We start from the raw sequence: 55,202 nt of genomic DNA on the forward strand, positions 1-55,202 counted from the left end.
GGTTCCATGGTGCGGGCATGGAACGCGGACGCCCGGTCTGCGCAAGCCGCCATGTTGATACCCGAATGTCGGATTCGCATGTTTTGGTGAGGGCGGCTGTGTTCCGCTTGCCGGGTTCGTGCTCGAAATGGCCTATGAGATATCTCCAGCTTACAGCAGGCCTTCTTGCGCTCGCTGTGTCAGCGTCAGGGGGGACGACGTTGCCAGCGAGCTTGAGCCTCATTTTAGTATATGGATGTGGACCACGACGCTTTGTTGTTGGTGCTGGAAATTGAGCGCGGTGCGGCTTCCCCCGAGTTCAAGGGCTCGGCGGCCGTGTGATCGCGAGCCTGCGGCGCGCATTGAGGACGAGTGAATGCAAGCTGCCTTAGCTCACGTGGAAGTGGAGCCATCAAGTCGTGCCGAAGCCATAGAACCGCGAGGATTTGCCGGATCTGGAGGGGATGTTTCCAGCCGTACTCGAATAAGTGATGAAGATTGGTCGCGAAAGAACGCAAAGATCACCAAAACCTGGGTTCTTTTTCGCTTTGCGATCTGTGCGTTCCCCCTCGGCTAAAATCAGATCGAGACTTAATCTTCGACAAATATGTGTGACAGCTATTTTCTCTTCCTCAAATGCTCCATCAGCGCTTTCACAGCCTTGCTCTGGAAGCGCTGGGCGTTCCACATCATCGCGACGGTGCGGCGGGGCTTTTCGCCGGTGAAGGAGCGATAGACGCGCTGTTCGCTGGTGTCGATTTTCCGCGCCATGTCCGGCACGATCGACACGCCGTGGTTGAGCGAGACGAGCTCCTGCACCGTGGCGAGCTGGCTGGTGCGCTCGACGGTGACGGGCTGCACGGCCTTGCGACGGCAAAAGGTGGCGATGTTGTCGGTGAGGCAGTGGGCTTCGTTGAGCATCACAAAGGGAAATGCCTCCACGGCGTCGATGGGCAGTGTTTTGGAGGTCGCCAAAGGATGGCCGACGGGCACGACGAGGAGCAGTTCTTCGTCAAAGAGTGCCTCGATCTCGAGATTCTTCGCCAGGAGCGGCAGCGCGAGGATGGCGAGGTCGATCTCGCCATGATGGCAGCGTTTGATGAGATTCTCCGTCGTGTCCTCCTGCACGATGACGGCGATGTCGGGATACTTTTTCGCGAAGCTGCTCAGCAAGCTCGGCAGAAAGTAAGGCGCGATGGTGGGGATCGCACCGAGGCGGATGCGTCCGCGGCGTCCGGCCTCGGAAAGCTCGGAAAAGGTGTCCTCCATGAGCTGCAGGATGTGTTTCGCCCGCTGGAGCAGCAGTTCGCCGAGCTCGGTGAGCACCACTTCGCGTGGTTTGCGCTCAAACAGCGGCTGGCCGAGTTGGTCCTCGAGTTTTTGGATCGCTCGACTCAGCGCGGATTGCGAGAGATGCAATTCTTCGGCGGCGCGGGTGAAGTTCTTTGTGCGGGCGAGCACCACGAACTGGTCGAGGAGTTGGAGGCTGAGGTCGTTGCGCATGGCGCAGACTAGCGATGCGCGGCGTGCATCGCAAGCATTCAGACAATGCATTGGATGCATCGCAGGATTTCCGGCAAGACATTGCCCATGCGGCCATCACCCAATCCCGCTGATCGAAACCACCAACCCCAACCTGACATCATGAAACACTCCAAAACCAAGGCCTTGCTTGCCGCACTGATGCTGACGCCGGTGGTGTCCGCCTCCGCGCAAGACAAGCAAGCCGCCAACGCCGACAAAGCCATGCAAGACCTCAGCAAATGCCCGGTCATGGGCGCTCCCGCCTCAGCCAGCCGTCACACCGCCGCCAGCGCCATGTCGAATCGCGACTGGTGGCCGAACCAGCTCAACCTCAGCATCCTTCATCAAAACTCGCCGAAGGGAAATCCGATGGGCGAAGCCTTCGACTACGTCGAGGAGTTCAAGAAGCTCGACTACGCCGCGCTGAAGAAGGATCTGGAGCAGCTCATGACCACCTCGCAGGACTGGTGGCCCGCCGATTACGGCAACTACGGCCCGTTCATGATTCGCATGGCCTGGCACAGCGCCGGAACGTATCGCGTGACCGATGGACGCGGCGGCGCGGGCTATGGCACGCAGCGTTTTGCCCCGCTGAATAGCTGGCCGGACAATGCGAACCTCGACAAGGCCCGCCGCCTGCTTTGGCCCATCAAGCAGAAGTATGGCAACAAGATCTCGTGGGCCGATCTCATGATACTCGCTGGCAATGTCGCGCTGGAGTCGATGGGCTTTCAGACACTCGGATTCGCCGGTGGGCGCGCCGATGTGTGGGAGCCGCAGGAGGACATCTACTGGGGACCGGAGAGCACCTGGCTCGGTGACAAGCGCTACAAGGACGAGCGTGCATTGGATAAACCGCTCGCCGCGGTGCAGATGGGCCTCATCTACGTGAATCCCGAAGGCCCGAATGGCAATCCTGACCCGCTCGCCGCCGCGAAGGACATTCGTGAAACCTTTGCCCGCATGGCGATGAATGACAAGGAAACCGTCGCGCTCATCGCCGGTGGTCACACCTTTGGCAAAGCGCACGGCGCAGGCGATGCGAAGAACGTCGGCCCCGAGCCCGAAGCCGCGCCGCTGGAGGAGCAGGGCCTCGGATGGAAGAACAAATGCGGCAAAGGCAATGGCGCTGACACCATCACCAGCGGCCTCGAAGGCGCGTGGACCAGCGCACCCGCCCGCTGGTCGCACATGTATCTCTCGAATCTCTACGCTTACGATTGGGAGCTGACCACCAGCCCCGCCGGAGCGAAGCAGTGGCGTCCAAAAAACGGCGCAGGCAAAGGCACCGTGCCTGATGCGCACGACAAGTCGAAGAGCCACGCGCCGATGATGTTCACCACCGACATCGCGCTGAAAACGGACCCCGCGTATGCCAAGATCACCAAACGCTTCCTGGAGAATCCGAAGGAGTTCGAGGACGCCTTTGCCAAAGCCTGGTTCAAGCTCACGCATCGCGACATGGGACCACTCGCCCGCTACCACGGCCCCGAAGTGCCCAAGCAGACCTTCGTCTGGCAGGACCCCGTGCCCGCTGTCGATCACGAACTCATCAACGAGCAGGACATCGCGAAGCTGAAGGCACAGATCCTCGATTCCGGCCTCAGCACCTCCGAACTCGTCGCCACCGCCTGGGCCTCCGCAGCCACCTTCCGCGGCAGCGACAAGCGCGGCGGAGCCAACGGTGCTCGCATCCGCCTCGCACCGATGAAGGACTGGGAGGTCAACAACCCCGCGCAACTCGCCAAAGTGCTCGCCGCTTTGGAAAAAGTGCAGAGCGACTTCAACAAGGGCGGCAAAAAGGTCTCGCTCGCCGATTTGATCGTGCTCGCTGGCAATGCCGCCATCGAAGCCGCCGCGAAGAAAGCCGGTCATGACGTGAAAGTGCCCTTCACCCCCGGCCGCACCGATGCCACGCAGGAGATGACCGATGTCGAATCCGTCGCCTTCCTCGAACCGAAGCAAGACGGCTTCCGCAACTACCTCGGCCACGAACTGGATCGCCCCGCGCCGGAGAATCTCGTCGATCGTGCTCAACTCCTCACGCTCACCGCGCCGGAGATGACCGTGCTCGTCGGCGGCCTGCGCGTGCTCGGCACGAACACCGGCCATCCCGACCTCGGCGTGCTCACGAAGAATCGAGGCGCATTGACGAACGACTTCTTCGTCCACCTGCTCGACATGGACACCGAGTGGAAGGTCTCGCCCCGCTGCGAGCACTTCTACGAAGGAACTGATCGCAAGAGCGGCCAGATGAAATGGATGGCCACCTCCGTCGATCTCGTCTTCGGCTCGAACTCCCAGCTCCGCGCCATCGCCGAGGTCTATGCCAGCGCCGACAACCAGACGAAGTGCGTCACCGACTTCGTTGCCGCCTGGACCAAGGTCATGCATTTGGACCGCTTCGATTTGAAGAAGTGATCCGAAACCCACCCCCCCAAGCCCCGCTCCGGCATCCGCTGGAGCGGGGTTTTTGGCAATGTGGTGCAGCACCCTGCACTGCTTCGTTCGCTCCTGCAGACTCCACCTCGCTCACCCGCCAAAAACCATTTGCCTCGCCACACTGTATGCGTATAAACTCATATAGTTGAATAAAACACCGCCATGACTCCGAACCGACTCTTCATCCTCATCGCCGCGCTGGCAGCGATGCTGGCAGGTTTGCAGATGAGCCGGCAAGGCTGTCCGGCCTGCGTGCTGCTGCCGAAGAGCCCGGAGGAGGTTCGGGCCGCTCAAACAAATTCCACCACCCCAAAACCATGAAACTCGAAAACGCCATCCGCGCCCTCGCGGGCACCATGATCCTTACCAGCCTCACGCTGGCACACTACGTGAGTCCGAACTGGCTGTGGCTCACCGCCTTTGTCGGCGCAAACTTGCTGCAATCCGCCTTCACTGGCTTTTGTCCGGCGGAGACGGTGCTCAAAAAGCTCGGCGTCGGTTGTGATGCGGGCACTCCTGCCTGCAAAGCGTAACCTGCGGGCAGGAGTGCCCGCATCACTTTCTCCAGAACATGAAACTCTTCTCACGACTCCTCCCCGTCCTCGTGCTGGCCGCTTGTGGTCGGCATGAGCCCCCCCCCGCTCCAGTTCCTGCCTTGCCCAACGTGACCGTGAAGGCCGAGGCGGCGAAATGGAGCCCCCACACGGCAGTGGAGGAGGTCGTGGGCACGGTGCGCTCGAAAAAACGCGCCATGGTCGAGGCGAAGGTCAGCGGTCGCGTGCTCGACTACATCGCCACGCCGGGTGCGATGGTGAAAGCGGGCGATTTGCTGGCGCGGCTCGATGTGCAGGAGATCCAGGCGAAGGTCGATCAGGCCCGTGCGATGCTCGATCAGGCGAAACGCGACTTTGATCGTCAAAAGCAGCTCATCGCAAGCAATGCGACCACGCGGCAGGAATTCGATGCGGCGGATGCTCGCGTGAAAATAGGCACCGGAGCGGTCAGCGAGGCCGAAACGATACTCAGCTACGCCAAAGTCACCGCGCCCTTCGATGGCGTGGTCACGCGCAAGCTGGCGGATGTGGGCGATCTCGCCATGCCGGGCAAGCCGTTGCTCGAAATCGAGGCACCGACCTCGCTGCGCTTTGAGGCCGATCTGCCGGAGGCGATTTTGGATCGCGTGAAGCTCGGTGAAAAGATGCCGGTGCGTCTTGCGAAGGTCATCGAGGGCACGGTGACCGAAATCTCGCCGGTGGCTGATCCGGTGAGCCGCACGTTTTTGGTGAAGCTCGATCTTCCGGCGACGGAGGGCCTGCGCACGGGGCAGTTTGGCCGCGTGTCCGTGCCGGTGGCGGAGACGAAGCTGCTGCTGGTGACGCAAAGCGCCGTTTTGAAGCGTGGGCAGATGGAGATCGTGTTTGTGGCGAAGGATGGAAAAGCCGCGCTGCGGCTCGTGAAGACTGGCAAGGTGCTCGACGGCCGTGTCGAGGTGCTGTCCGGCATCGAGGAAGGTGAACAGGTCATCGTGAGCGACATCGCGCGTCTCGCCGATGGCCAACCCGTGACCGTGCAGCCATGAGCGAGTCCAAAAGTACAGTAGCCATCTCGCTCCCGCGAGATGAGCACAGCGTTTCCGCCAACAGTAGCGGTTCTCAAACTTCGCCTGCGGCAGGTGCTGGCGAGAGCCCTCAGCTCATCTCGACGGAGCGAGATGGCCACTTTGCTTCGCATCTAGGAATCGCTGGGAGAATTGCCGCTGCTTTCATCGATTCAAAGCTGACGCCGCTGGTCGTCATCGCGTCCGTTTTGCTCGGCGCGGCGGCGATTGTGCTGCTGCCGCGCGAGGAGGAGCCGCAGATCAAGGTGCCGATGATCGATGTGATGGTCGCCATGCCAGGATCGACCGCGAAGGAGATCGAGGAGCGTGCCACGCGGCCGATGGAGAAGCTTTTATGGGAGGTGCCCGGCGTGGAGTACCTCTACAGCACCTCACGCCACAGCGAGAGCCTCGTCATCGTGCGTTTCAAAGTGGGCGAAGATCCCGAGCGCAGCCTGGTGAAGATCACCGAGAAGCTGCGCTCGAACTTTGACCGCATGCCGATGGGCGTCTCGATGCCGATCATCAAGCCGAAGAGCATCGACGACGTGCCCATCCTCGCGCTCACCTTTCACAGCGCCCGCTATGATCATCTCACGCTGCGCCGATTGGCCGCGCAGGTGGATGAATCGATCAAACAGGTGCCGCTGGTGGCGGAGACGACCTTGCTCGGCGGATCGCGTCGCGCGGTGCGTGTGATGCTCGATCCTGTGAAGCTCGCCAGCCGCAATCTGAGTCCCGCGGGCCTCGTGCCGATGCTGCAGCAGTCGAATCGCCAATTTCGCGCCGGTGGCCTCACCACGGGCAATGACGAGGTGCTCGTCGAAACCGGCGCTTTCCTCAAAACGGCCGAAGAAGTCGGCAATGTGGTCATCGGTGTCTTCAGTGGTCGTCCGGTGTATCTGCGCGAGGTCGCCGACATCGTCGATGGAGGCGAAGAGCCGACGCAGTATGTGTTTCATGGTCATGGTGTAGGCGCAAACGCCAGTTTGCGGGAGGCCGAATCCCGCGTTCTGGCGAACGCGCCTACGGGAGACGAGCCTGCGGTGACACTCAGCATCGCCAAACGTCCCGGCGCGAACGCGATCAGCGTGGCGGATGAAGTGCTGCACAAGGTCGAGCTGCTCAAGGGCAGCGTCATTCCAGCGGATGTAGCCGTGAGCATCACGCGCAACTATGGCGAGACCGCGGCGGAGAAGTCGAACGAGTTGCTGCTGCACATGGGCATTGCAGTGTTCAGCGTGGCGATCCTCATCTGGTTCACGCTCGGTTGGCGGGAGAGTGGCATCGTCGCCGTGGCGATACCGGCCACGCTGGCGCTCACGTTGCTCATTTTCTACCTCTATGGCTTCACGCTGAACCGCATCACGCTCTTCGCGCTGATCTTCAGCATCGGCATCCTCGTCGATGATGCCATCGTGGTGGTGGAGAACATCGTGCGGCACTTTCATCTGCCGCAAAACAAAGGACGTAGTTGGAGCACCATCGCCGTCGAGGCCGTGGGTGAGGTGGGGAATCCCACCATCCTCGCCACCTTCGCCGTGATCGCCGCCGTGCTGCCGATGGCCTTCGTCGGCGGCCTCATGGGCCCCTACATGCGCCCGATCCCGATCGGTGCCAGCGCGGCGATGTTTTGGTCGTTGTTGATCGCGTTCATTGTGACGCCGTGGGCATCGATTCGGATTTTGGGCTGGTTTCGTCGGACGGGGCAGACGAGTCCGACTGGTCCGACGGATGCGCATGGCAACACGGATGACTTCTTCACGCGCCTCTACCGCCGCATCATGGGGCCGCTCATTCATCACACAGGCTGGCGCTGGGTCTTCCTGATCGGCATCACGGTGCTGCTGCTCGGCAGCATGGGCACCGTCGGCATCGGCTGGGTGAAGGTGAAGATGCTGCCCTTCGACAACAAGAGCGAGTTCCAGGTGATCCTGAACATGCCGGAAGGCTCTTCTTTGGAAAAAACAGCCGCGGTGGCCCGCGAGATGGCCGCGGCGATCCGCACCGAGCCGGAGGTCACGGATTATCAGGTGTATGCCGGCGTCGCCTCGCCCTACAACTTCAACGGGCTCGTGCGGCACTACTTCATGCGCCGCGGCGCCAACGTGGCGGACATCCAGGTCAATCTCGTGAACAAGCATGAGCGCAAGGCGCAGAGCCACGACATCGCCAAACGCGTGCGTCCTGCCGTGGCGGCCATCGCGGAGCGTTACGGTGCCCGCGTGGCCATCGCCGAGGTGCCGCCAGGGCCGCCGGTGCTGCAAACGCTCGTCGCGGAGATTTACGGACCCGATGACGAGTCGCGGTTGAAGCTCGCCGAGAAGGTCAAAACGATCTTCAAGGCCACTCCGGGCGTCGTCGATGTCGATTGGTACATCGAGGCCGATCAGAAGAAGGCCCGCTTCATCATCGACAAGGAAAAAGCCGCGCTGCACGGCATCAGCGCCGCCACCATCTCGCAGACGCTCAAGATCGCTGTGGATGGTGAAAGCGTCGATTTGCTGCATCAGCCTGCCGAGAAGGAAGACGTGAACATCCGCCTCGAACTGCCACGCAGTGCCAAAACCACGCCCGAGGAGCTTTTGGCCCTCCGCGTGCGTTCCGGCGATGCCAATGCACTGCCCGAACCCGGTTCCAGCGGCTCGCCACTCGTGCCGCTGCGTGAGCTGGTGAAGGTCGAGCACGTCACCGTCGAAAAAAGCCGCTATCACAAGAACCTCATGCCCGTGACCTACGTCATCGGCGATGTCGCCGGCGTGGTCGAAAGCCCTGTGTATGCCATCTTCCAGATGAATGAGGCGCTCAAGAAGCTCGACACGCGCGAGTTCGGAGGCAGCGGCGCGGCATTGAAGATCCTCAACGCCTCGATGCCCTTCAGCGACGAAGAGCCGTCGATGAAGTGGGACGGCGAGTGGCACATCACCATCGAGGTCTTTCGTGATCTCGGCGCAGCCTTCGGCGCGTGTTTGATCCTCATCTACGTGCTCATGGTCGGCTGGTTCCGCAGCTTCATCACGCCAGCGATTGTGATGATAGCCATCCCGTTCTCGCTGGTGGGCATTTTGCCCGCGCACGGGCTGCTCGATGCCTTCTTCACCGCCACGAGCATGATCGGCTTCATGGCCGGCGGCGGCATCGTGGTGCGCAACTCGATCATCCTCGTCGATTTCATCGAACTGCGCATCCGCGAGGGCATGCCGCTGAGCGAGGCCGTGATCGACGCCGGCGCCGTTCGCTTCCGCCCGATGCTGCTCACCGCGATGGCCGTCGTCGTCGGAGCCGCCGTCATCCTCGCCGATCCCATCTTCCAAGGTCTCGCTATCGCATTAATGGCAGGTGAAATCGCAAGCCTGTTCATCAGCCGCATGGCCGTGCCGGTGTTGTATTTCATGGCGAACAAGCATTCACATCCATGATCCGCTACCTGCTTCCCATCGCCATCGGAGCCGCGCTGGGCTCTGTCATGGGCTACTTCGGCCAGTGCAGCACGGGCACCTGCCCGCTCACCTCGACGTGGTGGCGAGGAGCCTTGTATGGCGCGTTTCTCGGGCTGCTGTTTGCCTCGAGTTCGCGTGGGTGAAGACTCAGTTCTGCCGCATCCATGCGAGCAATCGCGCGGCGGGCTGGAAGCCGCTGGTCTGGGCGGTGAGTTTGCCATCACGGATCAGTGCGAAGGCGGGAATGCCCTGGATGCGGAATTGTCCGGCGATCTGTGGTTGCTCGTCGGTATTCACTTTGACGAAAAGAGCCTCGCCAGCGGCTTGAGCGGCCGCTTTGGCGAACTCCGGGGCCATCATCTTGCAGGGGCCACACCACGGTGCCCAGAAGTCGATCACGACAGGCAACGGGCTCTGGCTCACCAGCGCGGCGAAGGCCTCGATGTCGCTGATTTCCGCGGGCGCGGCCACGAGGGGCAGATCGGCCTTGCAGGTGCCGCAGCGGCCTTGGGTGGCTACTTTGGCGTAGGCGATGCGGTTGGCGGTGCCGCAGGCGGGACAGGGTTGGATGATGCCGCGGGCATCGGTGGCAAGGGAAGCGCTCATGAGGGGCAAAATCGGGTTGGAGTTAAATATTGCATATACGCATACGCTCATATAGTCGTCTTGCAAGACAACCTTTCACCCAACCATGAGCAAGCATCTCCTCATCCTCGGCGGCGGCACCGCCGGCACCATGATGGCCAACCATCTGCGCCGCCGCCTGCCTGCCTCCGAATGGCGGATGACGGTCGTGGACCGCTCGGAGAGGCATCTTTACCAGCCGGGCTTTCTCTTCCTGCCTTTCGGGATTTATGACGAGAGCCAGATCGTGCGGAACACGCGGGACTTCATGCCGCGCGGGGTCGAGTTTGTGCAGGCGGAGGTGGATCAAATCACGCCGCAGGACCATGCGGTGACGCTGAAGGACGGTCGCGAGCTGAAGTATGATGTTTTGATCGTCGCCACGGGATGTCGCACGGCTCCGGAGGAGACGGAGGGCATGCTGGGGCCGAAGTGGCGTGTGAACGTGCACGACTTCTACACGCTCGATGGCGCGAAGGCGCTGCGGGACAAGCTGGCGGCTTTTCAAGGCGGTCGAGTAGTGGTGCACATCAACGAGATGCCGATCAAGTGCCCGGTGGCCCCGCTGGAGTTCACCTTCCTCGCCGACACGTTTTTCCGCGAGCGTGGTCTGCGCGACAAGGTCACGCTCACCTACGTCACGCCGTTGTCCGGGGCCTTCACGAAGCCGAAAGCATCCAAGAAGCTCGGCCATCTGCTCACGGACAAGGGCATCGAGCTCGTCACCGACTTCGTGGCGGAACGAGTGGACCAGGAAAACGACAAACTGGTGTGCTTTGATGGTCGCGAGGTGCCCTACGACCTGCTCGTGACGACACCGACGAACATGGGCGACGAGGCCGTGCGCCGCAGCTCGCTTGGCGACGACCTCGACTTCATCCCGACGCACAAGCACACGCTGCAATCGCTCCAGCATCCGGATGTCTTCGTCATCGGCGACGCGACGAACGTCCCCGCGTCCAAAGCGGGCTCGGTCGCACACTTTGAGAGCGAAACGCTCGCCGATAATGTGATGCGCCACATTCGCGGCGAGCCATTGAAGGAGGAATTCGACGGCCACTCGAACTGCTTCATCGAGTCCGGCAACGGCAAGGCGCTGCTCATTGACTTCAATTACGAGTATGAGCCGCACGAAGGGAATTTCCCGTTCGCTTTTGGACCGATGAAGCTGCTGGAAGAGTCTCGACTGAATCATCTCGGCAAACTGGCCTTCCGGCATGTGTATTGGAATGTGCTTCTCAAAGCCTGGCCGCTGCCTGGCATCAGCCGACAGAAAAAGAAACCGCTCACCGCATAACCCACCATGAAAAAGAACATCGCAGGAACAGACATCGACGTGAATGAAGAAGGCTATCTGACGGACATGTCGCAATGGAACGAGCAAATCGCTTCGGCGATCGCGGCCGAAGAGGGCATCGGGGCGCTGACGGACGGCCACATGAGAGTCGTGCGCTATTTGCGTGAGCAGCAGGCCAAGGGCGCGGCGCTGACCATCCGCAGCATGGGCAAGAGCGGCGTCGTGACGACGAAGGAGCTCTACGATCTCTTCCCCGGCGGCCCGCTGAAGAAGTCTTCCAAAATCGCCGGCATTCCGAAGCCCGTCGGCTGCATTTGATGAACGTGAAACCTGAAACTTGAAACTCTTATGACCGACGACAAACAACCTGTGAAAAAGATGTCCATCATCGTGAGCCGCGGCTCGCTGGATGGGATTTACCCGGCGCTGATCATGGCTAATGGCGCACGCATGGAGGGCATCGAGGCCTCGCTGTTCTTCACCTTTTTTGGCCTGAACGCGCTGGCAAACAAGACACTCGACAGCCTCAAGGTGGCCACGGTCGGCAATTCCGCGCTGAACATGGCGATGCCGATGCTTGGCCTGCCGATGACGATGCCGTTTCCCACCTGGATGGGTGCCCTGCCCGGTGTGTCCGCCTTTGCGACGCATCTCATGAACAAGGAGATGGAGAAGCTCGACATCCCGCCCGTGCGCGAGTTCCTGGAGCTCATCTCCGACTCCGGCGGCAAGATCTACGCCTGCAAGCTGGCGATGGACATGTTCAAGCTGAAGAAGGAGGACCTCATGGACCGCGTCGATGGCGTGCTCACCGTCGGTGATTTCTACAACGAGTCCGCCGGAGCCGGCACGCACATCCTTTTCACCTGAGCCATGCCCGCGCTCTCCAATGACGCCGCCCGCTGCGAGGTGATGAACCTCGCGTGGGCCCCCGGCGGCCACGGCCCGTATCTCGTGCGGCAGGAGGGCTATCTGCCTGACAGCACCGACTTTCGTCCGCAGCGCTTTTTGCTGCAAAAAGACGGCCGCTGGCTGCTGAACCTCGCCTTTGTCATGCTGCCGGAGGCCGAGCAGGAGGCGCAGTTGTTCCATTCGCTCACAGACGTGCTCGTGCTGCTCGATCAGATCGCCGGACAACCCGCACGGGTCGATGCCACGTTGCCACCCGAAACAAACGCCGATGAAGTCATGGCCCACTTCGAGCAATGCACCCGCCGCATCCTCCGCGGCATGCGCACTTGCGAGGCGATACCTCTCGAAACCTGATTTTGCCCCAGTCGAAACTGCGGCGGCTTTGATCAATCAAGAAGGGCAGCGGCATGGGACGGCTTAGGCGGGGAACTCACCTCTCGATCAAAGCGCCGAGGAAATGCCCCAAAACATCACCGCCGACATCCCAAGACCCAGAGCGGATGGCACAAAAAAGCGGCGCTCTTTTCAGAGCGCCGCCGTGTATTTGAATGGGATCAGGTCAATTAATAGCGATCGCGACCGCCGCCGCCGCCATAACCGCCACGGCCGCCGCTCTTACCAGCGTAGCCGCCGGAAGGACGCTCTTCCTTCGGACGAGCCTCATTGACGCTCAAGTTCCGGCCACCATACTCCTTGCTGTTCAAGCCGCGGATGGCCGCGTCCATGGCGTTGCTGGAATCCATGGTCACAAAAGCAAAGCCGCGAGGACGTCCGGAATCGCGGTCAATGGGAAGGAAGACATCGGTCACGCCGCCATATTCAGAGAACAGGCTGTTGATGTCGTCGGAGGTGGCGCTGAAGGGCAGGTTGCCCACATACATTTTGGTATTCATATCGTTTTCTAGGTTCGGTCAGCCTGCGAAAAGACTCCAGCAAGCTCCGTGATCGGATTTCAGAACACCAAAGAATCAACCTGATGAGCAACTTTACTTAGCCTTTGTCAGGTTAACGTGCGCCTGTATGTCGCCTGCTTTGACCGAATAGCAAATGATAGTTTGGCACGCGGACCTTTCACTGACGTGATTCCGTTCCGTCGATGATGAGGCCGGCTGGCGGGATCGGTCCTGCGGCCATGCCCGCTTCTCCTTGCGGCACATTCTGACTCGAATCCGGCTTCGCCCCGGTGCCACGCATGTTGATGATCTTTTTCATCAGGTCGAACCAGAACTGAGCGCCGAGCGCCGCCGCGGCTCCGGCCATCAGCCAGCCAAGCAGGCTCTCGAAAAAGGTGCTAAAGGGATGCGTGGCCCAGGCTTTCGCCGTTGTTTTGTTCCAGCCCACCGGGAAACCGGCGTCGGACAACTCGGTCACGGCTTCGTCGAAAACTGCTCGCGCCCCCTTCGATTGCTCAAAGCCCATTTTGGCCGCGAGTTCGGACTGCGCCTTCACGGAGGCTTCCGCCTTCTGCACGAAAGCCGCTCGCAGCTCGTCATTCGTGGAAAGAGCACGCGTGATGGCGATGACGTTCAGATTGCAGGCGATGGCGAGTCCGATGCCAAGGCAGAAGTTCCATGCCTGCGTGAGCCGCTTGTACCAGCCCGTGCTGCGGTTCATCATCTCGTCAAACCACTGTCCGGCGAGGAACTGGAACACGCTGATCGGATCCTGACCGGGCAGCAGATTGCGCTCCGCGTCACGACTCAGGGCCAGCAGCGAGCCGCGAGTCTCCGCCGGCAGTTGTGCGATGCCCGAACGCACCTGCTCCCAACGCGTCTCCGCCATGGCCTCGGTTCCTTTTGTCTCGATCACATCCATCAGCACCTGGCTGAACTGCGAACTCGAAAGATAGGACGGGAAATGCTTCGCCACTCCGTCATCAGCCGTGGTGTGCCGGTGCATGCTCAACATCAAGGGATGCTGCACGAAATCCTTCAGCGGCTCCGCTGCCTTTCCGTGCCCAGCATTCGGCATGAGGTGGGCCAATGCTTTCCACAGCATTTTTCCGCGAGCATTTGTCCAGGACAGGATCATCTCGCTCGTTGTCGAGACGAGCACGCTGAAGAGGAAAAAGATGAACGAGAGGCCGAGGGCGACATCGAGAGTCTGGAGCATGGCGCGGTGGGAAGTCTTGGGTGATTAGATTGCTCAGAGCCGCGAATGACGAAACCAGAATGATGAATGGGTCGCTTCTTGCGGCATTTCATTCGTCATTCTGAATTCATCATTACCGCCTCCGGCGGTCAGTGCATCTCCACCTCGCAGTGGCCGAGACCGCCGCGATAATAGTTGAACTGCACGTTCGGATGGTCGGCGAGCAGGGACATCGGCACGGCGCTGTCCGCCAAGCGTTTGGAGATCATCAGTGCAGTGAGGCGCTGTCCGAGCGGGTTGTCGTGCATGCCGGCGTGCCAGATGCTCACTTTCTCCGCCATCCACGTTTCCTTGGGGCCGACTGTGATCGCCATTTTCGGCACCATCGTGATGTTTCCGCCACCGGAGGTGCGGGCGTTTTGTGCCAGGGTCACGGGATGCAGTTCGACGACGCGAGTGCCAAGTTTGCGATACTCCGCAGGTGGCGGCGGTTCGTTCTTCCATTTGCCGGTCCTTTTCAGCGGATCGTTGAAGGCCCAGTGCTTAATGTCACCCTGGCCGCCCTGCATCACCACGCAGCGCACGCCGCTCTGCCAGCTCTTCACATATTCCGTCACATCCGCCTTCGGGAAATGCAGGTGCGAATCCGGCATGCACAGTTTTTTCTGCATGCGGTCGAAGCAAAGCTGCCTGTCCGCCCGCTCGAACGACAACGGATGCTCCATGGTCACCTCCTTCTTTGTGTGTTCGTCGTACCACTCGTCCATGCCCCAGAAATGGCCGTCCTTGATGGAGATGCCGAGGTCATTGATCAGCCGCGCCACCAGCGGAAGCTGCTCCGTGGGGCCGATGGGGCCGCAAATGCCGGTCGGATTGTCCGGGGTGGCCTGCCGCCAGGCGTGGATGTATTCCAGCGCCTCGGCGAGGTAGAAATCCTCCAGCGTGTCATACATCACGACTTTGAATCCTGGACGAGAGAGCTGGCGCAGGTCACGTTCCGTGAGCCTCGCGGCATCGTTGATGAGGTCAAAGTCGAGGGTGGTGTAATCCCACCAGTCCGGTGCGATGTGGCTGAGTTTGCGCGGCATGGCTCGAATGAGGTTGTTGTTTGATACTCACGGAAAACGTCCGGTTTGCCAAGCCCTCATCATCTAAGGCTAAAAATTTCTTCGCACCCGCCTCCGCACGCGCTACCTCCGCCGATGCACGATGACGCCACGATGCTCCACCACCCCGATGCCCTCACCCGCCTGCGCTATGTGGTGCATCGACTGCGTGCGCCGGGCGGTTGCCCGTGGGACATGGAGCAGACGCATGAGTCGCTGATCCCGCATGTCATTGAGGAAGCCTACGAGGTGGCCGAGGCCATCCGCGGCGGTGATCCGGCGCAGATTTGTGACGAACTCGGCGACATCCTGCTGCAACCCGTGCTGCATGCCGAGATCGCGAGTGAAAGCGGTGCCTTCGATCTCGATCAAATGGCCCACGGCCTATGCGACAAGCTCATCCGTCGCCACCCGCACGTCTTTGGCGATACCACCGCCGTGACAAGCGACGCCGTGCTCACGCAATGGGATGCCATCAAGCGTCAGGAAAAGGGCACGCAGCATGAAGGCATGCTCCATGGAGTGGGCGGCGGCCTGCCAGCCCTCATGCGCGGCCAAAAGCTGCAAAAGAAGGCCGCGCGTGTCGGCTTCGACTGGCCGGATGCCGCGCCGGTCTTTGACAAAATCCGCGAGGAGACCGCCGAACTCGAAGAAGCCGTGCAAAGCGGCGACAAAAAGCACATCGAGGAGGAGATCGGCGATCTCTTCTTCAGCGTCGTCAATCTCGCCCGCAAGCTCGGCATCGAATCCGAGTCTGCGCTCGCCGCCGCGAACGACAAGTTCGTGCGCCGCTTCCACGCGATGGAGACCCACCTCCGCGAACACGGCAAGGAACTCGGCAAGCTCAGCCTCGCGGAGATGGACGAGGCGTGGGACGCGGTGAAGCGCAATGTTTGACAAGCTGGAGCCCGAAAGCCAATTTCACCCATGCACACCATTGAAATCGACGACGAAACCTACGCCAGCCTGGAGGCCCTGGCGAAGAGGGAGCATGCCAGCGTCGGCAGTGTGGTCAGGCGTGCGTTGAGCCGTCTGCCGGGTTTGCGCAAGCCTGCGCCTCAGCCAATGGAAATCACGCATGGATACAAAATTCCTGTGTCACCCAGCGAACCGTTCACCATGGAGGATGTGCATCGCATTGAAGATGACAACGACCTGCGTGGACTGGCATGACCTGGCTCGTCGATGGCAGTGTTCTGTCCGCGCATGTGCTCTCAGGACATCCGGCGCATTCACAAGCGGAAGCGTGGTTTAATCGACTTCAAGAGCCCTTTGCCACCTGTTCAGTGACTCAGGGAACGCTGCTGCGTTTGCACATGCACCTTGCCATCGACACGAGCGCCGCAGCGGCTTGGAAGGCGCTTGCCGGAGTCGAGGCACACCCGCTGCATGAGTATTGGGGAGACGACCTGCCTTATCGTGAGGTGCCAAACCGTCAGATCCAAGGTCATCGACAAGTCACCGATGCCTGGCTGGTCGAGCTGGCACGTCGAAACGGAGGCAAGGTCGCCACGCTCGACACGGGCATGGTCGCAACCTACCCCAACGACGCCGTTCTGATTTAATGAATCTCGGCGGCTTTCCTTTTCTCAAGCTCTGGGCGCAGGTGCGCTCGAAGTCGTGGCTGTGGCTGTTCCGGCGCCAACAGATCGATGAGGGCGGGCGCTTGTTGAAGCATGGCGATATCGGTCTGGCAGGCGTGCATGTGTGCTCGGATTGCGAGGTGGAGATCATCGCGGGCGTGGGCACCGGTTTGTTCAACACGGCCTCCGTCACGGTGCACCTGCGGCTGCGTGAGGATGGCTCGCTGGCGATGACCTCGCACTGCACCTGCGTGCAAGGTTCACTCTGCTCGCACGCGGCGGCGGTCATGCTGATGCTCGACATCGAAGAAGGCCGTCAGCGCATCGAGAAGATGGCCCGTGTGCAGGACAAGGCCTCGCCTTCACCGCAGAGCGAGAGCGTGGAGCTCGAAATCAAAGAAGAGCTTCCGCCATCGGAGCCAAAACCAGTACTCGTGGTGCGTCGCATCGCCGTGCAGGTGCCGCAGATCACCGCGAAACGCGGCATCGGTGGCTGGACACCGCGCAGCATCGCCATCGCGCAGCCCTTTGCGGAGTATGAAGGCTGCCCGCGACGCTTTGAGATGCTCGTGCGCAGCCCCGCGCATCAGTGGACGGATGACAGCGGCACAAAGCACACCGTCGTGCGCAATCTGCGCTCCGAAAGGCTCCTGCTGACCGATTTGTCGTCGCTCGGCCTGAAACCCTTCGCCGAGGCGATTCCCGGCGCGAAGGCTGAAGAGTCCACGCTGGGTTACATGGCCATCGCGGGCGATCAGGCGCTGTTTTGGGCGCAGTTTCTTCAAGAGCAGACCAAGAAGCTTGGCGAGTCCGGCTGGCGTGTCGAAGTGGCGGAAGACATCGGCTTTCAAATTCATGAGGCCGGCGAGGACGAGTGGTTCAGTGACTTGCAGAACGACAAAGGCGGCCGGGATTGGTTTTCGCTCGATCTTGGCGTCGAGATCGAAGGGCGACGCATCTCGCTGGTGCCGTTGCTGGTCGATTGCATCGATCAAGGGCTCACCGCGGCTGTTTTGGAAAAAAATCTCGACCAGCGCTTCCTGCTCTCCCTCGGCGGCGATCGCGATGACGTGCTCTCGGTGCCCGCTGAGCGTTTGCTAGTGCTGCTGCGTTTCTTTGATGAACTGCTCGCCACGCGTCCGGTGCGCAAAGACGGCAAACTGCAGCTCGACAAGCTCCGAGCGGCCCAGCTCGCCACGCTTGATGGATTGCCGATTCGTGCTCCAGCGGAGCTTTCAGCGCTCTCGCAGCAGTTGGAGAACTTCCAGCGCATTACTTTGATCGAACCGCCTCCTTCGCTGAAGGCCAGTTTGCGCGATTATCAGCGCGAAGGAGCCTCGTGGATGCAATTCCTGCGCGAGTTTGGCCTGCACGGCATTTTGGCTGACGACATGGGCCTGGGCAAAACGCTGCAAACGCTCACACACATCCTCATCGAGAAGGAAAGCGGCCGCATGGAGCATCCCTGCCTCATCGTGGCCCCGACGAGCGTTTTGCGGAACTGGATCAACGAGTCGATCAAATTCACGCCGACACTGAGCCTGCTGCTGATGCACGGGCAGAGCCGGAAGAGCGACTTCAAATTCCTGAAGCAGTATGACCTCGTCGTGACGAGCTATCCGCTGCTCGTGCGCGATGCCGAGGTGATGCGCGAGCAGGAGTGGCACATCGTGGCGCTCGATGAGGCGCAGAACATCAAGAACCCCAAAAGCCTCGCCGCGCAGGTCTGCGGCAGTTTGAAGGCCAGACACCGCCTCTGTCTCACCGGCACGCCGATGGAAAACCATCTCGGCGAGCTGTGGAGCCTGTTCCACTTCCTCATGCCCGGTTTGTTGAGCGATGCGGACACGTTTCGTCAGCACTACCGCAATCCGATTGAGCGCGATGCCGATGCGGACCGCCAAAAGCAGCTCAGCACCCGAATCCAGCCCCTCATGCTGCGCCGCACGAAGGACGCCGTGGCCAAGGAACTGCCGCCGAAGACGGAAATTCTGCACAACATCACGCTCGGCAAAGAACAGACCGATTTGTATGAGACGATACGCGCCGCGATGGACAAACGCGTGCGCGAAGCCATCGCCGTGAACGGTTTGGACCGCTCGCAGATCGTCGTGCTCGATGCGCTGCTAAAACTGCGGCAGGTCTGCTGCCATCCGAAGCTGCTCAAGCAGGAAACCGCGCAAAACGTCGAGGAATCGGCCAAGACGGCCTATCTGATGGACGAAATGCTGCCCGAGTTGATTGAGGAAGGCCGCCGCATTTTGATCTTCTCGCAGTTCACCGAGATGCTCGCGCTCATCGAGGCTCGTTTGAAGAAGGACGGCACGCACTTTGTGAAACTCACCGGCAGCACGAAGGACCGCGAGACACCGATCCGCGAGTTCCAGACCGGAAACGTCCCCGTTTTCCTCATCAGCCTCAAAGCGGGCGGCGCGGGCCTCAATCTCACCGCAGCGGACACCGTGATCCATTACGACCCGTGGTGGAATCCCGCCGCCGAGGCCCAGGCGAGCGACCGTGCGCACCGCATCGGCCAGACGAAGCCCGTTTTCGTCCACAAGCTCATCTGCGAAGGCACCATCGAGGAGCGTGTGGTGGCCATGCAGCAGAAAAAGGCCGCGCTCGTCGAGGGATTACTCACCGGCCGCACCGACAAGCTTCAGCTCACGCAAGCAGACATCCAGGCGCTTTTTGCGGTGGAGTGAGGTGACTGCCGTTACGAAGCGGAGATGAAGCCGTGTTCGTCGAGATGAAACGCCTTCAACAGCACTTGGCGGTCGTTTTTCGGAAGTAAGCCGCTGATTTGAAGCCCGTCTGGCAGATGGTCGATGGTGAAGCCAGGGAGAAGGCGTCCGAGTGAGCCGGGTTTGCGGCCATGCTGGGGTTCTTCGTCGCCTTTGGCTGGAACGGGATCAGGCACTTCAACAGCGACAAGAACTTCCGTGGCTGAATCGATGTAACCACGCAGTCCTTTCGATTCGGAGGGCAGAGGAGCGATATCGCTGTCGAGGCAGAAGACGAGACGTTCCTGTCCGGAGAGTTGGGGGAGTTTGTTTCGTGTTCCGAATGCGACGATATGGGAGGCGTGGGCTTGGTCTGCACGAGTGACGAATTTGCTACCAGGAATCATCTGTGTAAGTGCCTTCACGGTGCGGGTGACGATGCTGTCCTCCGGCTCCAGGCTGAGGAAAACATCACCTGGACGATGCCACTCGACCTCGCTGAGGCGAAAGGCATTCGCGAAAGCCGGAAGATCGTCGTGAGCGTCTTCCCAGGTTTTGCGCGAGAGCAAAGCTTGATTGCCGAGCTTCAGCATTTCATGACGCACGGCCTCTGCCGACGCTTCGCGGGCTCCAAGAGGTGCTCCGAACCGAACGCTGACCGGGTAGCGCAGGTGGTGCGGCATCTTGGTGAAGAAGCGTCCGCCTTGGAACGAGAAGATGCTGCCGTAGAGGCCGTCGAGATAAACGGGGACGACCCGGGCATCTCCCTGACGTGCCATGAGCTCGAAGCCTTTGCGCAACTCATTGATCATGCCGTGGCGTGTGATCTGGCCTTCGGGGAAGAGACAGACGACCTCGCCTTCCTTCAGCGCTGTGGCAACTGAGCGGATCGCGTCCTTGGCACGGGTAGGGGAGATGGGGACGGTGCCGACGAGACGCAGAAAGCCGTTCATCCACCACACTCGGTAAAGCACATCCCAGATGACGAAACGCACCGGCCTGCGGCAGGCTGCGGCGATGACCAGCGCGTCCACATAGCTGACGTGATTGGCGAGCAGGAGGACGCCTCCTGTTTTTGGCAGATGTTCCTCGTGAAAAGGGCGCACCTTGTAAATCACACGAACGGCGGCGAGCATGACGAAGCGCACGAGATCCTGCGGGAGCAAACGCATGGTGTAAACGGCCGCGCCCAGGGTGGGAATGGAGAGAAGGAGGAATTGCGTGGAGGCGCTGAGCTCCAGATCCTTCATCACGGCCACAATGGCCACGGCGACGAGCGTGCCGAGGCAGTCCATCAAATTCATCCCGGCGTGGATTCGCGCCTTCTCCTGCTTCTCCGCCTTGTCCTGCGCGAAGGCATAAAGCGGCACCATGAAGCAACCGCCTGCCGCACCCGTGAAGATGATGCCCGCATACATCCAGGCGCTGCCGAGCGAGGCGAGGCCGGACCAAAGCAGCCCGACAACGAGTCCGAAGCCTCCGAGCGGGATGAGGCCAAGCTCGATCCGGTTTTTGCTGACGTGCGAGGCGAAGAAACTGCCGCTGATGACGCCAATGCCTAGAATGCCGGCGACTTTGGCGAGCTCCATCGGTCCATCGCCTCCGCCGGTGTCGGGATGTAGTTCCTTGGTGAGCGTGACGAGGATGAAACTGAGCGCGTTCGAGATGAACCAGAAGTAGGTCACGCCAAGCGCCGCAAGACGGATGGAACGGCGGCGGAAGACGATCTTGAGGCTCTCAAAATGCTCCAGCGCCATGCCTTTGCGCCAGTGAACCTCGTGATGCGCTGGCGTCTTCTGAATGCAGAGGGCCGCGATGAGTTCGCCGATGCCCAGGATGCTGATGATGATGAGCGGCCACAGCGCGGACATCCACGCGTCTCCGTTTTTTTCATACTCCGCGCCATACCACATGCCGCCGGCCCACATGCCGCCGAGAATGCCCGCTAGCATGGTGACCTGCAGCCAGCCGGACACGCGGCCGAGGCGGCGCGAGCCGGAGAGCTCCTTCATCACGCCCATCTTCGCCGGACTGAGCACCGCGGCCTGCACGGCGAGGAAGAAGAAACCGACGAGGCAGAGTTCGAGCGATCCGGGCACGCGCTTCATCCACAGCGCAAGAGCGAGCCACACAAAGCAGATGATCTGCATCACCTGCATCCAGATGATGACATTGCGCTTCGAGAAACGATCCGACCAGTAGCCCGCCAGCGGGGCGAAGAGCATGTAGGGGAGCGAAAAGATCGCGCCGAGCCAAAGCTCCATGTGGCGGCCGACCCATGAGTCCTTCGCGATGATGATCGACAGCGCGATCAGCAGCATCTTGACAAAATTGTCGCTGAAGGAATTGAGGGCCTGCACCACGAGCACGAGCACGATGGAAACCCAGTTCCGGCGCGGCAGGTGCGGTGAATGGTCGAGGTCGATGGAGTCAGGCATGCGGCGGTTCAGTCCACAAAACGTTGCGCCAGCACGATGTCTGCCGGGAAGGTGATCTTGGGGTTGGGCTCGGCGTTTTCGATCACAAACACAGGCTCGCCGAGATGCTGCACGGCGGAGACTTCGTCGGTGACCATGAGGCGGTCCCGGATCACGGCTTCATAGGCACGCACGAGCAGGTCGCGTTTGAAAACCTGCGGCGTCTCCATGATCCAGGCGTTCGCCCGGTCGATGGATTCGGTGATGCGACCGTCCGAGTCGCAGCGTTTGAGCGTTTCCGTCATGGGACGCGCGCAGGCGACGGCGGACTGCGTTTTCGCGGCCTCGACGCAGCGGGTGATCTGATTCACGGAGATCAAGGGCCGTGCGCCATCATGCACGGCAACAATGTCGCAAGCCGGATTCAAGGCCAGCAGCCCCGCATGCACGGAGAGATGACGTTCCGCGCCGCCGGGGATGACCTTGACGATCTTGCCGAGGCCTCCCGCCCTCCATACACCGATCTCCATGCGCAGTGCCTCGCCGGCCACGACGATGATTTCATCGATGGCGGCGCAACTTTGAAACGCACCGAGCGTGCGGCGAAGCACGGGCTCTCCCGCGAGCGGGGCGAGGAGCTTGTTGAAGCCCATGCGCTTGCTGCTGCCTGCGGCGACGATGATCGCTGATGTCATGTGGTTCTCAGTTCTTGGTTCGCAGTTGTCCGGAGTTCAACGGCGAACCGAGAGCCGGGAACTGAGAACTGGCGGTTAGGCGAGCCGTTTCGCGACTTCGGTGGAGATCGACTTGCTGTCAGCGCGTCCGGCGACGCGCTCCTGGAGCACTTTCATCACGCTGCCCATCTCTTTTTTCGAGGTGGCGCCGAGTTCGGCGATGACGGCTTCAACGAGCTTCGCCAAATCTTCGGCGCTCATCGCGGCGGGGAGGTATTTTTCCAAGACAGCGATCTCTGCCCTGGCATCAGCGGCGGCGTCGGGACGCCCGGCTTTTTCCGCGCCTTCCACCGAATCTTGCAACTTCTTGATCTCCTTGCGCACGACGGCCAGGGCGTCTGTGTCACCCAACTCTCCCTCGGCACCGAGTTTTTCGATGGCGGCGTATTTGAGGGCTGACTTGAGGTTGCGGATGACGTTGAGGGCCACGGTATCCTTGGCCCGCATGGCATTTTTGAGGTCTTCGGAAATTTGGCTGACAAAGCTCATGGGGAGGGCGTCTGGTTTGGTTGAACTGGGCCGCGATCATGGCGTGGCGCATGGCTTTGTCCAGATGTTAGGAGCGGGGCAAATGGATTGCCCTTTGCGTGGCATCCGCGCCCGTGCATGATCGGCCTGCCGTGCAATTCCGACATCCCAAACACGATCTTTACATTCCTGACGAAACCGAGCCATGGACCGCGCTGCGCCGGGTGACGCATCTGGGCATTGTCTCGCATCAGGACGACCTCGAAATAGCCGCGTATCACGGCATCACCGAATGCTTTCATGACGTGGACCAATGGTTCGGCGGCGTGGTGGTCACCGACGGGGCCGGCAGTCCGCGCAAAGGGCCGTATGAAAGCTACACGGACGAGGAGATGCAGAAAGTGCGCCTCGTGGAGCAGCGCAAGGCGGCCTACGTCGGCGAATACAGCATCATGGTGCAGCTCGGTTATCCCAGTGATGACATCAAGAAGCCGAAGCACGCGCCTGCGGTGGCGGATTTGAAGTTCATCCTGGAGCACTCGCAACCGAAGATCCTGTATCTTCACAATCCGTGCGACCGCCATGACACGCATGTGGCCACCTTCCTGCGCTGTCTGGAGGCCATCCGTGAACTGCCGCCGGAAATGCGTCCGCAGACGGTTTATGGCTGCGAGGTTTGGCGCAAGCTCGACTGGCTGCTAAGTGAAGACAAAGTGATGCTGTGGGTGGACAAGCACCCGCACATGCTGCGTCCGTTGCTGGGAGTGTTCGATTCACAAATCAGCGGCGGGAAGCGCTATGACCTGGCCGAGGAAGGATTGCGCCATGCGAACGCGACCTATTTCGACTCCCACACGACGGACAAGACCAGCCTGCTGACTTTTGCGATGGACCTGACGCCGCTGACGAAGGACGACAGCCTCTGCCCGGTCGAATACGCGGTGAACTATGTGAAGCGCCTCCAGGACGATGTCCGGGACCGCGTGAAGAAGTTCATGTGAAGAAAAAATGCCAGCCGGAGCGACCGGCTGGCATCTGGAGCTTTGAATCGAAGCGCGTGCGGAAATTATTCCGACACCTTGGCGCTCTTGATGGTGACCGGCTCGAGCGGAACGTCACCGTGCGGGCCTTTGCGTCCGGTGGGCACCGCAGCGATCGCGTCCACGACTTCCATGCCTTTTGTCACCTTGCCGAACACGCAGTAGCCCCAGCCGTCCTGGCCGGGATAGTCGAGGAAGCTGTTGTCCTTGAGGTTGATGAAGAACTGCGAGCTGGCGCTGTGCGGGACCGAGGTGCGGGCCATGGCGAGGGTGCCGCGGACGTTCTTGAGGCCGTTCTTGGCCTCGTTCTCGATGTTGCCGTCGGTTTCTTTCTGCTGCATGTCGGGAGTGAAGCCGCCGCCCTGGATCATGAAGTCAGGGATCACGCGGTGGAAGATCACGCCGTCGTAGAAGCCTTTTTTCACATACTTCACGAAGTTGGCGGCGGAGATCGGGGCCTTGGCGGCGTCGAGTTCGATTTCGATGGTGCCTTTGGAGGTTTCCATCACGATTTTCACAGGTTTGGCGTCACTCACGGTTTGGGCGGGGGATGTTCCGGTCAGAGCAGCGAACGTGAGAACGAATGCGGCCAGAGTCGGTGCGATTGATTTCATAGTGGTTGGGTTGAGGGCGCCGAATGAGCCACGAAGCCCTTGATTTGCAATGATCAATATGCGCACGAGCCGCCCGGTTTGCAGCGCTTCCGGTGCGAGAGGCCTGAAAACCACTCGGCCCGGAGGAACCCAACCAAAATTCCTCCGGGCCTTTAGGTGACCAGAGAGTCCCAACCATGAAGCGACTCTCCAGCTCGTTGTGTGTTTCCCCGAGCGGACCCGGGAAATATGTCAGTGGTGCTCGCGCCCCAACCGAGTTCTTGATTGAGCAGCAGCCGGGCCAAGTTTGGTGACGAATTTCAATTTTTTTGCGCTCAGGGCGATCCTGTTTCGCCGGAGAGGTTTTGGATCACCGTCACCAGCGGCTGGAACAGGACCGTGGCGACCAGATGGCCCGAGGCGATGAAGACAAACGCTGACACGGCGGCGGTGACCCACACATGACGGGCGCGTTTGAGCGTGAAGATCAGAAACACCGCCAGCGCGGCCAGCAGCCAGACCAGGCCCAGCAGCGGCAGGGCCCATTCGAGCACGAAGTTCGTCAGGACGGGCAGCTTTTGTCTCGAACCGAGCATGTCCTCAAAGATGCGCCCGAATTTCGGCGCGGAGAGCAAGACACGGGTGCAGTAGTAAAGCGGCAGGATGTTGATAACGACGAAGACGCAGCGAATGCCCAGAGTCCATTCCTTGATCTCGGCCTCGATTGCCGGGGTGCTTTGCTCGTTTTGGTTGTACATCCGGCGAGCCTGTCAGATCACAGGCCGGCTTGTCACGCCAAAATCATCACTTCGGCATCACGCGCACGATGAAGGCTTTTTTCTCGCCGAAATACTTGGCGGCGACGCGCTGGATTTCCTTCGAGCTGATGTCGGCCATGATGCCGGGCAGCTTCTGGAAATGGTCCCAGCCGAGGCCGTTGAGCTCGTTCCAGGCGATGGTGTCGGCCATGCCGGGATTTCCCTGCTGGGAACGCAGCCAGTAGCTGCGCCAGGTGACGCGGGCACGGTCGATTTCGTCGGCATGGAGGCCGTTGGCGGCGAGATCATTGATCTGAGCCATGAGTTCATTCTCTGCGAGCTTCGCCTTCTTCGGATCGGTGCCGACGTAGAAGTAGAACGCGCCCGCGCCCATCGCGGCGAAGTTTTGCGCGCCGACGTAGTAGGCGAGGCCGAGTTCCTCGCGGATGCGGTTGAACAAACGGCTGCCCATGTCGCTGCACGCCTCGTCAATGAGATTGAGCGCGTGAACTTCGGGATCTTCGAGCCCGACGGTGCGGAAGCCGATGACGATGACGGCCTGCTCCTTGTCGAGATGCTCGGTCCAGGCGTTCGGTTTCGCGCTGGCGTGGCAGGTGCGGCTGTGGGTGGAGTGGCGCGGGCCTTTGGGCAGTTTCGCGAAGGCTTTTTCGACCTGTTTCTTGATCTCGGCGGCCTTCACATCTCCGAAGATGGAGATGACGCCGTTGTGCGTGGTGAGGCTGGCGCGGATCATGTCGCGGCAGTCACCGAGCTTCAGGCTTGCGACTGTTTCCTCGTTTCCGAGCGCGGTGCGGTGGAAGGGCTGTCCGGCGAAGATTTCGCGGCGGGCTTTGCGCATGGCGACGGTGAGCGGGTCTTCCTTTTCCTCCACGATGCTCGCGATCTGGCGCTTTTTCACGTCCGGCAGGCTGGCCTGCGGCAGGGCGGGATTGAGGATGAGATCGGCCAGGAGGTCGAGCGCGCCGGTTTCATCACCGCGCATGACATCCGCGCCCAAAACGAAGCGATGAGCGTCCGCGGTGCAGGAGAGCTGTCCGCCGCGGTTTTCGAGTTCGGAGGCGATTTCGGCGGCGGCGCGCTTCTTCGTGCCTTTGAGCATCATCTGCGCGGAAATTTGCGTGACACCGGCGGTGAGGTCGGTTTCCGCAGGCACGCCGGCGAGGAAGTTTGCGCGCATGCTGACGAGCGGAAGGCGCGGGTTTTCGCCCACGAGCAGCGTGAGGCCGTTGGTGAGCTTGAAGGACTGGATTTTCGCGTGGGTACCATCGCCCCCGCCGGAGGTGACTTTTGTGCTTTCGACGTCCGGGCCGACGAGGACGGTGCTGACGCAGTCCGGCACGAGATAACGACGCGCGACATCACGGATGGTATCCGGCGTCAGTGCGCTGACGGCGGCGAGGAACTGGCCGGGGTAATCCAGCGAGCCGGCGAGCAGCCAGCCGTTGCCAATCGAGCTGGCCTGACCTTTCACGGTGCTGAGCGTGCGAATTTGCGAGCTTAGCGTGGCGCGCACGGCTTTCTCCAGCTCGGCCCGGCCCGGGCCGCTTGCGCGCATCTTCTCGATGACCTCGTTCATGCCGGCACGCAGTTTCGCGGTGTCGGCGGGATTGCATTCCGCCTCGATGGTGAACAATCCGCACTCAGCCGCGCACCACGCGCCAGCCCAGACCCAGTGGGCGAGGGCTTTTTTCTCACGCAGTTCCTGATAAAGCCGCGAACTGCGGCCGGAGCCGAGCAGGAAGCCGAGAACGTCGAGCGCTGGCTTGTCAGGATGGCTTTCCCCCGGGATCTGCCAGCCGAGGGCAACGCGGGTGAGATCGGTGGTGAAGTTTTTCGCGGCGTTGCGCGTGCCTTGCTGACGCGGCTCGTCCGGTAGCAACGCAGGATCGAAGGCGCGGCGCTTCCAGTCGCCAAAGAGCTTGTTGACGGAATCCAGCACGGCCTTGGTGTCCACATCACCGGCAATGACGATGAAGGCGTTGTTTGGAACGTAATGACGCTGCACGAAGCCATGCACGTCCGCGCGGGTGATCTGGTCGAAGACCTCGCGGTGGCCGATGATGGGATGACGCAGCGGATGCTGGCGGAAGGCGGTGGCCTGCAGCAGGTGCTGGATGACATCACCGGGATCGTCATGCCCCATGGCCATCTCGCGCCGGATGACGTCCATCTCACGAGCGAGCTCGTCGGCGTCGAGCTTTGAGTGGCGGATCATGTCGGCGAGGATGTCGAGGTAGCCCTCGGTGTGCTCGGCAAGGCCGTCGATCCAGTAAACCGTGCGGTTGAAGGAGGTGTAGGCGTTCACATAGCCGCCGAGCGCCTGGATGCCCTGCGAAATTTGCGCGGCATCGCGTTTCACCGTGCCTTTGAAGAGCATGTGCTCGACACAGTGGGCGATGCCCGCGCCGGCGTGCTGCTCCTCCTGCAGGCTGCCTGCCTTGATCCACACCTGCACGCTGACGAGCGGATGCGCGTGATCCTCGCGGATGATGACTTCGAGTCCATTCGGAAGCGTGGTGACGCTGGCCTCGGGTGGCGGGACAGAGATGGCGTTTTTCGAGGAGGGAAGGGGCTTTTTCATGAGGAGTGCGCCTCCTTGCCGCTGCGGGCGGAGGAAGGCAGGAACGGGTCGGTGAAGGCGGATTGAAAATCGTAGCCGCCGGCAAAGTCCTCGATGCTGTCGCCGTCGTTCTTGCCGAAGTAGCCGACGTTAATGAGGTTATAAACGATGCTGCCCACGTCCTCGCCACGATGGACTCCCCACAGGTCGAGGATCATGAGGGAAAGCGGGCCGTATTCGCAAAGAATGTGGTCGCGGAATCCAGCGAGCAGTTCCTGGCCTGTGACATGCTGGTCATCGTCTTTCTCATCGCGAAACTTTTTCGAGGCGATGTGCAGCGCGTCTCGCACCAGCTCATAGGCGGCGGGATGGAAGCGTGGATCGTTTTGAACTGAGCGCCTGACGGCATCATCGAAGCTGATGGAGGTCATGGGCGGACTGGGGGCTGCATGATCCGGGATTTACGCGGCGGATGCCGTGGCTTCAAGCAGGAGGGTCTCGAATCGCTCGGCCATGCGGGTGGCGGTGAACTCCTGGCGCACCTTCGCCATCGCGACCCGGGACATTTTTTCTCGCAGCACGTCGTCCTTGAGCAGATTTTCGAGTGCGTCGGCGAGCGCCTTGGGATCATCCGGCTTGCACAGCACACCGCCCTCCGTGGCGGCGAGGAGTTCCGGAAAGGCACCGTGATCCGGCTGCACGAAGGGCACGCCGCTGGCGGCAGCCTCGATGACATAGAGCCCGAACGCCTCGCCGTAGGTCGCGGGGACGCTGAAAACGGTGAGGTCGTGGAAGAAGTGGACCTTGTCTTTGAAATCGAGGTTCGGATGCCATTCGACCCTGCTGGTGAGACCCGCCTCGGCGATCTTCTTCTGCAGCCCGTCCACATATTTCTCATCAAGCGGCGTTTTAGCGCCGCCGACGCGCAATTTGAGCCGGGGAATGCTTCCACGATTCGCGAGTTCGATGAAGGCATCGACGAGCGTGGTGAGGCCCTTGCCGTGGATCATGCGGGCAAAGTAGCCGATGACGGGCCAGTTCGGGTCGGGCGACGAAGTGGTGAAGGCGGTGGCGTCGATGCCGTTTGGCAGCACCTTGATCTGCCCCTCGGCGGCGTCGAGACGCTGGCGCATGTGGTCCGCGTAAAACTGGCTGGGCACGATGAAGCGGCGGACGCTGCGCGCGTTGCGCTGCATGGCGGCCCAGCATTGCGTGCGGTAGGGTTCGGGCAGAGTGTCGAGGAAGCTGTCCTCGCCTTGCAGGGAGCACACGATGGGGATGCCGAGTTCTTTTTCGATGGTGGGTGCCAAGCCGGTGAGCAGGCTGTTGGAGAGCGAGACGACATCGAACTTCTTTTCGCCGCGAATCCATTCGATGAGTTTTTTCCACTCGGCCCACTGGCGGCCCTCGCTGCCCAAAAGGCTGCCGAGAGTCATCTCACCGAGTGATTTGGCGCTGGTCATGCCCATGCCCTTGGCGGCGAGTCGCAGCTTTTCCGGCGAGTTGAGCCAGCGATGGATGAAACGCGGCAGCTTGTGGAACCACGTGAACTTCTGCTGCAAAAAAAGCGAGATGCCGCCGATCTGGACGGGCAGCTCCTGCGCGCCGAACTCACGATCGGTCACCAGCGGCAGGTACAACGGTGCCATGAGCGCATCATGCCCGCGCACGCGGAGGGCCTTGATCAGCGCATGGTCGCGCAGGCAGCTTCCGCAGTGGAAATTACCGGTGCCGGGGGTGAGGTGGAGAATGCGCATCGAGAATGACGAAATCAGAGCCGAGCGAAGCGAGACAGACGAGTGAAACGAGCCCGGAGGGAAACGAAGTGAATCAATGAGTAATGACGAAGAACGGATGCCGAAAGCAAAATAACGAACTCCGATACGCTTCAAAGAGCATTCGGAATTCGCCATTCTGGTTTCGTCATTCCCGCGCAGCGGGTCACGTCTCCGTGAGGCCGCGTGCCATCACCACCTTGCCGGTGCGGACGGTTTCCGCGATGTCGAACTTGCTCAGCAGGCGGACGGCGGCGTCGAGCTTGTCGGTGTTGCCGGTGATCATGGCGATGAGGCTGTCCTCCTGGAGGTCCACGGTCTTGCCGCCGTAATGCTCGATGATCTGAAGGATCTCGGTGCGCTGATCGGGGCCGGCGGCGATCTTGATAAGCACCATTTCCTTCGCAACGGCGTCGCGGTCGGTGTGCTCGGTGCAATGGATGACGTCGATGAGCTTGTTCACCTGCAGGATGATCTGGCCCAGACCTTCCGGGTGACCGCTGATGCCGATGGTCATGCGGCTGAAGCGCGGATCGCGCGTCTGGGAGACGACGAGGGACTCGATGTTGAATCCGCGACGGCTGAAGACGGCGCAGATGCGGCCGAGGACTCCGGGCTGGTTGTTCACGTAAACGCTGAGCGTGTGAATGTTGATGATGTCAGCCTGCGGAGACGGCTTTTTGTCGGTGGTGGCGGGGATGCGGTCACTCATGGGTTTGCGATTGGTGATTTATGATTTGGAAAAGAGGTCTGAATCGGCGGCGAGACGTTTTTGCGCGATCTGGATGTAGCCTGCGTCTTTTTCGATGCCGAGCCATTGGCGCTGGAGGCGCTGGGCGGCGGCGGCGGTGGTGCCGGAGCCGAGAAACGGATCGAGGACGAGATCACCCTCGTCGGTGGCACAGGCGATCAGCCGTTCGATGAGAACAATGGGCTTTTGCGAGGGATGGCCACACTTTTCCTTCGAATTTCCCTTCAAACTGGGCACGCGTAGGATGTTGGTGGCATATTTGCCCTTTTCGAGATGGGCGCGGCGGGCGTCCATGTCTTTGTAGCGTTTGTCTTTGAGGTAAGTCTCGATGGTTTTGGCGTCGTAGGGGACGCGCACGGCATCCTTGTTGAACTTCACCTTGTCGCCTTTGCGAAGCACGAGGACCATCTCGTACTGCGGGGTGAAACTGTCACGGCGCTCGTCATAGCCCACCGCTCGATCCCAGATGATGAGGTCGTGAAACTGGTGCTGCTGGCTGAGCCGTGACATGAGATGCAGAAAGGTGTGCTCGCGTTTGCCTAGCTGGCCGAAGATGAAAGCGAGGCCGTCCTCGCGGAGGACGCGCATGGACTCAGCGACCCACGCGTCGCACCAGGCGAGGTAGTCGGCCGAAGTTTTCCATTGGGTGTCCCAGGCTTCATTTTCGAGAACATTAAAATAGGGCGGATCGGCGATGATGGATTGGGCGACGCTGTCAGGGAGTTTTAGGAGTTCCTTGAGAGCATCGCCATGGATGATGCGGTTGGTTTTCATCGTTCCATCACCGCACCCGGGCGAGTGCGCCTGCGGGTTAGGTCGAACCGGTGGGTTTTTCCATCTTCTGCTTCGGCGTTTCGAGGATCATGTCCTCCAGCGCGGCGCCGGCGGGGATCATCGGGAAGACGTTTTCCGCCTTGATGCACTCGGCTTCGATGATGCAGGGGCCGTCGTTGTAATCGAGGGCCTGCTGCAGGATGCGCTCGACGTCAGCGGGGCGGCGGATGTGCCAGCCTTTGATGCCGTAGGCTTCGCCGAGCTTCACAAAGTCCGGGTTGCCGATGAGATCGACGCCGCTTTCGCGGTTCTCGAAGAACAACTCCTGCCACTGACGAACCATGCCGAGGTAGCTGTTGTTCAGGATGAGGATCTTGATGGGCAGCTTGTGAATGGCGGCCGTGGCGAGCTCAAACAAAGTCATCTGGAAGCCGCCGTCGCCGACGATGCACGCGACGAGCTTGTCCGGGCAGGCGAGCTGGGCGCCGATGGCCGCGGGGAATCCGAAGCCCATCGTGCCGGCGCCGCCGGAACTGAGCCAGTGGTAGCTCTCGTCGTTCTTGTAGAACTGCGCGGCCCACATCTGGTGCTGGCCGACATCCGTGGTGACGATGGCCTTGCCCTTCGTGAGGGTGTAGAACTCATCAATGACCTGCTGCATGCGCAGACCGCCCTGCTTCTTATAAGAGAGCGGGTATTTCTTCTTGTAGCCGTCGAGATGGGCAAGCCAGTCTTCGGTGGGCAGTTTTTCGACGTGCGGCAGCAAATCGCTGAGCGCGGCCTTGGCGTCGCCTTTGATCGCCACGTCCACCTTGATCATCTTGTTGAACTCTGCGGCGTCGATGTCGATGTGGATGAGCTTGGCGTTGCGGCCGAACATGTGCGGCTTGCCGATGATGCGGTCGTCGAAGCGGGAGCCGACATTGAAGATGAGGTCGGCTTCGCAGATGGCCTTGTTCGCATACGCGGTGCCGTGCATGCCGAGCATGCCGAGGGAGAGCGGGTGCGTTTCCGGGAAAACGCCCTTGCCGAGCAGCGTCGTGGTGACCGGGCAGCCGAGCGTTTCGGCCAGCGTGAGGAGTTCATTGTCCGCACGGGCGATCATCGCTCCCTGACCGGCGAGGATGACCGGACGCTTTGCGGCGGCGAGCAGGCGGGCAGCCTCCTTGATGCGTGACTGGTCGATTTTGAAGTTGTCCTCCGGATGGTAGCCGGGCAGGTCCATCGGCTCGTCAAAAGTGCCGGTGAAGGCCCCTTGGCTGATGTCTTTCGGGATGTCGATAAGCACCGGACCCGGACGGCCGGTGGTGGCGATATGGTAGGCTTCCTTGGCGATGCGGGGCAGCGCGTTCGTCTGTTTGACGAGGAAATTATGCTTCACGACCGGGGCCGTGATGTTGAAAATGTCCGCCTCCTGGAAGGCGTCTTTGCCAAGCATCCAGGTGACCTGCTGGCCGCACAGGATGATCATCGGAACGCTGTCCATCTGGGCGGTCATGATACCGGTGACGGTGTTGCCAGCGCCGGGGCCGGAGGTGACGAGGACGACGGCCGGCTTGCCTGTGGCACGGGCGTAGCCGTCGGCCATGTGGACCGCCCCCTGCTCGTGGCGGACTAGGACGAACTTCATGTCCGTCTTCACGGTCTGGAGGGCGTCAAAGATCGGGATGGCCGCGCCACCGGAGTAGCCGAAAACGTACTCGATGCCGAGATCGGCGAGGGTTTTGATGAGGGCTTGAGCGCCGTCCATTTTTTGCTGGCTCATGGTATTCTGGGTGAAAATTGCGATTTGGGAGGTCAAAGTGGGTTTAAACCGATAATTCACAAATGAAAATTTAGATTTTTGAGGCAAAACGGGGTTAAAAGCCGAATCGGGATGTTAAAAATTAGCCATTTTTGCCTTAATTTCACTCTTGACAGTCCCAACCCAATTCAAAACCAGCCCAATAAAGCCACTCAGGTCATTTCTCCTTCCGAATCCTTGAAACCGACTTCGAAACCTTTCCCCAGCCATCCACGACACGCGGAAGTTTTCCGAACCGGTCTCCCGTTCGTTCTAATTTCCAGAGGTGCCGCCGAAAGGTCTACCGGGCTATTCCAGCCACGAGAATGAGCTCCTAAACGGTTTCCCGGTCGTTCGGATTTTCAGAAGCACCGCCGAAACGTTTCCTCGGGCATTCCAGCCTCGAGAAAGACCTCCCAAACGTTTTTTCGATCGCTCGGATTTTCAGAGGTGGTTCCGAAGCGTTTCCCCGGCGCGTCCACAACGGCGGCGATGACATCCGCCACGGCTCGGAACCGTTACTTCTTGATCCGGTAGAGGTTACCCTCCGTCCGGATCAGCAAATCGGAGCCGACCACGGCATACGAGGCGAGGGAGCGCTCGCCGAGGTCGTTCTGGGCCAGGATTTCGAAGGTTTTGCCGGGTTTCACGACGACTCCGAGGCCTTTTTCGTCCTGAAGGTAAAGTTTGCCATCGGCAACGAGCAGGGAGGCGGAGATGGGGCCGGTGCAGCGCTCGGAGTAGTGGATCTGGCCGGTTTTGGCATCGGCGCAGGTCAGGATGCCGTTGTCGGCCACGAAGTAGAGCTCGTCGCCAATGACCGCCATGCTGGGATTGTGCGGGACGGCCTTGTCGATCGTCCATGCGACGTGGGTGCCGGTGACGTCGCCCTTGCCGTCCACCTTGATGGCCAGGAGGACCGGCTTGTCGTAGCTGCTGGAGACAAAGACCATGCCGTGCGCATAGACCGGGCGCGGAACGACGGAGTAGCCTTCGCCATAATAGCAGCGCCAGATTTCCTCGCCGGTCTTCGGATTGAGCGCGTTTACCACGCCGCTGCCAGGGCTGATGAGCTGCTTCTGGCCGTTGATGTCGATGATCAGAGGCGTGCAGAAGGAGAACTTCTTTTTCGCGTCTGACTGACGTGCGAAGGCCCAGCGCTGTTTGCCGGTTGTTTTGTCGATCGCGATGACCTTCGGGTCCTTTTCCGCGTCAGCGGAGAAAATGAGCATGTCCTCAAAGAGCACCGGGCTGCTGCCGTTTCCATGCACGGGTGAATACGCGTACTCCTGCGTGGCCCAGAGAGTCTTGCCTGTGGCCGCGTCGAGGCAGGCGGTGCCGAGGTGGCCGAAGTGAACGTAAAGTTTGCCGTCCTCGAAGACCGGCGTCGGGCTGGCATGGCTGTTTTTGCGATGCGCCCGAGGCGATTTGGCCTGAAAAAGCTCCACATCCCAGACGGATTTGCCATTCGTCGCGTCGAGCGAGATCACGCGCAGCGAGCGGTCCGCCGTGGCCTCCTCCTTGCCGCTCATCGACACTGCCGTGGTCAGGAAGATTCGATTACCGACCACGACCGGCGAAGACCAACCAATCCCGGCCACCGGAACCTTCCACTCGATGTGGGAGGTGGGACTCCAGGCCAGCGGCAGATTTTTGGCCTCCGAGTGCCCTTGGGCATTGGAGCCGCGAAATTCCGGCCAGTCAGTGGCGGAAGCGGTGAATGTGACAAAGGAAAGCGCGGCTAGAAGTCGTGAGGTCATGGCGGCGGTGCATACGGAGCACAAGCCCTCCGACCTTCACTCAAATTCACGCGTCTTCATGCAAGACGACATGCAGCCTGGCCAAGAATGGCTTCTTCGAGCTTAGCGAAACACAATCTGCGATGGATTCCCCACCGGCGTGTAATGGCCGGTGAAGGCCAGCCTGCCGGTGCTTTTGTCCACACGAAAGACGGCGACGTGATCGGCGCGCTGGTTGCAGCAGTAGAGGAAGCTGTTCGTAGGATCGAAGGTGAAGCTGCGCGGGTAGTCGCCACGCGTCCATTCCTCGGTAATGAAGGACAGCGTGCCATCCGCGCCGATGGCGAAGATGGCGATGCTGTCATGCAGGCGGTTGCCGGCATAGACGAACTTTCCATCCGCGGAGACGAGGATCTCGGAGCAGAAATTGCTGCCCGCATAACCCGGTGGCAGGCTGGAAATCGTCTGCCGTTCGGCGAGGCGGCCGGTCTGCGCGTCGAAATCAAACAGCGCGACGGTAGAGCCCTCCTCCTGGATCGAGTAGAACCAGCGACCGTTCGGATGAAACGCGAAGTGACGCGGGCCGTCGCCGGGCGGCAGCGAGACAAACGGCGTTTCGGCGGGAGTCAGCGTGCCTTTGTCCGCGTCAAACTTCCACACGAGGATCTGATCGAGGCCGAGATCGACATGAATGACGAATCTGCCGGAAGGATCCGCCTCGATCATGTGCGCGTGCGTTTGATCGTGCCCGCTGAAGGCAAAGCTGCCCGGCGCGGCGTTCGTGGCCTTCGTGGGACCGATTTTTCCCGCGTCCTTCTTCACATCCGTCGCCTCACCGAGGCTGCCGTCTGGTTTGACCGGCAGCACGGCCACCGAACCGCCGAAGTAGTTCGCCACGAGCACGAATTTGCCGCCAGGATGCACACTGAGATGCGCGGGGCCTTTTCCACCGGAAGGGACGCTGTTCAGCAGCTTCAGCGTGCCGTCTTTCTCGACCGCGAAAGCGCTGACTGTGCCGGATTCATTCTCACCGACACGCTCGGTCTCGTTGCCGGAGTAAAGACGCGTCTTGTCCGCGTTGAAGGCGAGACAACTCGGACTCGTGCCCATTTCATAGACTCCAGCGGGCGTCATGGCACCGGTGGCGCGATCCACCTCAAACAGATGGATGCCGCGCCCGTTCCCCGGCGGCAGATCGACCTGAGTGGGCCGCATGTTTTTCAACGGGGAGGTGTAGGTGCCGACATAGGCCATGAGCCTGCCGCCTTCATCCGCGGCCCGGGTTCCCGCCAAGGATGCCAGCAGCACGGCGGAGACTGATTTCAGAATGGAACGGCGGCAGGCGGGGAATGAAGTCGTGGTCACGCAAAGCCTACGGCTCCCGGCCTGCCGCTTTTACATGCGCCGCAGGCATGTCCTTGATCATTTTTTCTTCCCGAGCCATTCCACGCTGAGAATCTGCTCGATCTCCATCTTGCCGCCGGCCTCGGGGAGGTTCTCCACCGACTTCTTCCAGGTCACGCGGCACTTTTTGCCGACATGGCCTTCCGGGTTTTCGATCACCTTGTCCACGGAGGCGTCGGGCTTCAGGATGAAGTAGGAAACCTCTTCGCCGTCCACCGTGCGCATCTTCCAGTGGAAGTAATCGCCCTCATCAATGCCGAGGAAGGTGCCGTCGGTGAGTTTGGCCGCCGCCTTGGGCTTGTCCGCCGGCCTGCCCTTCTTCAAGGCGGCCACGAAGGCCTCGCAGTTCGTCGTGTATAGCTCTGTAGTGGCCTGGTAGTCCTCGCCGTGGAAAACCGGTGCGGGTTTCTCGGTCGTGAGCCACTTGAAGATGTTGCCGTCTTTGAAGTAGAGCCGCTCCTCGACCTTTGCTCTGTTCTTGCTGCCTTCGGCGCCCTTGCGGTAAGTGTTGAAGACGAAGAGCGGCTTTTCACCCTCCAAGTAATACTCCGTGACGCCATCGCCATCATCGCCGCAGACCGCGACGATCTTTTTCACCTCGCCGCCATCCAGGAAGCCGGTCAGCGCGAAGGCCGTCTCGTCCTCCTTGTGCGTGGCAGTGACTTTCTTGAGTGCGGCCTCGTTGGCGTTGATCTCGTTGTAAACTGCCCGGTGGTGCGCGGTGTCGCTCTGCGCATTGGCAGAAATGGCAAACGCGGTAAGCAGGGCCGCGACAGGAAGGAAAGGGCTGGATTTCATCGTCATGACGAGTCGACAATAATTATCCCGGGGCAAGAGTTTTAATGGCGTTGTTTTGAAACGACCGCTGGCGCGAAAGGGCTTCCGCATGCCTGATCCGACACGCATGTCCTTCCTCGAACGACTTTTCTCCATCCCGCCGGTCCGCAAGACGATCTGGCGGCTGTGGTATCCCTTTCTTACACGCCGTCTGCGGGGCGAGGAGGTGTTGTTTCTCAACTACGCCTTTGAAACCGATCCCCCGGTCGGATTGCGGCTTGATGCTGACGACGAGCCGAACCGCGCCTGCATTCAGCTTTATCATCACGTCGCCTCGCAGATCGATCTGCGAGGCAAAGATGTGCTCGAAGTGAGCTGCGGGCACGGCGGCGGCGCGTCGTGGATCACGCGCACGCTGCGGCCCGCAAGCTACACCGGCCTTGATCTCAACCCAACCGGCATCGCCTTCTGCCAGAAGCGGCATCATGTGCCGGGCCTCGTTTTCAAACAAGGCGACGCGCAGAGGCTGCCCTTCGCCGACAGCTCGCTCGATGCGGTCATCAATGTCGAGGCCTCGCACTGCTATCCCGACTTTCCCGGCTTCCTGGCCGAGGTGGCGCGTGTATTGAAACCTGGCGGCCATTTCCTCTACGCGGATTTTCGTTTCAGCGACCAGTTGGCGGACTGGGAAGACGCCATCGCCGCAGCGCCGCTCACCATCGTGCAAACGCGCGACATCCGCGAGGAGGTGCTGCGTGGCATGGACTGCAACGCGGTCCGCAGTGAGGCGCTCATCTGCCGGCGGTTGCCAAAATTCCTGCACTCCCTCGGCCGCGACTTTGCGGGCCTGCCGGGATCACGCGTGTATGAGGCGCTGAAAGCGCGCGAGCTGTCCTACCGCTCCTGGTGCTTCCAAAAGCGGTGATCAGGCTCCGATGGCAAGCCAGTGAAACTCCACGGCAAAGAGACGCGAGGCGTTCCAAGTGGAGATCACGGCTTGAAAGCCTGACACCGTGATGTTTTCCGCCTTCAACGTGATGCGGGCGCTTTCACGCCGGTCAATGTCGAAACCTGTGAGGCCCAGATGCACGACTGGAATGGCCGCAAACGATGAGTCGAACACGACATCCACCACAAAACTCCGGGAGTTCTCCGAGTGCGGATAGACGATGTCGAGCGTCCAGCCCGGGGTGAGGATGCCGACACCGACAGAGGAGGATAGAACTTTCCACGGGACAGGGGGAGCGTGCATGGAAGGTGGAACAGCAGCATCCGGGCCGGATTCGCGCCCGCATCACCAGGCATCGACGTTGGCGCATAAAACCTTGGCAAAAACGAACGACGGGCGCTAGGGAGGCTGATGAAGTTGGAACAAGGCCAGATATGGAAGACGGGCGATGATGACTATCTGCGCATCGTTGAGTGGGCGCGTTTGTCCATTGTGTACAAACGCATGAAAAACCCGGCCTCGAAAGAAGGCACGCAGCATATGGCGACTAAAAAAGAGTTCTGCCGCCTGCTGAAAGGCGCGGTGCTCATCCAGCCAGGGAAGCCGGCCGGAGAGTAAATCAAAGCCTCATCGCAAAGAGTTAGCAGGTGATGTCCATGCCCTTGTGCAGATAAAAGCGCTGCGGGCCGTCTTCATCTCACTTCGCCTTGAAGTAACCGCGCTGCTTCTCGCTGATGGGCAGGCCGAGCTTTTCCATGACCTTGAGCATGTCCTCCCACACCTGGCGCTTCGCATGGATGCCGTCCCCCATCTTTTCCTCACGCAGCAGATAAGATGGATGATAAGTCACCATTGTCGGAATGCCGCTGGTGCTGTGAAAACGGCCGCGCAGGCCGCCGACGCTCCCGGGAATCCCGAGTCCTTCCGCCGCCGTCGCTCCGAGAGCCACGATGACCTGCGGTTTGATCAAGTCGATCTCCGTCAGCACGAACGGCAAGCAGGCCTTCATCTCCTCGGCGGTCGGTTTGCGGTTGGCGCTGCCCTGATTGTCCATCGCAGGCCGGAATTTGCAGATGTTGCTGATATAAACCTGCGGCCGGTCGAGTCCCATCGCCTTGATGATCGCGGTCAGCTTCTGCCCGGCGGGTCCGACGAAGGGTTCGCGCAGTTTTTCCTCTTCAGCGCCCGGTGCTTCGCCCACAAACATCAATCTGGCATGCGGATCACCCACGGCGAAGACCATCGTCTTGCGCAGGCTGTTGAGCGCTAGCGCTGGCTCCCACGTCTCGGCCATCGCGCGCAACGCGGCGAGCTTTTCCTCGATGCTGGCACCCGCGACTTCGATGAGACCGGCTTTCTTCGTTTCGGGCGGCGGATTGTCGAGAATCCGGCGGGCTTCCAGCGCGGATTCGACCGCGATGGGCTTCGGCGCCTCGGGCATTTCGCGAATGGCAGGTTTGCGGCCCAGGCCGCTCAATTTCTCCAGCGCCTCAGCCCGCAGCGGAATGTGCGTCACGCCCTGAAGCTGGCGCTGCTGCAGGTGCTGTTTGAGAAGCTGGGTGGCGGCGGACATGAAGAGAAATGACGAAACCAGAATGGCGAATGGCGAAGGAATGTCGAACGCGGAAATGATTCATCATTCCTCATTCTGGTTTCGTCATTGCTTACGGCTCAGCCGCATGTCCATCCAAACGGCCAGAATCAAAACCACGCCGCGGGCGATGAATTTGCGCTCCGGCGGCACGGACATGAGCGTCATGCCGTTTAAAAGACAGGCGATGATGAGCGCGCCGAGCAGCACGCCCAAAACGGTCCCGCGTCCGCCGCGCAGGCTGACGCCGCCAATCACGCATGCAGCGACAGCGTCGAGTTCCATCAAGTCACCGACGGTCGTCGTCGATGAACCGGCGTAAGCAGTCTGCATGAAGCCCGTGATGGCGACAATGGCTCCCATGCCACTGTAGGCGGCGATCACGGTGCGTTTCATCGGCACGCCGGAGACGAAGGCGGCCTCGGTGTTGCCGCCGATGGCATACAAATGACGTCCCAGGCGCGTGTGCTGCGTGACCGCATACACGATCATCGTCACACCGCCGAGAATGAGCGAAGGCAGCGGAATGCCTCGGAACTGGCCGGTGACGAGCACAAACAGCGCGATGGCCTGCGCGGTGATGAAAAGGCGGAAGAAGGCCATTTCCTTGTCTTCCACGGCGAACCCATGCTCCAGACGACGTCTGCGGGCGCTGATCGTCGTGAAAACGAGCGCGACGACGAGCCCTGCGGCAAGCATCCAGCCAAACTGTGTCGGCAGGTAGTAGGTGGTGAGCAGCGAGTAGAGATTGCTCTGCCCGCCGGGAGCTACGGGCACAGTGGCGTTGTCAATGACGAGCCAGAACAGGCCTTTGAAGATCAGCAGCGCCCCAAGCGTGACGATGAACGACGGCATGCGCTCGCAGACGATGAACGCGCCCATCGCCATCCAGATCAGCACGCCGCAGAGCAAACCGAGGCCAAGCGCGGCCGGTGCTGGCAGGTGATGATGAAACACGAGCACGCTGGCGATGCCGCCGAGCAAACCCACGCCGCTGCCGGCGGACAAGTCGATGTGTCCGGGCAACAGAATGAGCAGCATGCCCATCGCCAGCGTGGCAGTGATGGAAAGCTCGGTGGCGAGCATGGACAGATTCCGCGCTCCGAGAAACGCGGGCTCTTTGAGAGCAAAGAAGGCGCAAATCGCGAGCAACGCGATGGCGATGGGCAGTTCTCGGAATTTGACGCTCACAATGGCTCAGTTTTGGGACGCGAGGAAGATGCCCAGGATGATCAGCGCGATCACGATGGCGATGGTGATCTTCACCCAGCTCAGCGGATATTCGCCGGTGATCTTGCCGGTGGCCCCGTTCACGGCGACCTGGTAGTTTTTCGTGCCGTAGGTGTAGGTCAGCAGCCAGACGGGCAGAAGCACATGCTTGAAGGTCTGCGCGCTGTATTCGGGGGCGATTTGCAGGTTCCGATGCGTGTCGCCCGGAATCTGGGAGACGCATTGACTGCGCAGGATGTCGTCCATGCGCCCGCGTGAGTCTTGGGCGGCCTGGATGAGGTCGATCTGATACTGCTCTACGACCCAGCCGGAGAGATAACCGGGATCGTACGGCAGAAGATCGGTCGTGGTGGGAAAGGGCTCAAGATCGCCCAGCAGCTTTGGATGCACGCCCTTCGACGCGGGCACGAGCACGTCATCAAAATCGCTGCTCACATGGCCAGAGGCGTATTCCCAGCGCGTGTGGCGCGTGCGGTTCCCCTTGCTGTCGGTCGTGTAATAATAGTAACCGGCCTCCGCCTCCCACGGGCACTCGGCATGCGCGTCGAAGGTCCAGTAGGGTAGATAAAGCCCGTGCAGCGTGTCGGTGAGCGCCTTTTGGCCGAGCGCGTTCGGCGCCCAGAAGTGGCTGCCATACCAGCGGGGGATGTCCTCGCGCACCTGGCTCTCGGGAATCTTGAATGGAAGCTGGCTGCCGGGCCGGATCGGCGCGCCGACATCGTCCACGGCCATGATCGAGGGCGATCCGCAGAAGTCGCAGTTCTGAGCCACGCGTTTTTCATCGAAAACCGAGATGGCGTGGCAGCTCTGGCACTTCACCGTCTTTCTCACCGCCGCCCAGCCGCGCTGATCATCGGGAATGGCCCGCAGCATGGCGACGAGGTCGTTTTCCTCGACCAGAGTGCCGTCGGCCTTGAGCTCGGCGGGCGACTCGGTGCCGCAATACGGACAGACGAGCGCATGCTTCGACGGCGTCCAGACCGCCTCGGCCCCGCAGGCCGGGCAGGCGAACTTGGAAATGGCGGTGACTTCAGACATCGGGCGCGATTTACCGGAGAAATGCGCGCCCTGTCCATTCCAAAAACCAGGCGTGGAATTTTCCCGGCTTGCCTGTTGAGGGTGCTTTTTGGCAAAATGTCCGGATGAAAGCAAAACTGCTCCTGCCCTCCGCCCTGCTCGCCCTCTGCACGTTTTCCCACGCCGCCACGGTCAAAGACCGCGAAGGCGCGGTGCGCAGCGAGAAGGCGAAGATGGAAAACGACGCCCGCTGGAACTGGAGTGACATCGACGGCGGTTTCCGTCTTGCGAAGACGACCGGGAAGCCGCTGCTCGTGGTGCTGCGCTGCGTGCCGTGCCTGTCCTGCGCCGGCATCGACGCCAGCGTGCTGCAGGAGCCGGAGCTTGTGCCGCTGCTCGACCAGTTTGTCTGCGTGCGTGTCATCAACGCGAACGCCATCGACCTCTCGCTGTTTCAGTATGACTACGACCTGTCCTTCTCCGCGATCATGTTCAACGGCGACGGTACGATCTACGGCCGCTACGGCTCCTGGCTGCATCAGAAGGATCCGCTGAACAAGACCACCGCCAGCTTCAAAAAGGCGCTCGAAGCCACGCTGACCGTCCACAAAGGCTATCCGGCGAACAAATCGAGTCTCAGTGGCAAGCAAGGCGGTCCCACGCCCTACAAGACGCCGGTCGAGTTTCCTTCCCTGTCAGCCAAGTATCCGAGCAAGCTCGACTGGGATGGCAAAGTCATGCAGAGCTGCGTCCACTGCCACATGGTCGGCGACGCGTTCCGCGCCTACTACCGCAGCCAGAAGAAGCCGGTGCCCGTGGAGTGGATTTACCCGCAGCCGTCCATCGAGACGCTCGGCGTCACGCTTGCGACCGATGACATCGCCAAAGTCGAGGCTGTGACCGCTGATTCGCCCGCGGCAAAGGCTGGTGTGCAGGCCGGGGACGCTTTCACTTCGCTGAACGGCCAGCCGCTTGTTTCCACCGCCGATGTGAGCTGGGTGCTGCATCGCTCGCCGGAATCCGGCTCCATCGCGGTCAAAGTCCTCCGTGGCGGCAAGGAAACCGACCTCACGCTCGATCTTCCCGCGGGGTGGCGTTTGAAGTCAGACATAGGCAAACGCGTCGGCACCTGGCCCATGCGCGCGATGGCCTTTGGCGGCATGAAAATGGACGACATACCTGACGAGGAACGCGCTACTCTTGGCTTGAACAAAGACCAGATGGCCCTCCGCATTGCCCATGTCGGCCAGTATGGCGAGCACGCGAAGGCGAAGCAGGCAGGGTTTCTCAAAGACGACATCCTCATCGAGGTCGGTGAATTAAAGCAGCGCATGACCGAGAGCGCCATCATCGGCCATCTGCTGCTGCACCATCTCCCGGGCGAGCAACTGCCAGCTGCTGTCCTGCGCGGCGGGAAGCGCCTGGAATTAAAGCTGCCACAGCAGTGATCTGCCCCCCCCAACCTAGGGCACTTTGCGCTGCAAATTCCCGGTTGCAAAGCCGCCTTCGGCCTGCATTATCCACGCCCCTCGCGAGTCCCCCCTCAATTCGCCGTTGGTCTCCGTGCCTGCCTCCCTTTGGGATGCGCAGGATTCTCGCCCGGAGGTAACCCGGTCATATCACACATCCCATGTCAGTACGTCTTGCTCGATTCGAGATGCCGAACCGCCTCGTGAAAAACGAAGCCACGGCCACCGAAACCTACGCTCAGTTCGTCGCCGAACCCTTCGACAAAGGTTACGGCCACACGATTGGCAACTCCCTCCGCCGCGTGCTCCTCTCCTCCCTCGAAGGAGCGTCCATCACCTCCGTGAAAATCCGCGGCGCGGAACACGAATTCACCACCCTGCCCGGCGTCCTGGAGGACGTGGTGCAGATCGTCCTGAACCTCAAGAAGGTCCGCTTCAAGCACCACAGCGACGCCAAGGAGCCCCGCCTGCTCTCCATCTTCGCAGACAAGGAAGGCGCCGTCACCGCCGGCGACATCAAGGAAGACAACCACTACGAAGTCATCAATAAGGACCTCGTCATCTGCCATCTCGACCGCAAGACCAAGTTCGAGTGCGAGTTCGAAGTCCGCGTCGGCCGCGGTTTCTCCACTTGGGAGGAAAACAAGCGCCCGGACACCCCCATCGGCGTCATTCCGATCGACTCCATCTACTCCCCCGTCACCCGCGTGAAATATGCGGTCGAAAATACCCGCGTGGGCCAGAACACCGACTATGACAAGCTGGTGCTCGACGTCTGGACCGACGGCCGCATCACCCCGCAGGACGCGCTCCTGCAGTCCGCTGCCATCCTGCGCCACCACCTCGACGTCTTCGTCAACTATGACGACAAGGCAGTCGAATTCGAAGCCGCACCAGAAGCCCAGAGCGAGGAAAACAGCGAGCTCCGCAAGCTCCTGAACATGAGCGTCAACGAGATCGAACTCTCCGTCCGCGCCGCCAACTGCCTGAACAACGCGAACATCACCAGCGTCGGCCAGCTTGCGATGAAGACCGAGGGCGAAATGCTCCGCTACCGCAACTTCGGCAAGAAGTCCCTCACCGAGATCAAGGAAAAGCTCGCCGAACTCGGCCTTTCCCTTGGCATGAAGTTCGATCCCGCGCTGCTTGAGGCCACCCCTGGCGGTGTCTCCCTCCTCGCCCGCAGCACGATGATCAGCGACGACGATGAAGAAGCCGACGCGCTCGACTTCTCCAAGCTCGTGGACAGCCATCTCCCCGACGTCGATGACGAGGAGTAATCAATCACAGGAAAGAAAGACCAAATAGGACATGAAACACGGAAGAAAAATCGTCAAACTTCAGCGCAAGCAGGACCATCGCGACGCGCTGCTCATGAATCTCACCTGCTCCCTCATCGAGCACCGCCGCATCCGCACCACGCTCGCCAAGGCCAAGGCCCTCCGCCCCTACGCGGAGAAGCTGGTCACCCTTGGCAAGCGCGGCACCCTGCATGCCCGCCGCACCGCGCTCTCCTCGCTCCGTCACAAGGACGCGGTGAAGAAGCTCTTCGAGGAGATCGCCGTCGCCTCCAAGGACCGCGTCGGTGGCTACACCCGCATCACCAAGCTCGGCCAGCGCCGCACCGACTCCGCTCCGATGGCCTACATCGAATGGGTTGACGCCTTCGTGCCGAGAGCCGCCGAAGCCCCTGCTGCCGAGGCCGCCGCCGAGCCTGCTGCTGAAGAAGCCGCGCCGAAGAAAAAGGCCCCGGCCAAAAAGAAGGCCGCGCCGAAGAAGAAAGCCGCCGCCGCTGAATAAGCAGCTCGTCTCTCCATCGAGAAACCATCCAACGCGGGAGCCCGAAAGGCTCCCGCGTTTTTGTTCCTTCAAAAGACGAGTGTCCTCCTTGCGGCCCCTCACAAAAACCAAACGCATCCATCCCCAAGTCTGAACGTCGGTGATGCCGCTGAGTCTCCGACCTTTGTCATTGGGCGTTACTTGCTCGCTACTGAATGTTCAAATCCCCATTGATGAGATTGCGCATTCCTTCGGTTAGCGTCCCTTGCCTTTGAGGAGCGTCACCATCGCCGTGCCCATGGCCTCGCCCACGTCCATGTAAACCTCGGCCTTGCCGCCGTAGTGACCATTGCCGCTGCCGCCCTGGGCCATGGGGTGAGTATAAACGGTGGCGACGTTGCCTTTGAACTCGGGGTATTTGCCGGTGGTGCCGTCCACGGCGAGCTGGGCGTCGAGGATGAGGCCGCCGTTGCCGCCGCCTTTGACGGACTCGCCCAAGGTCCCGAGCACGAACTTCGCCGTGGGTGCGTTGAACTCTTCACGAAGCTTCTTGATGAAGCGCACCAGATTCTGCTCGTAGCGGGCGGCGTGGCCGGGATTACCGGCGTCTTTTTCGCCCTGCCAGAAGAAAAAGCCGGCCACCTCATAGCCCTTGGCGCCTGGGTAGTGCTTGTCGAGCTCGGCGAGCACGGTTTTGGCGTGGCTGGTGTCGTCGTCCCACTGCTTGCCGGCATACCAGTCGATGGGTTTGCCGGTCTTTTTGTCAACCCACGGGCCGGGCTCCGTCTTGAGTCCGAGTGCCTTGTCCAGCTCCCAGGAATCCGGGCGGTCCTTGTAGCCGGCGTAAATCATGGGCTTCTCGGCACCGGTCTTGTCCTTGAGGACGAACTCATAGCGCTCGCTGCCCGGCGGCAGCAGGTCCCAGCCGAGGCTGCGGTTCCCGATGCAGCTCTTCAACATCAACACCGGCTCCTCCACGGCGTCGCCGACCTTCTTGGCGATGCCGAACTCCGGGCCGATGGTCTTGCATGTTTTGACGGTCATCCACTCGTTGTTGAGGCGCTGCATGCCGCCGCCGCGCCCGGACATGACGCGGGCATAGCGCACATCCTTCCGCTCGGCCCAGTCACCGGTATCACTGAGGAGATAGGAGTACTTCTTTTTCTCCTTCACCACATGCTCCAGCCCGATCTCGCCGCCCTTCACCTTGCCCAGGCCGACCATGTTGGACTGTCCCAGAAGAATGAAGACCTGCACCTTCTTCGACATGTCGGCGGGCTGGTCCGCAGGGGACTGGGCCTGAACCGTGGACATGGCGATGGAGAACACAGCGGCGGTGGTGAGGCAAAGCAGGGAAGCGGTGGTGGTCATTTGGCAGGTGGGTAGCTGAAAAAGCTTATGTGACCAAGACAGGGAAGAGAAGCCTATTTTCAAGACCGAAGGCGGCTGCTTTGACGATCCGAGGGTGGCCTGCTGCCGAATCATGTGCAGGCAGATTTCCGCCAAGCTTGGCAACGCGGGCATTTTATATCAAGGTTGTGCTCATGACGCCCGCCAAGTCCAACGCCATCACACTGCCCCAGGATGCCAAGGTTTTCAGCGCTCTCGGTGATGAAGTCACCGTGCTGCTCAGCGGTCAGCAGACGGGCGGGGCCTTCACCATGGTGCAGGTCGTCACACCGCCGGGAGGCGGGCCGCCGCCGCACTGGCACACGCGGGAGGACGAGTGGTTTTACATCATGGAAGGGCGGGTCGAGTTCTGGCAGGACGGAGTCTGGACGGAGGTGCCCGCCGGCACCGCCGCCTACCTGCCGCGTGGATCACGCCACACCTACCGCAACTGCGGAGACACACCGCTGCGCATGATCGTGCACGCCGCGCCGTCGGGCTTTGAGGTGTTCTTTGAGCGCATCGCCGAGGTCTTCAACGCGCCCGGCGGCCCTGACATGCGGCGTATCGTCGAGATCAGCGCCGAGCACGGCATTCACTTTGTGGAAGGGTAGGTCAGGGGCCGGAGAGGCGTCCTCCCGCCTGCTCATGAGCCTTCCCACAGCCGGATGTGGTCGATCTGGCAGGTGCCGAAATCGACGGCCTTGAAGTCGATCTGCGCCTGGCCGGTCATGTCGATGTTCCTGCTCTCGAAGACATGCTTCACGCCGTCGATCTGCAGCAGGATCGCTCCTTTCTTCAACTCGATGACCACGTCGTGCCATTGGTTGAGCGCGAAGAGCGGCTTCTCGACCGCCAGCTTTTCGACGTCCTTCTTGATGGTCAGCGTCGTCGCCTTCTCGCCAAAGCTCAGCGTGTGGATGTGGTGGCCGAGATCGAGGAGCGGAAAGCCCTTTTGATGCGCTTTCGCATCGTAACGCACTCGCATGGCGCAGACAAAATTCTCCGGCACCTTCTTGAGCCAGATCACTGGTTTCAATCCGGCATGGGAAGGATCGTTGCTGGCCTTCTTTTTCGCCTGAAACTCCTTGGATGACTCGCTTCCGTGCAAAACGCCACCCTTGACGGACCATGTCGTGTTTTGCCGAACCTCCCAGAACTCCGTGTTGATGGTCCCGGCGTCAAACGTGTCCTCATAGACGAGCTTGAGGCTTTTGAAGAGCTGCGGCTGGCAGGCGCTGTCCGCTGCGGACAACGAAAAGGAAAAAAGGAGCGTGCCAACGAGGCTGAGGATGAATTTCATGAACCGCATCAACGCCCGGAGCCCGGCAAGTTTTCACCGAGCTTGATCTGCGTCACAAGGGAAGCCATCTGGAGTGCTTGTGACCGCATCCGCCGCCCAGCCTCGAACACTGCCTGACCTTTCCGTCGCGGAGTTGGCGTCCTGGATGCAAGGCAATGGTTTCAATGCCGCGCATGCTCCGAGGGTCATTCGCAGCCTGCTGGCGGCGGAACAGCCGAAAAAGCGTGCGGACTTCCTGCTGCCTGAAAAGCTCGAAGAGCCGTTGAAGGCCGCATTTGCTGCTGAAGCAGGAGCGTTGGCTCAAAAGCAGGTTTCAGCTGATGGCACGGCGAAACTGCTGCTGTGCCTGCGTGATGGTCGCACGGTCGAAAGCGTGCTGATGCCGGATTATCGCGAGGATCGCGCCTCGGGCTGCATTTCGAGCCAGGTCGGCTGTGCAATGGGTTGTGACTTCTGCGCGACCACGCAAACGGGCTTCGAACGCAACCTGACCTCCGGCGAGATCATCGAGCAGTTTTGTCATCTGAGGCGCGAGGCGCATCTGGTGGGCCGTGTGCTGCGAACGATCGTCTTCATGGGCATGGGCGAGCCAATGTTGAACCTCAAAAACGTGCTCCCGGCCATCGAGCGCATCGCTGACCCGAAACTCGGTGCCTTTGGCTGGCGGCAGATCACCGTTTCGACCGTTGGCATCGTGCCGGGCATCGAGGAACTGCGCAATGCGGACCTCGGTGTGCATCTCGCCATCTCGCTGCATGCACCGGATGATGCCACGCGGGCCGATCTGCTGCCGATAGGCCGTCGCTTTGATGTGGGCGAGGTGCTGGAGGCCGCGGATCGTTATCAGGAGCAAAGCGGACGCATCACCACGATTCAGTATTGCCTGCTCGAAGGTGTGAACGACTCCCTCGCGCAAGCCCGCGACCTCGCGCGGTTGCTCGCTGGACGTCGCATGCATGTGAACCTGCTCCGCTACAATCCCACCGGCCTCAGTTTGAAAGGCCGCAGCTACTTGCCGAGCAGCTTGGAGCAAACCGAGGCATTTCTCGCCGAGCTTCGCGCTCACGGAACTGTCACCCACTTGCGCCGTGCACGCGGACCGGACATCGACGCGGCATGCGGTCAGTTGCGGCGGCGTGCGTCGCTCGGAGTATGAGTTGAATTTCAAATTGTGTGCTTCTGTCAGGCACGCCATAACATCCCGGCTCCGAGAACACCAACGAACACACGCATTCATGACACCGAAGCACTGGACCCAGTGGGCGCAAGATTTTGACAACCACGTTACCGACGCCTTCAGCGCCGACTTCAACGGAGTCATCCAAAAGGCAATGGACAAGCTGCACAATGCGCGGCGGAAGCGCCTGTTTGTGGACTTTGGATGCGGATCAGGATCGTTCGTGCTCGCGCAGGCGAAGAAGTTCGACCGCTGTGTCGGAATCGACTCCTCGGCCGGAATGATCGAGCTGGCCAAACGCAAGGCGCGCCGCGTGAAGAATGTGGAGTTCGTCTGCGAGAGCATCCAGGGCTACGATGATAGTCGGGTCACGAACGCGGGACTGGTGGCGTGCTTCAATGTCATCACAGCGACATCGAGAAGTGTGCGCGACAAAGTGTGGCGCCGCATCGGAGGCATGCTGGCGCGCGACGGCGTGGCGCTGGTGGTCTGCCCCTCGCTGGAATCCGTGCAGATGGTGACCGCGGCATGCAAGGCGAAGTCGCTCGAACCGACCCGCCACATGCGCCGCGGTGGCGTCGTGGTGACGGAGGGCGTTTCTCAGCAGTTTTTCACGGCGGAAAGCCTCGTGGCCGAATTGAAAGCCAATGGCCTGAAATCCTTCCTGCTCGAAAAGGTGCCCTACAAATGGCCGCATGAAGGACTCGACGGTCGCGTCATGCGCGGCGTCGAATATCCATGGGACTGGCTCGTCGGCGTGCGTCGCGTCAAATGAGTCATCGATTGCGCGGCACGGGCATCACTTGATCCCGATCACCATCGAGTCGGGACCCACAAGGTGCTCGACGCGGCAGTCTTTGAAGCCGACCTGCTGCATCCAGTCGATGCAGTCCGCTCCGGTGTAGTCAAAGCCGCCGGGCGTCTCGATGAGCATGTTCAGGCTCATAAGAAGGCCAAAGGCGTTCTACTTCCGCTCGTCGTCGATGATCGAGTCATACACGATCACCGCGCCGCCTTCCGGCAGCGCTGCATACGCTTTGCGCAGCAGCATGAGCTTCGTTTCGAGGTCCCAATCATGTAGGATGTGGCCAAACAGCAGCACATCGGCCTTGGGCAGTTCATCGGTGAAGAAACTGCCGCCGGAGAAGCTCACGCGGTCGGCGAGGCCGTTCGTTGAGATGTATTCCTCAAAGATGGGGCCGACTTCCGGCAGGTCGAAGCCGATGCCGCGCAGGTGCGGATTTGCCCGCGTGATCTGCATGACGAGATCGCCCTGCGCGGTGCCGATGTCGGCGCAGGAGTTGTATTTCGACCACGGGAACTGGTTCGCGATGGTGATGTTCGCTCCGCGGCTCACGCCTGACATCGCGCGGAGGAATTCGCGCAGCTTTGCCGGATCGGCGTAGAGCGCGGCAAAGGGATCGTGGCCGCCTTTGGACTCGTTCTGCGATTCGCCGGTGCGCACCGCGGTGGTGAGATCGCCCCAGTAGCGGAACAGCCGGTGGTTCGCCATCTCAAGGATGCCGCCGATGTAGGATGGCTTGGCCTTGTCGAGGAAGAGGTCCGTCTCCGGCGTGTTCGAGTAGATGCCGTTCTCGCGCTTCAGGAAGCCGAGCGCGACGAGCGCATCGAGAAAGTCACGCGCCCCACGGGGATGCAGCCCCATGCGTCCCTGCACGCTGGCGAGATCGCCGGGATGCTTCGCGAGGTCGGTGAAGATCTCCATCTCGACGGCGGTGAGCAGCGTCTTCGAGGCCCAGAAGGCGAGGCCGGTTTGCAGAATGTGGTCAGGGGTGGGGTTCATCGCCGGTCATTTAGCGTTGCCGAAGTCCGCAGCCAGCGGAATGAAGCCTTTCGCCTCAAGAAGGGCGGGGGTCACTTCTTCGGCAGTTCTGGCTTCGGCCAGGGCTTGCCACCTTGCTCGATGAAAGCCTTTTCAACCTGCGCGGGCAGGAAATTCCCGGCGTAGCGAGCGATGCGCTCGTTTTTCTTCAAGTTCGCCATGATCACGGGCACCGCTGCCTCGATCTCGGCGGGTTCCTTGCCAGCAAACTTCTTCACCTCGTCCTGAAGCGCGATGAAAAAAGCCTGCTGATCCTCCAACAGCTCAGGGCCGCCGCGGGGGCCATGACCGGGGCAGACGATCTTCGGGCCAAGCTTCTTCACGGCATCGAGTGTTTTGATCCAGTCGCCGATGTTGCCGTCGCCGGTGAAGTTGTAGGGCCCGTTCACGCAAGCGTCGCCGCTGAAGAGGATTTTTTCCTTGGGCAGCCAGGCCCAGCCGTCGCCCGGCGTGTGAGCGGTGCCAAAGTGCAGCAGTTCAACACGGTGTTTGCCGTCATCGAAGATCATCTCGCTCCGGTAGAGAAGCGTGGGCGCCTTGAGCTTGCTTTCCGCGACATCCTTGCGGCCTTTCGCGGCCTCTTCCCAACGGCCTGGCTTGTCGCCGAACAGGCCGGTCTCGTATTTTTTCATCTGCGCCACCACATTCTCATGCGCCACGGGAGTCGCGCCTTTTTCGAGCCAGACTTGGTTTCCATACGCGTGATCACCGTGATGATGCGTGTCGAAGGCGAAGCGCACCGGTTTGTCTGTGATGGCCTCGATCTTCGGAATGATGACACGCGCGCCGGAGGGGAAGTTCGCGTCGATCACGAGCACATAGTCCTCAAACACAACCCAGCCGTTGTTGCAGTGGCCTGAGGGCCGGATCTCGCCCTCGTGGAAATAAACATCCTCGCCGACCTTCTCGACTTCATTCACCGCCGCGTGAGAAGTGGCGGTGGCAAAGGCCAGAACGGCAGGGAGGTTGCGGAAAAAAGCTGGATTCATGACTTGGGACGTTCGGGTGGGACTGACACGGCCTTTTTGACCGGCGGGGGAGATTTCTGTCCGGGGATGAAGCCGCCATTGCCGCCGGACCATCTGCCCGCGCTGTTTTGATTTTTGAAGGGCCGTGGAGCCCGGTTGTTTTGCTTCTGACTGCGCATGGAAGAGAATTCAATCGAAGAGACGCGCTTCTCAAGCACCTTGTTTTTTCTTCGGGCTCGATGCGCGCAACGGCCGTCCTCGCGGGAAAAATGTGAAAGGCTCCCGGCAGCAGGCTGAAAAGCGGCCACGAACCAGCGGGCATGCGGCATGGTCACGCGCCTTCCGGAAGCGCGACATACGGCTCCTCATTGAGCACGGCCTTCTTCGAGCCGCGGATGATTTTCACCCACTCGACGGCGGACGCGGTGACGATGACGGCGACAGCGGTGAGGAAAAGGCAGGTGATGCCGATGTCCACCTTCAGATTCATCATGGCGCGCGCCTGCACGGCGGTCAGCGGCGCCTGCGCGGCGGCGGCCTGGAGCTTTTCAAGTGCGGGGATGAAGCCTGCGGCGTTCGCGGAGGTCAGTTTCAACCACCCGGCGCTGAAGGTGACGACAGTCAGGTAGCTCATGGGGATAAGCGTAACCCATGCATAGCGCGCCTTGCCCATCTTGATGAGCACGGTGGTGCCCAGGCAGAAGGCGATGACGGCCAGAAGCTGGTTCGAGATGCCAAAAATGGGCCACAGGCTCTTCGCGATGCCTTCGGGGTCGATGGCACCCTGATAAAGAAAGTAGCCCCAGCCCGAGACGAGTAGCAGCGTGGCAAAGGCGTTGCTCAGCCATGAGCGCGTGTCTCCCAGCGGCTTCCAGATGTGCCCGAGGAAGTCCTGCAGAATGAAGCGGCCCACTCGCGTGCCCGCATCCAGCGTGGTGAGGATGAAAAGCGCCTCAAACATGATGGCGAAGTGATACCAGAGCGAGAGCATGCCCTCTCCGGGCAACACTTTGGCAAACATGTGCGCCATGCCGACGGCAAAGGTCGGCGCGCCACCGGTTTTGCCGATGAGGGTGGGCACATTCTCCTTCATCGTGCCATCGGCCATGGGGATGGTGGTAGGCTCGCCCATTTGTTTCGTCATGAGCAGCATTTCCTCCATCGTCACGGGATAGCCTGCGGCGTTGATCTTCGCGATGGCGGCGGCGTGATCCGGCACGGGCGGTGTGTTGATGGCGAAATACTGGCCCGGCTCCAGCGCGCAGGCCGCGATGATGGCCATGAGCGCGACCAGCATCTCGGTAATCATCGAGCCGTAGCCGATCATGCGGATGCGTGACTCGCGGTCGAGCATCTTCGGCGTGGTGCCGCTGGAAATGAGTGAGTGGAAGCCGGAGACGGCTCCGCAGGCGATGGTGATGAACACAAACGGGAAAACTGGCCCCGGAACGACCCAGCCGCTGCCGTCGATGAATTTCGTCAGCGCGGGCATTTTCAATTCCGGGCCGATGATGACGATGAACAGACCCAGCACAGCCACCGTGCCGAGCTTCATGAACGTGCTGAGGTAATCACGCGGAGCCAGGAGCATCCAGACCGGCAGCACGGAGGCGGCGAAGCCGTAAATCATGATTGCCCAAGCCAGCTTGTCTGGTGCCCAAGTCAGCGCGGTCATCCACTCAGCGGGAAGATATTTACCACCCCACACCGCAGCCAGCAGGGCGATGACGCCGAAGATGGACACATTCACCACGCTCACGCGACCCACCTGATGCGCAAAGCCCATGATGAGGGCGATGGGAATCGTCATCGCGATGGTGAAAAGCCCCCAGGGGCTCTCCGCGAGCGCCTTAACGACCACGAGGCCCAAAACGGCCAGCAGGATGGTCATGATCGCCAGCAGGCTGAGCATGGCCACGATGCCGACGAAGGGATTGACCTCCTCCTTGAGCATCTGGCCGAGCGATTTGCCACCACGACGCATGGACGCGAACAGCACCACCGAATCATGCACGCCACCGCCGAGCGTCGCGCCGATCAAAATCCACAGCATGCCGGGCAGATAACCAAACTGCGCCGCTAGCACCGGTCCGACGAGCGGTCCGGGTCCGGCGATGGCCGCGAAGTGATGGCCGAAGACGACCCACTTGTTCGTCGGCACGAAGTCTTTGCCGTCTGCCTTTGTGATGGCGGGCGGAGCACGCAGCTCATCCACCGTGAGCACTTTGGCCATGAGCCAGGCGCTGTAAAAACGGTAGCTGACGGCAAATGCGCAGACACCGGCCACGACGAGCCACAGCGCGTTGATGGTCTCGCCTTTGTGGAAGGCGGAAACAGCGACCGCACCGGCTCCGAGGAGCGAGATGGCGGTCCAGATCAGGAATTTCAGGGCTTTGGGCATGACGTTGTCGGTTCGCTGTTATTTCTTCTCCTTCTTGGCCGGTTTTGGCGGGGGTGGTGGGATGTAGGCCGGATTGGTCATCGCTTCCGGCGCGGTTTCCTTGAGGTTCGGGTAGATCTCAGCCTGGACATCGCCGAGTGCCCATTTGACGCCGCCGACGAGGATGTCCTGGAAGATGGGATTGGTCCAAACGTCCTCACGGTGGCCCATGGCGGTGTACCAGACGCGGCCATCGCCTTCCCTGCGTGCCCAGGTGCTCGGGTAAGCGGGCCTGGCATATTCTCCGCCCTTCATGGCCGGCGAGTCGATCACGCTGAGCACGTGGATGTCGGGTGTGAAATCCTTGAGCGAGTACCACTCCTCCATGAAGCCGTAGCTCTCCCCGACTTTCTCAAAGCCGGGGAATTTGGGGTTGGTGACGGTGTTCTTCGCGTCCTGCTGCGCGCCATGCTTGATGAACTCACCGCCGAGGAAGCGCACATAAGGATCGGCCTTGTCACCATGGTTCACATAACGGTCCGGGCCTTTCTGGGACTCGTTGTTGGTGTGGAAAGTGTCGCTGGCGGAGTGCGTGCCGATGAAGCCCTTGCCCACTTTCACATAGTCAAACAGCGCCTGCTTGCCTTCCGGCGACATGGGCGGGTTCTTGTCGGTGCCTTCGCTGCATAGATCGCCGGTGGTGTAAAAGAACACGGCGTCGAACTGCGCGAGGTAGTCCTTGCTGAACTTCGAGCCGTCCTTCGAGAACTCGAAGTCCCAGCCGTTCTTCGCCCCGAGTTCCAGCAGCACTTTTTCCGCATAGCTGGGCTTGCCGTTTTTCCAGGAGATGACGCTGTGCTCGAAGCCGCTGGATTTCGTGAAGAAGAGAATCTTGCGCTTGGCGGGGGCGGCGGCGAAGGCCGCGACACACACAGCGGCGGCAAGGAGCAGAGGGGCGGCGAGGCGTTTGAGCATGGCGGGCGATTCTGGCGGAAGTTTGAAAACAAGGCAAGGCGGCGTTGCACGCCTTGTCATTTCACAGGTCACGCGTACCATGACCGTGATGCCGCGCTTCTTTGCCCTCATTCTGCTGCCGACACTGTGCTTTCTGCTCTGCCAGTGCGGTTCCAGCGCGGGCAGCCGCTGGGAGTATAAATACTCGCCGGGGAAGACGGCGATCATCATCGGCGGGAAG

53 protein-coding genes and 1 pseudogene (2 of these 54 cut by a window edge) are annotated in these 55,202 nt (G+C 60.9%); 24 read left to right on the forward strand and 30 right to left on the reverse strand.

Annotation, left to right across the window (positions count from 1 at the left end; all coding sequences use genetic code 11):
- Positions 1-8 carry the beginning of a Gfo/Idh/MocA family protein gene (locus tag ACILSE_RS06200; protein ID WP_395716499.1) on the reverse strand. 1,261 nt of this gene lie to the left of the window's left edge, so the window shows 8 of its 1,269 coding nt (coding positions 1-8); the start codon lies at positions 6-8; its stop codon lies beyond the left edge, outside the window.
- A gap of 589 nt (positions 9-597) precedes the next feature.
- Entirely contained in the window at positions 598-1,482 is an 885-nt protein-coding gene (locus ACILSE_RS06205; protein WP_395716500.1) for a LysR family transcriptional regulator, read from the reverse strand.
- Positions 1,483-1,623: 141 nt separating this feature from the next.
- On the opposite strand from ACILSE_RS06205, the gene katG reads away from it, so the two are divergent.
- From katG to ACILSE_RS06235, 6 genes are all read left to right on the forward strand, one after another.
- Positions 1,624-3,924: a catalase/peroxidase HPI gene (gene katG, locus ACILSE_RS06210; protein ID WP_395716501.1), complete on the forward strand. Its 2,301-nt coding sequence runs from the start codon at positions 1,624-1,626 to the stop codon at positions 3,922-3,924.
- A 183-nt stretch (positions 3,925-4,107) separates the two neighbouring features.
- Positions 4,108-4,266 carry a hypothetical protein gene (locus ACILSE_RS06215; RefSeq protein ID WP_395716502.1) on the forward strand — a complete coding sequence of 53 codons (159 nt, stop codon included), beginning with the start codon at positions 4,108-4,110 and terminating at the stop codon, positions 4,264-4,266.
- Entirely contained in the window at positions 4,263-4,478 is a 216-nt protein-coding gene (locus tag ACILSE_RS06220; protein WP_395716503.1) for a DUF2892 domain-containing protein, read from the forward strand. The genes ACILSE_RS06215 and ACILSE_RS06220 overlap by 4 nt, the downstream gene beginning before the upstream one ends.
- Before the next feature lie 38 nt (positions 4,479-4,516).
- Positions 4,517-5,524 (forward strand): efflux RND transporter periplasmic adaptor subunit, encoded by a 1,008-nt coding sequence (locus ACILSE_RS06225; RefSeq protein ID WP_395716504.1) that lies wholly within the window; start codon positions 4,517-4,519, stop codon positions 5,522-5,524.
- A complete protein-coding gene (locus ACILSE_RS06230) occupies positions 5,521-8,961 on the forward strand; it encodes an efflux RND transporter permease subunit (RefSeq protein ID WP_395716505.1) in 3,441 nt (1,146 codons plus the stop codon). The genes ACILSE_RS06225 and ACILSE_RS06230 overlap by 4 nt, the downstream gene beginning before the upstream one ends.
- Positions 8,958-9,125, forward strand: a complete 168-nt coding sequence (locus tag ACILSE_RS06235; protein WP_395716506.1) for a DUF6132 family protein — start codon at positions 8,958-8,960, stop codon at positions 9,123-9,125. The genes ACILSE_RS06230 and ACILSE_RS06235 overlap by 4 nt, the downstream gene beginning before the upstream one ends.
- A gap of 4 nt (positions 9,126-9,129) precedes the next feature.
- On the opposite strand, the gene trxA is transcribed toward ACILSE_RS06235, so the two are convergent.
- A complete protein-coding gene (gene trxA, locus ACILSE_RS06240; RefSeq protein ID WP_395716507.1) occupies positions 9,130-9,588 on the reverse strand; it encodes a thioredoxin in 459 nt (152 codons plus the stop codon).
- A gap of 85 nt (positions 9,589-9,673) precedes the next feature.
- Between trxA and ACILSE_RS06245 the strand changes: the two genes are divergently transcribed.
- Genes ACILSE_RS06245 through ACILSE_RS06260 form a run of 4 tightly spaced genes read left to right on the forward strand, consistent with a single transcriptional unit; the run spans position 9,674 to position 12,169 of the window.
- A complete protein-coding gene (locus ACILSE_RS06245; protein WP_395716508.1) occupies positions 9,674-10,903 on the forward strand; it encodes an NAD(P)/FAD-dependent oxidoreductase in 1,230 nt (409 codons plus the stop codon).
- A gap of 6 nt (positions 10,904-10,909) precedes the next feature.
- Entirely contained in the window at positions 10,910-11,221 is a 312-nt protein-coding gene (locus tag ACILSE_RS06250; RefSeq protein ID WP_395716509.1) for a TusE/DsrC/DsvC family sulfur relay protein, read from the forward strand.
- A gap of 30 nt (positions 11,222-11,251) precedes the next feature.
- Positions 11,252-11,773 (forward strand): DsrE/DsrF/DrsH-like family protein, encoded by a 522-nt coding sequence (locus ACILSE_RS06255; protein WP_395716510.1) that lies wholly within the window; start codon positions 11,252-11,254, stop codon positions 11,771-11,773.
- 3 nt (positions 11,774-11,776) lie between these two features.
- The gene (locus ACILSE_RS06260) at positions 11,777-12,169 is read left to right on the forward strand and encodes a hypothetical protein (RefSeq protein WP_395716511.1); all 393 of its coding nucleotides are present in this window, start codon (positions 11,777-11,779) and stop codon (positions 12,167-12,169) included.
- Between the two features lie 209 nt (positions 12,170-12,378).
- Here the strand turns inward: ACILSE_RS06260 and ACILSE_RS06265 are convergent, their stop codons facing one another.
- The 3 genes from ACILSE_RS06265 to ACILSE_RS06275 form a co-directional block, all read right to left on the reverse strand.
- Positions 12,379-12,708 carry an RNA recognition motif domain-containing protein gene (locus tag ACILSE_RS06265; protein ID WP_395716512.1) on the reverse strand — a complete coding sequence of 110 codons (330 nt, stop codon included), beginning with the start codon at positions 12,706-12,708 and terminating at the stop codon, positions 12,379-12,381.
- 178 nt (positions 12,709-12,886) lie between these two features.
- Complete coding sequence (locus tag ACILSE_RS06270) at positions 12,887-13,927, reverse strand: hypothetical protein (RefSeq protein WP_395716513.1); 1,041 nt, start codon at positions 13,925-13,927, stop codon at positions 12,887-12,889.
- A gap of 128 nt (positions 13,928-14,055) precedes the next feature.
- Positions 14,056-14,994, reverse strand: a complete 939-nt coding sequence (locus ACILSE_RS06275) for a glucosamine-6-phosphate isomerase (protein WP_395716514.1) — start codon at positions 14,992-14,994, stop codon at positions 14,056-14,058.
- A 114-nt stretch (positions 14,995-15,108) separates the two neighbouring features.
- Between ACILSE_RS06275 and mazG the strand changes: the two genes are divergently transcribed.
- Genes mazG through ACILSE_RS06295 form a run of 4 tightly spaced genes read left to right on the forward strand, consistent with a single transcriptional unit; the run spans position 15,109 to position 19,300 of the window.
- Positions 15,109-15,909, forward strand: coding sequence for a nucleoside triphosphate pyrophosphohydrolase (gene mazG / locus ACILSE_RS06280; protein WP_395716515.1), 801 nt, complete (start codon positions 15,109-15,111; stop codon positions 15,907-15,909).
- Between the two features lie 30 nt (positions 15,910-15,939).
- Positions 15,940-16,185 (forward strand): ribbon-helix-helix protein, CopG family, encoded by a 246-nt coding sequence (locus ACILSE_RS06285; protein WP_395716516.1) that lies wholly within the window; start codon positions 15,940-15,942, stop codon positions 16,183-16,185.
- Positions 16,182-16,577, forward strand: coding sequence for a PIN domain-containing protein (locus ACILSE_RS06290; RefSeq protein ID WP_395716517.1), 396 nt, complete (start codon positions 16,182-16,184; stop codon positions 16,575-16,577). The genes ACILSE_RS06285 and ACILSE_RS06290 overlap by 4 nt, the downstream gene beginning before the upstream one ends.
- Positions 16,577-19,300 (forward strand): DEAD/DEAH box helicase, encoded by a 2,724-nt coding sequence (locus tag ACILSE_RS06295; protein ID WP_395716518.1) that lies wholly within the window; start codon positions 16,577-16,579, stop codon positions 19,298-19,300. Before ACILSE_RS06290 ends, ACILSE_RS06295 begins: the two co-directional genes overlap by 1 nt.
- 11 nt (positions 19,301-19,311) lie before the next feature.
- Here ACILSE_RS06295 and ACILSE_RS06300 read toward each other — a convergent pair whose 3' ends face one another.
- The 3 genes from ACILSE_RS06300 to ACILSE_RS06310 all read right to left on the reverse strand — a co-directional run bounded on the left by ACILSE_RS06300 (position 19,312) and on the right by ACILSE_RS06310 (position 22,958).
- On the reverse strand, positions 19,312-21,756 hold the full coding sequence (locus ACILSE_RS06300) for an MFS transporter (protein WP_395716519.1): 2,445 nt from the start codon (positions 21,754-21,756) through the stop codon (positions 19,312-19,314).
- 8 nt (positions 21,757-21,764) lie between these two features.
- Positions 21,765-22,430, reverse strand: coding sequence for a 2-C-methyl-D-erythritol 4-phosphate cytidylyltransferase (gene ispD / locus ACILSE_RS06305; protein WP_395716520.1), 666 nt, complete (start codon positions 22,428-22,430; stop codon positions 21,765-21,767).
- Between the two features lie 75 nt (positions 22,431-22,505).
- The gene (locus ACILSE_RS06310) at positions 22,506-22,958 is read right to left on the reverse strand and encodes a GatB/YqeY domain-containing protein (RefSeq protein ID WP_395716521.1); all 453 of its coding nucleotides are present in this window, start codon (positions 22,956-22,958) and stop codon (positions 22,506-22,508) included.
- A 131-nt stretch (positions 22,959-23,089) separates the two neighbouring features.
- Here ACILSE_RS06310 and ACILSE_RS06315 point away from each other — a divergent pair, with 131 nt between their 5' ends.
- Positions 23,090-23,938: a PIG-L deacetylase family protein gene (locus ACILSE_RS06315; RefSeq protein ID WP_395716522.1), complete on the forward strand. Its 849-nt coding sequence runs from the start codon at positions 23,090-23,092 to the stop codon at positions 23,936-23,938.
- A 65-nt stretch (positions 23,939-24,003) separates the two neighbouring features.
- On the opposite strand, the gene ACILSE_RS06320 is transcribed toward ACILSE_RS06315, so the two are convergent.
- From ACILSE_RS06320 to ACILSE_RS06370, 11 genes are all read right to left on the reverse strand, one after another.
- A complete protein-coding gene (locus tag ACILSE_RS06320) occupies positions 24,004-24,483 on the reverse strand; it encodes a peptidylprolyl isomerase (RefSeq protein WP_395716652.1) in 480 nt (159 codons plus the stop codon).
- A 422-nt stretch (positions 24,484-24,905) separates the two neighbouring features.
- Positions 24,906-25,328, reverse strand: a complete 423-nt coding sequence (locus tag ACILSE_RS06325) for a hypothetical protein (RefSeq protein ID WP_395716523.1) — start codon at positions 25,326-25,328, stop codon at positions 24,906-24,908.
- A gap of 46 nt (positions 25,329-25,374) precedes the next feature.
- Complete coding sequence (locus ACILSE_RS06330) at positions 25,375-27,930, reverse strand: M16 family metallopeptidase (RefSeq protein ID WP_395716524.1); 2,556 nt, start codon at positions 27,928-27,930, stop codon at positions 25,375-25,377.
- A complete protein-coding gene (locus ACILSE_RS06335; RefSeq protein WP_395716525.1) occupies positions 27,927-28,340 on the reverse strand; it encodes a Minf_1886 family protein in 414 nt (137 codons plus the stop codon). Before ACILSE_RS06335 ends, ACILSE_RS06330 begins: the two co-directional genes overlap by 4 nt.
- A gap of 30 nt (positions 28,341-28,370) precedes the next feature.
- On the reverse strand, positions 28,371-29,666 hold the full coding sequence (locus ACILSE_RS06340; protein WP_395716526.1) for a glycosyltransferase family 4 protein: 1,296 nt from the start codon (positions 29,664-29,666) through the stop codon (positions 28,371-28,373).
- A gap of 184 nt (positions 29,667-29,850) precedes the next feature.
- Positions 29,851-30,396, reverse strand: a complete 546-nt coding sequence (gene ilvN / locus ACILSE_RS06345) for an acetolactate synthase small subunit (protein ID WP_395716527.1) — start codon at positions 30,394-30,396, stop codon at positions 29,851-29,853.
- Between the two features lie 18 nt (positions 30,397-30,414).
- Positions 30,415-31,209: a DNA-methyltransferase gene (locus tag ACILSE_RS06350; protein WP_395716528.1), complete on the reverse strand. Its 795-nt coding sequence runs from the start codon at positions 31,207-31,209 to the stop codon at positions 30,415-30,417.
- A 37-nt stretch (positions 31,210-31,246) separates the two neighbouring features.
- Positions 31,247-32,974, reverse strand: coding sequence for a biosynthetic-type acetolactate synthase large subunit (gene ilvB, locus ACILSE_RS06355; RefSeq protein ID WP_395716529.1), 1,728 nt, complete (start codon positions 32,972-32,974; stop codon positions 31,247-31,249).
- Between the two features lie 536 nt (positions 32,975-33,510).
- Entirely contained in the window at positions 33,511-34,752 is a 1,242-nt protein-coding gene (locus ACILSE_RS06360; protein WP_395716530.1) for a PQQ-binding-like beta-propeller repeat protein, read from the reverse strand.
- A 102-nt stretch (positions 34,753-34,854) separates the two neighbouring features.
- The gene (locus ACILSE_RS06365) at positions 34,855-36,096 is read right to left on the reverse strand and encodes a lactonase family protein (protein ID WP_395716531.1); all 1,242 of its coding nucleotides are present in this window, start codon (positions 36,094-36,096) and stop codon (positions 34,855-34,857) included.
- A 57-nt stretch (positions 36,097-36,153) separates the two neighbouring features.
- Positions 36,154-36,933, reverse strand: coding sequence for a hypothetical protein (locus ACILSE_RS06370; RefSeq protein ID WP_395716532.1), 780 nt, complete (start codon positions 36,931-36,933; stop codon positions 36,154-36,156).
- Between the two features lie 106 nt (positions 36,934-37,039).
- On the opposite strand from ACILSE_RS06370, the gene ACILSE_RS06375 reads away from it, so the two are divergent.
- Positions 37,040-37,837, forward strand: coding sequence for a phthiotriol/phenolphthiotriol dimycocerosates methyltransferase (locus ACILSE_RS06375; RefSeq protein ID WP_395716653.1), 798 nt, complete (start codon positions 37,040-37,042; stop codon positions 37,835-37,837).
- Here ACILSE_RS06375 and ACILSE_RS06380 read toward each other — a convergent pair whose 3' ends face one another.
- Positions 37,838-38,164 (reverse strand): H-type lectin domain-containing protein, encoded by a 327-nt coding sequence (locus ACILSE_RS06380; protein WP_395716533.1) that lies wholly within the window; start codon positions 38,162-38,164, stop codon positions 37,838-37,840. It abuts the gene before it with no gap.
- 108 nt (positions 38,165-38,272) lie between these two features.
- Between ACILSE_RS06380 and ACILSE_RS06385 the strand changes: the two genes are divergently transcribed.
- The gene (locus tag ACILSE_RS06385; protein ID WP_395716534.1) at positions 38,273-38,479 is read left to right on the forward strand and encodes a hypothetical protein; all 207 of its coding nucleotides are present in this window, start codon (positions 38,273-38,275) and stop codon (positions 38,477-38,479) included.
- 79 nt (positions 38,480-38,558) lie between these two features.
- On the opposite strand, the gene ACILSE_RS06390 is transcribed toward ACILSE_RS06385, so the two are convergent.
- From ACILSE_RS06390 to ACILSE_RS06400, 3 genes are all read right to left on the reverse strand, one after another.
- On the reverse strand, positions 38,559-39,434 hold the full coding sequence (locus tag ACILSE_RS06390; protein WP_395716535.1) for a uracil-DNA glycosylase: 876 nt from the start codon (positions 39,432-39,434) through the stop codon (positions 38,559-38,561).
- Between the two features lie 84 nt (positions 39,435-39,518).
- Positions 39,519-40,643 (reverse strand): sugar ABC transporter permease, encoded by a 1,125-nt coding sequence (locus ACILSE_RS06395; RefSeq protein WP_395716536.1) that lies wholly within the window; start codon positions 40,641-40,643, stop codon positions 39,519-39,521.
- Positions 40,644-40,649: 6 nt separating this feature from the next.
- Positions 40,650-41,720 (reverse strand): zinc ribbon domain-containing protein, encoded by a 1,071-nt coding sequence (locus ACILSE_RS06400; RefSeq protein ID WP_395716537.1) that lies wholly within the window; start codon positions 41,718-41,720, stop codon positions 40,650-40,652.
- A gap of 104 nt (positions 41,721-41,824) precedes the next feature.
- On the opposite strand from ACILSE_RS06400, the gene ACILSE_RS06405 reads away from it, so the two are divergent.
- The 3 genes from ACILSE_RS06405 to rplQ all read left to right on the forward strand — a co-directional run bounded on the left by ACILSE_RS06405 (position 41,825) and on the right by rplQ (position 44,968).
- The gene (locus ACILSE_RS06405) at positions 41,825-43,147 is read left to right on the forward strand and encodes a Trx7/PDZ domain-containing (seleno)protein (protein ID WP_395716538.1); all 1,323 of its coding nucleotides are present in this window, start codon (positions 41,825-41,827) and stop codon (positions 43,145-43,147) included.
- A gap of 182 nt (positions 43,148-43,329) precedes the next feature.
- Positions 43,330-44,448: a DNA-directed RNA polymerase subunit alpha gene (locus ACILSE_RS06410; RefSeq protein ID WP_395716539.1), complete on the forward strand. Its 1,119-nt coding sequence runs from the start codon at positions 43,330-43,332 to the stop codon at positions 44,446-44,448.
- 31 nt (positions 44,449-44,479) lie between these two features.
- A complete protein-coding gene (rplQ, locus tag ACILSE_RS06415; protein ID WP_395716540.1) occupies positions 44,480-44,968 on the forward strand; it encodes a 50S ribosomal protein L17 in 489 nt (162 codons plus the stop codon).
- A 234-nt stretch (positions 44,969-45,202) separates the two neighbouring features.
- Here the strand turns inward: rplQ and ACILSE_RS06420 are convergent, their stop codons facing one another.
- Positions 45,203-46,318 (reverse strand): sialate O-acetylesterase, encoded by a 1,116-nt coding sequence (locus ACILSE_RS06420; protein ID WP_395716541.1) that lies wholly within the window; start codon positions 46,316-46,318, stop codon positions 45,203-45,205.
- 173 nt (positions 46,319-46,491) lie between these two features.
- On the opposite strand from ACILSE_RS06420, the gene ACILSE_RS06425 reads away from it, so the two are divergent.
- Positions 46,492-46,950: a cupin domain-containing protein gene (locus tag ACILSE_RS06425; RefSeq protein WP_395716542.1), complete on the forward strand. Its 459-nt coding sequence runs from the start codon at positions 46,492-46,494 to the stop codon at positions 46,948-46,950.
- Positions 46,951-46,982: 32 nt separating this feature from the next.
- Here the strand turns inward: ACILSE_RS06425 and ACILSE_RS06430 are convergent, their stop codons facing one another.
- Positions 46,983-47,639, reverse strand: a complete 657-nt coding sequence (locus tag ACILSE_RS06430) for a hypothetical protein (RefSeq protein WP_395716543.1) — start codon at positions 47,637-47,639, stop codon at positions 46,983-46,985.
- A gap of 79 nt (positions 47,640-47,718) precedes the next feature.
- Between ACILSE_RS06430 and rlmN the strand changes: the two genes are divergently transcribed.
- Both rlmN and ACILSE_RS06440 read left to right on the forward strand, forming a co-directional pair.
- On the forward strand, positions 47,719-48,795 hold the full coding sequence (gene rlmN, locus ACILSE_RS06435; RefSeq protein ID WP_395716544.1) for a 23S rRNA (adenine(2503)-C(2))-methyltransferase RlmN: 1,077 nt from the start codon (positions 47,719-47,721) through the stop codon (positions 48,793-48,795).
- Between the two features lie 79 nt (positions 48,796-48,874).
- Positions 48,875-49,591 carry a class I SAM-dependent methyltransferase gene (locus tag ACILSE_RS06440; RefSeq protein WP_395716545.1) on the forward strand — a complete coding sequence of 239 codons (717 nt, stop codon included), beginning with the start codon at positions 48,875-48,877 and terminating at the stop codon, positions 49,589-49,591.
- Positions 49,592-49,615: 24 nt separating this feature from the next.
- Here the strand turns inward: ACILSE_RS06440 and ACILSE_RS06445 are convergent.
- The 4 genes and pseudogenes from ACILSE_RS06445 to ACILSE_RS06460 form a co-directional block, all read right to left on the reverse strand.
- Positions 49,616-50,620, reverse strand: a pseudogene (locus tag ACILSE_RS06445) (methyltransferase).
- 71 nt (positions 50,621-50,691) lie between these two features.
- Positions 50,692-51,648, reverse strand: a complete 957-nt coding sequence (locus ACILSE_RS06450) for an MBL fold metallo-hydrolase (protein WP_395716546.1) — start codon at positions 51,646-51,648, stop codon at positions 50,692-50,694.
- A 310-nt stretch (positions 51,649-51,958) separates the two neighbouring features.
- Positions 51,959-54,028 carry a carbon starvation protein A gene (locus ACILSE_RS06455; protein WP_395716547.1) on the reverse strand — a complete coding sequence of 690 codons (2,070 nt, stop codon included), beginning with the start codon at positions 54,026-54,028 and terminating at the stop codon, positions 51,959-51,961.
- Between the two features lie 18 nt (positions 54,029-54,046).
- Complete coding sequence (locus ACILSE_RS06460) at positions 54,047-54,982, reverse strand: ThuA domain-containing protein (protein ID WP_395716548.1); 936 nt, start codon at positions 54,980-54,982, stop codon at positions 54,047-54,049.
- A gap of 88 nt (positions 54,983-55,070) precedes the next feature.
- Between ACILSE_RS06460 and ACILSE_RS06465 the strand changes: the two genes are divergently transcribed.
- A protein-coding gene (locus ACILSE_RS06465) for a peptidoglycan endopeptidase (protein ID WP_395716549.1) crosses the window boundary here: on the forward strand, positions 55,071-55,202 show its start. 384 nt of this gene lie beyond the right edge of the window; only the first 132 of its 516 coding nucleotides appear in the window; the start codon lies at positions 55,071-55,073; its stop codon lies beyond the right edge, outside the window.

Source organism: Prosthecobacter sp., from assembly GCF_044236155.1.
GTDB lineage: Bacteria > Verrucomicrobiota > Verrucomicrobiia > Verrucomicrobiales > Verrucomicrobiaceae > Prosthecobacter.

What these genes read in the sequence shown, in the direction of transcription:
- ACILSE_RS06400 (WP_395716537.1), bottom strand. Translation starts at nt 41,720, where the DNA reads ATGTCTGAAGTCACCGCCATTTCCAAGTTCGCCTGCCCGGCCTGCGGG.
- ACILSE_RS06340 (WP_395716526.1), bottom strand. Translation starts at nt 29,666, where the DNA reads ATGCGCATTCTCCACCTCACCCCCGGCACCGGTAATTTCCACTGCGGA.
- katG (WP_395716501.1), top strand. Translation starts at nt 1,624, where the DNA reads ATGAAACACTCCAAAACCAAGGCCTTGCTTGCCGCACTGATGCTGACG.
- trxA (WP_395716507.1), bottom strand. Translation starts at nt 9,588, where the DNA reads ATGAGCGCTTCCCTTGCCACCGATGCCCGCGGCATCATCCAACCCTGT.
- ACILSE_RS06215 (WP_395716502.1), top strand. Translation starts at nt 4,108, where the DNA reads ATGACTCCGAACCGACTCTTCATCCTCATCGCCGCGCTGGCAGCGATG.
- ACILSE_RS06450 (WP_395716546.1), bottom strand. Translation starts at nt 51,648, where the DNA reads ATGAATCCAGCTTTTTTCCGCAACCTCCCTGCCGTTCTGGCCTTTGCC.
- ACILSE_RS06265 (WP_395716512.1), bottom strand. Translation starts at nt 12,708, where the DNA reads ATGAATACCAAAATGTATGTGGGCAACCTGCCCTTCAGCGCCACCTCC.
- ACILSE_RS06220 (WP_395716503.1), top strand. Translation starts at nt 4,263, where the DNA reads ATGAAACTCGAAAACGCCATCCGCGCCCTCGCGGGCACCATGATCCTT.
- ACILSE_RS06420 (WP_395716541.1), bottom strand. Translation starts at nt 46,318, where the DNA reads ATGACCACCACCGCTTCCCTGCTTTGCCTCACCACCGCCGCTGTGTTC.
- ACILSE_RS06235 (WP_395716506.1), top strand. Translation starts at nt 8,958, where the DNA reads ATGATCCGCTACCTGCTTCCCATCGCCATCGGAGCCGCGCTGGGCTCT.
- ACILSE_RS06275 (WP_395716514.1), bottom strand. Translation starts at nt 14,994, where the DNA reads ATGCCGCGCAAACTCAGCCACATCGCACCGGACTGGTGGGATTACACC.
- ACILSE_RS06230 (WP_395716505.1), top strand. Translation starts at nt 5,521, where the DNA reads ATGAGCGAGTCCAAAAGTACAGTAGCCATCTCGCTCCCGCGAGATGAG.
- ACILSE_RS06290 (WP_395716517.1), top strand. Translation starts at nt 16,182, where the DNA reads ATGACCTGGCTCGTCGATGGCAGTGTTCTGTCCGCGCATGTGCTCTCA.
- ACILSE_RS06335 (WP_395716525.1), bottom strand. Translation starts at nt 28,340, where the DNA reads ATGACCTCCATCAGCTTCGATGATGCCGTCAGGCGCTCAGTTCAAAAC.
- ispD (WP_395716520.1), bottom strand. Translation starts at nt 22,430, where the DNA reads ATGACATCAGCGATCATCGTCGCCGCAGGCAGCAGCAAGCGCATGGGC.
- ACILSE_RS06205 (WP_395716500.1), bottom strand. Translation starts at nt 1,482, where the DNA reads ATGCGCAACGACCTCAGCCTCCAACTCCTCGACCAGTTCGTGGTGCTC.
- ACILSE_RS06330 (WP_395716524.1), bottom strand. Translation starts at nt 27,930, where the DNA reads ATGAAAAAGCCCCTTCCCTCCTCGAAAAACGCCATCTCTGTCCCGCCA.
- ACILSE_RS06455 (WP_395716547.1), bottom strand. Translation starts at nt 54,028, where the DNA reads ATGCCCAAAGCCCTGAAATTCCTGATCTGGACCGCCATCTCGCTCCTC.
- ACILSE_RS06320 (WP_395716652.1), bottom strand. Translation starts at nt 24,483, where the DNA reads ATGGAAACCTCCAAAGGCACCATCGAAATCGAACTCGACGCCGCCAAG.
- ACILSE_RS06430 (WP_395716543.1), bottom strand. Translation starts at nt 47,639, where the DNA reads ATGAAATTCATCCTCAGCCTCGTTGGCACGCTCCTTTTTTCCTTTTCG.
- ACILSE_RS06380 (WP_395716533.1), bottom strand. Translation starts at nt 38,164, where the DNA reads ATGCACGCTCCCCCTGTCCCGTGGAAAGTTCTATCCTCCTCTGTCGGT.
- ACILSE_RS06390 (WP_395716535.1), bottom strand. Translation starts at nt 39,434, where the DNA reads ATGTCCGCCGCCACCCAGCTTCTCAAACAGCACCTGCAGCAGCGCCAG.
- ACILSE_RS06350 (WP_395716528.1), bottom strand. Translation starts at nt 31,209, where the DNA reads ATGAAAACCAACCGCATCATCCATGGCGATGCTCTCAAGGAACTCCTA.
- ACILSE_RS06360 (WP_395716530.1), bottom strand. Translation starts at nt 34,752, where the DNA reads ATGACCTCACGACTTCTAGCCGCGCTTTCCTTTGTCACATTCACCGCT.
- ACILSE_RS06255 (WP_395716510.1), top strand. Translation starts at nt 11,252, where the DNA reads ATGACCGACGACAAACAACCTGTGAAAAAGATGTCCATCATCGTGAGC.
- ACILSE_RS06425 (WP_395716542.1), top strand. Translation starts at nt 46,492, where the DNA reads ATGACGCCCGCCAAGTCCAACGCCATCACACTGCCCCAGGATGCCAAG.
- rplQ (WP_395716540.1), top strand. Translation starts at nt 44,480, where the DNA reads ATGAAACACGGAAGAAAAATCGTCAAACTTCAGCGCAAGCAGGACCAT.
- ACILSE_RS06310 (WP_395716521.1), bottom strand. Translation starts at nt 22,958, where the DNA reads ATGAGCTTTGTCAGCCAAATTTCCGAAGACCTCAAAAATGCCATGCGG.
- ACILSE_RS06245 (WP_395716508.1), top strand. Translation starts at nt 9,674, where the DNA reads ATGAGCAAGCATCTCCTCATCCTCGGCGGCGGCACCGCCGGCACCATG.
- ACILSE_RS06460 (WP_395716548.1), bottom strand. Translation starts at nt 54,982, where the DNA reads ATGCTCAAACGCCTCGCCGCCCCTCTGCTCCTTGCCGCCGCTGTGTGT.
- ACILSE_RS06325 (WP_395716523.1), bottom strand. Translation starts at nt 25,328, where the DNA reads ATGTACAACCAAAACGAGCAAAGCACCCCGGCAATCGAGGCCGAGATC.
- ACILSE_RS06440 (WP_395716545.1), top strand. Translation starts at nt 48,875, where the DNA reads ATGACACCGAAGCACTGGACCCAGTGGGCGCAAGATTTTGACAACCAC.
- ilvN (WP_395716527.1), bottom strand. Translation starts at nt 30,396, where the DNA reads ATGAGTGACCGCATCCCCGCCACCACCGACAAAAAGCCGTCTCCGCAG.
- mazG (WP_395716515.1), top strand. Translation starts at nt 15,109, where the DNA reads ATGCACGATGACGCCACGATGCTCCACCACCCCGATGCCCTCACCCGC.
- ACILSE_RS06270 (WP_395716513.1), bottom strand. Translation starts at nt 13,927, where the DNA reads ATGCTCCAGACTCTCGATGTCGCCCTCGGCCTCTCGTTCATCTTTTTC.
- ACILSE_RS06250 (WP_395716509.1), top strand. Translation starts at nt 10,910, where the DNA reads ATGAAAAAGAACATCGCAGGAACAGACATCGACGTGAATGAAGAAGGC.
- ACILSE_RS06370 (WP_395716532.1), bottom strand. Translation starts at nt 36,933, where the DNA reads ATGAAATCCAGCCCTTTCCTTCCTGTCGCGGCCCTGCTTACCGCGTTT.
- ACILSE_RS06285 (WP_395716516.1), top strand. Translation starts at nt 15,940, where the DNA reads ATGCACACCATTGAAATCGACGACGAAACCTACGCCAGCCTGGAGGCC.
- ACILSE_RS06410 (WP_395716539.1), top strand. Translation starts at nt 43,330, where the DNA reads ATGTCAGTACGTCTTGCTCGATTCGAGATGCCGAACCGCCTCGTGAAA.
- ilvB (WP_395716529.1), bottom strand. Translation starts at nt 32,974, where the DNA reads ATGAGCCAGCAAAAAATGGACGGCGCTCAAGCCCTCATCAAAACCCTC.
- ACILSE_RS06385 (WP_395716534.1), top strand. Translation starts at nt 38,273, where the DNA reads ATGAAGTTGGAACAAGGCCAGATATGGAAGACGGGCGATGATGACTAT.
- ACILSE_RS06375 (WP_395716653.1), top strand. Translation starts at nt 37,040, where the DNA reads ATGTCCTTCCTCGAACGACTTTTCTCCATCCCGCCGGTCCGCAAGACG.
- ACILSE_RS06300 (WP_395716519.1), bottom strand. Translation starts at nt 21,756, where the DNA reads ATGCCTGACTCCATCGACCTCGACCATTCACCGCACCTGCCGCGCCGG.
- ACILSE_RS06225 (WP_395716504.1), top strand. Translation starts at nt 4,517, where the DNA reads ATGAAACTCTTCTCACGACTCCTCCCCGTCCTCGTGCTGGCCGCTTGT.
- ACILSE_RS06260 (WP_395716511.1), top strand. Translation starts at nt 11,777, where the DNA reads ATGCCCGCGCTCTCCAATGACGCCGCCCGCTGCGAGGTGATGAACCTC.
- ACILSE_RS06295 (WP_395716518.1), top strand. Translation starts at nt 16,577, where the DNA reads ATGAATCTCGGCGGCTTTCCTTTTCTCAAGCTCTGGGCGCAGGTGCGC.
- ACILSE_RS06405 (WP_395716538.1), top strand. Translation starts at nt 41,825, where the DNA reads ATGAAAGCAAAACTGCTCCTGCCCTCCGCCCTGCTCGCCCTCTGCACG.